This is a genomic window from Streptomyces sp. NPDC102451 (genome assembly GCF_044765485.1).
GTDB lineage: Bacteria > Actinomycetota > Actinomycetes > Streptomycetales > Streptomycetaceae > Streptomyces.
The window spans coordinates 56,131-110,866 of the sequence record NZ_JBIWKD010000010.1 but is presented as its reverse complement, the minus strand read 5'-3'; the positions used below and the strand labels follow the sequence as shown (position 1 = coordinate 110,866).

Below are 54,736 nucleotides of genomic sequence, written 5' to 3'. Positions count from 1 at the left end.
GCCGCCCCGCCGAATCCGAACATCTGCCTGCGGGACACGGAATTCGCGACCACGGGTACGTCCTCCTCGGTTGATCTGCGCCAACCTCGGACACGCTCCCGGGCGTTGATGTCATGCTCACGCGCAGCGCATGGCCGGGGGCCGAGCGATACGTGAACAGGACAGCTGTGCGGTGAGCGGTTCAGGACACCGCGCGGTAGCGGCGCTCCGGCCGGCCCGTCCCGCCGTAGCGCAGCGACACCTCGGCCCGGCCGGTCTCCGCGAAGTACTCCAGGTAGCGGCGCGCGCTGACCCGGGACAGGGCGCCCGCCTCGGCGCACTCGGAGGCCGACAAGCCGTCCCGGTGCTCGCGCAGGACGCGTTCCACGAGGTCCGCCGTGTGGGCCGCCAGACCCTTGGGGAGCTCGCGGGAGCCCGGGGGACGGGTGCCGAAGATACGGTCCACGTCCTCCTGCCGGGCCTCCTGCCGCGCCTCGTCCAGCGCGTCCAGACGGTTGCGCAGCGAGGCCACGTGCTGGAGCTGCTCCTGGAGCGCCGTGCGGTGGAACGGCTTGATCAGATAGTGCAGCGCGCCCGCCCGCAGCGCCGCCCTGACCACCCCGGCGTCGCGCGCCGCCGTGATGAAGAGCGCGTCCGCGCTGTGGGCGTCCCCGTCGCGCTCCTCCGCCGCGCGCAGCTCCCGCAGCACCTGGATCCCGTCCATGTCGGGGAGGAAGACGTCGAGCAGGACCAGGTCGGGACGGAGCCGGCGGGCCGCGCGCAGGGCCTCGGCGCCCGTGTGGGCCACGCCGACGACCGTAAACCCGTCCAATGCGGACACGTACCGGCTGTGCAGCTTGGCGACCATGAAGTCGTCGTCCACCACCAGCACTTTCGTCACGCCGACACCGTAGGGCGCGACCACAACGACCACAACGACCATTGGTTCCGGAACGGCGACAGCTCGTTAACGCGGAGGCAACATGTGGGCCACCTCACACGCGTCCGTACACGGCTCGAAAGGCGGCATCCGGTGCGACTGCGCACTCCCCTCGCCCTGTTCGGGGCAGCGCTGCTGGTGGTCGTCGGGCCCCCGCTGCTCTCCACCGGCAGCGGCTCCGACACCGGCACGCAGATCCCCGGACTGCGCTTCATGGTTCCCAACACACCCGGCGGCGGTTACGACATCACGGCGCGCACCGCGGCGAAGAACGCCGAGGACGCGGACCTCACCCACGGCATCGAGGTGTTCAACCTGCCCGGCGCGGGCGGCACCGTCGGCCTGACCCGGCTGGTCGCCGAGCGCGGCAACGGCAAGCTCGCCATGTCCATGGGCCTCGGTGTCGTCGGCGCCGTCCACACCAACAAGTCGCCAAAGACCCTCTCCGACACCACCCCGATCGCCCGGCTCACCGAGGAGCAGGACATCGTCGTCGTCGCCAAGGACTCCCCGTACCGGACGATCGACCAGTTGCTCACCGCCTGGAAGAAGGACCCGGGGAAGATCCCCGTCGGCGGTGGTTCCTCGCCCGGCGGACCCGACCACCTCGCCCCCATGCTGATGGCGAAGGCCGCCGGGATCGCCCCGAAGCAGGTCAACTACATCCCCTTCGACGGCGGCGGCGAGCTGCTCGCCTCGATCCTCGGCGACAAGGTCGGCTTCGGCGTCTCCGGCGTCGGTGAGTACCTCGACCAGATCGAGGCCGGTGAGCTGCGGCTGCTCGCCGTCACCGGCCCGAAGCGGGTCCCCGGCCTCGACGCGCCCACCCTCCGCGAGGCCGGCCTCGACACCGACTTCACCAACTGGCGCGGCATCGTCGCCCCGCCGGGACTCTCCGACGCCGAACGCGACAAGCTCGTCGGGCTGGTGAGCGAACTGCACGCCTCGAAGCAGTGGCGCGACTCCATGGAGAAGAACGGCTGGGACGACGCCTTCCTCACCGGTGACGACTTCGGTGACTTCCTGGACGGCCAGGACCGCCGGGTCGCCACCGTCCTCAAGGAGCTGGGACTGTGAGCGACGAGACCACCACACCTTCCCGGCCCGGCGGTGCGCGCACCTGGCTGCGCGAGCACTCCGAACTCGGCGTCTGCGTCCTGCTGCTCGCGCTGGGCGTCCTCGTCCTGACCGACGCCCTGACGATGAGCGTCGACATCACCCAGCGCGGACCCGTCGGGCCGAAGACCGTGCCCATAGCCGTCGGTATCGGACTGCTGGCCGTCGCCGTGCTGCTGGCCGTCGACGTCCTGCGGGGCGGCCGCGGCGAGGCGGAGGCCGGCGAGGACGTCGACCTCGACGAACCCGCCGACCGGCGCACCGTCGCCCTGCTCACCGGCGTCTTCCTCGCCTTCGCCGCCCTCATCGGCCCGCTCGGCTTCCCGATCTCCGGCGCCCTGCTCTTCTGGGGCTCGGCCTACGCGCTCGGCAGCCGCCACCACGACCGCGATCCGCTCATCGCGGCCGGACTGTCCCTGGTGACCTACTTCGTCTTCGACAACCTGCTCGGGGTGCCCCTCCCGGGCGGCCCGCTGATGGGGGTGCTCTGACCGATGGATTCCCTCAACTCCCTCATCGACGGCTTCGGTACGGCGCTCACGCCCGTCAACCTGCTCTGGGCCGCTCTCGGCGTCCTGCTCGGCACGGCGATCGGCGTGCTCCCCGGCATCGGCCCCGCCATGGCCGTGGCACTGCTGCTGCCGGTGACGTACGGACTCGAACCGACCGGCGCCTTCATCATGTTCGCCGGGATCTACTACGGCGCGATGTTCGGCGGCTCCACCACCTCGATCCTCCTCAACACCCCGGGGGAGAGCGCGGCCGTCGTCGCCGCGATCGAGGGCAACCCGATGGCGAAGGCCGGACGCGGCGCACAGGCGCTCGCCGCCGCCGCCATCGGCCACTTCGCCGGAGGCATGATCGGCACGATCCTGCTGGTCGTCCTGGCCCCCACCGTCGCCTCGCTCGCCGTCGACATCGGTGCCCCCGACTACTTCGCCATCATGGTGCTGGCCTTCATCGCCGTCACCTCCGTCCTCGGCTCCTCCCGGATCCGCGGCCTCGCGTCGCTCCTCATCGGCCTCACCATCGGTCTCGTCGGCCTGGACCAGATGACGGGCCAGCAGCGGCTGACCTTCGGCTCGCTCCAACTGGCCGACGGCATCGACGTGGTGATCGTGGCCGTCGGGCTCTTCGCCATCGGGGAGGCCCTCTGGGTCGCCGCGCACCTGCGCCGCTCCAGCGGCAAGCCGATCCCCGTCGGCCGCCCCTGGCTCGGCAGGTCCGACGTACGGCGCACCTGGAAGTCCTGGCTGCGCGGGCCCCTCATCGGCTTCCCGTTCGGCGCGATCCCGGCGGGCGGCGCGGAGATCCCCACCTTCCTCTCGTACGTCACCGAGAAGCGGCTCTCCAAGCACCGCGACGAGTTCGGCAAGGGCGCCATCGAGGGCGTCGCCGGCCCGGAGTCCGCGGCCTCCGCCTCCGCCGCGGGCACCCTGGTCTCGATGCTCACCCTCGGCCTGCCCACCACGGCCGTCGCCGCCGTCATGCTGGCCGCCTTCCAGCAGTACGGCATCCAGCCCGGCCCGCTCCTCTTCGAACGTGAACCCGAGCTGGTCTGGGGCCTGATCGCCTCCCTCTTCGTCGGCATGGTGCTGCTGCTCGCGCTGAACCTGCCCCTCGCACCGCTCTGGGCGAAGCTCCTGCGGATCCCGCGCCCCTACCTCTACGCGGGCATCCTCTTCTTCGCCGCCGTCGGGGCGTACGCGGTCGGCGGAGAGGCCGTCGACCTGGTGATCCTGCTGGTGATCGGGCTGATCGGTTTCGGGATGCGGCGGTACGGACTGCCCGTGCTGCCCGCGATCATCGCGGTCATCCTCGGCCCGTCCGCCGAACAGCAGCTGCGGCGCGCCCTCCAGATCAGCGACGGAAGCGTGACGGGCCTGGTCGACACCCCGTTCTCCGTGACGGTCTACGTCGTCGTCGCGCTGATCCTGGTGTGGCCGCTGGTGCGGAAGGGGCTGGCACGGAACCGGGCGTGAAGGCCTGCCGGGAACAGTGAGGGAATGTCAGTGGCGGCTGAGAGGATCGAGGGCATGACCACGATCGACTGGGACGCCGCCGCCGACTCCTTCGACGAGGAGCCCGACCACGGGCTCCTCGACCCGGTGGTCCGCAGCGCCTGGGCGCGGCGGATGGAGACCTGGCTGCCCACCGCGCGCTCCGCGGTCCTCGACCTCGGATGCGGTACGGGCAGCCTGGCCCTGCTCGTCGCCGGTCAGGGGCACCGCGTCACCGCCGTCGACCGGTCGGCGCGCATGGTGGAGCAGGCACGGGCCAAGCTGGCCGGGACCGGCACCGAGGTGCTCGTCGGTGACGCGGCGCACCCCCCGGTCGGCAGACAGCGGTTCGACGTGATCCTGGCCCGGCACGTCGTGTGGCTGCTGCCCGACCCGGCGGCCGTCCTGCGGCACTGGTTCTCGCTGCTGCGGCCGGGCGGCCGGCTGATCCTGGTCGAAGGCGTGTGGAACGGCACCGGACTCTCCGCCGACCGCCTCACCGCGCTCCTCACCGAGCACACCGAGCGCGTCCACCACGAGCCGCTCTCCGGCGACCCCCTGCTCTGGGGCAAGGAGGTCGACGACGAGAGGTACGCCCTGGTGGCCAGGGCCGAGCCACCGCACCGGCACACCGAGATCGTCGACGTCCACCTCGTCCTGCGCAGGGGCTCCGACGTCCTGCTCGCCCGGCGGGCCGGCACGGGATACGCGGACGGACTGCTCAGCATCCCCTCAGGTCACGCTGAGGACGGCGAGGACGTCAGGGCGGCGATGGTCCGGGAGGCGGCCGAGGAGATCGGCGTCGAGCTGGATCCGGACGAGCTCCGGGTGGCCCTGGTCATGCAGCACAGGGGCCCGGGCGGCAGCCCCAGGATGGGCTGGTTCTTCGAGGCGGACCACGACCCCGCGCGCCCGCCCCGCAACGCGGAGCCGGACAAGTGCTCCGAGCTGGACTGGTTCCCCCTGGACGCGCTGCCCGACGACATGGTGGCGTACTGCCGTGCCGGCCTCGACGGATACCGCGCCGAGCAGCGCTTCCTGATCCACTGGCACCAGGACGCCGACGGTGTCGCCCACGACCCGGACGGGATCCAGCGTGCCGTCCCGCTGCCGGTGTCCGCCGTCCCCACCGGCCGGGTCCACCACATCGAGCTGTGGGTGCCCGACCTGGCGGAGGCGGAGGCGCAGTGGGGCTGGCTGCTCGGCCGGCTGGGCCATGTCCCGTACCAGCGCTGGGCGCACGGCAGGAGCTGGCGGCGCGGCGACAGCTATGTGGTCGCCGAGCGGTCACCGGACGGCTCCGGGGGGCCGCACGACCGGCTGCGCCCGGGCCTCAACCACCTGGCGTTCCACGTCCGGGACCGGGCCGCGCTCGACGCCCTGGTGGCGGCCGCCCCCGGTCACGGCTGGCGGCTCCTCTTCCCCGAGCTCCACCCGTACGCCGGCGGCAGCGGCCACTACGCGGCGTACCTGGAGAACACGGCGGGATACGAGGTCGAGCTCGTCGCGCCGTGAGAGCCCGGCCGGTCAGCGGAGCTTGATCGCTCCGCCGTCGGCCATCAGGGTCTGCCCCGTGATGTAGCGGGCGTCGTCGCTCGCGAGGAAGGCGACGACCGGCGCGACGTCCTTCATCGGGTCCCCGAAGCGGCCGAGCGGGACCTTGGCGGCAGACAGCCTGTACTGCTCGGGGTTGGCCTCCGCCCACTGGGCGACGCCCGCCGTCCTCGCCATCGGCGACACGACGTTGACCCGGATCTGCTCGGCTGCCCACTCGTTGGCGACGACCCGGCTCAGGCCGCGGATGGCCTCCTTGGCCGCCGCGTACGACGCCTGGTTCGGCTGGCCGTCGATGCCCGCGCCCGAAGCGAAGTTGACCACCGCGCCCTGGGCCTTCCGCAGCTCCGGGTAGGCGGCGACCATGAAGTTGCGGGTGGCGAACAGGCCGGTGTCCAGGGCGAGTTTCCAGTCGTCCTCGGTCTGCTCCACGAAGGGGCGCACCCGGGAGGCGCTGGCGTTGTTCACCAGGACGTCGAGCTTGCCGAAGCGCTCCACGGCCGTGGAGACGGCCCGGTCGGCCACGGAACGGTCGGAGACGTCACCCTGGAGGAACGCCACGGCATCCCCCAGGTCGGCGACGACGGCGTCCCCGGCCGCCTGCTGGAGATCGATGACGACGACCCGCGCGCCGCGCTCGACGAACAGCCGGGTGACGGCCTCCCCGATGCCGGACGCGCCGCCGGTGACGATCGCGACCTTGCTCTCCAGTGTCATGTCCGTGTGGTTCCTTCCGCTCGTGTGTTCCGGCGCTACGTGCCCCCACACGACGCCTTGCATATGCATCATACCTGCGGTGTGCATAATGCACATATAAGGCCCGGGCTGCTCTCAGCCGACCAGCCCCGCCAGCCCTTCGGTGCGGGCCAGGTGCTCCAGTTCGTCCAGGGCGCGCAGGGCCTCGCCGGCGGCCTCAGGGTCCCGGTCCGGCAGGCCGCTCTCCTCGAACTCGTCCTCGTCCAGCCGCAGCACGGACGCGCCGTCCGCCGACACCCACAGGTCCAGGTCCAGGTCCTCGACCAGGAGTTCGGCGTCCCGGAGCACGGCGGGCCGGGTGATGTCGCAGTACCAGCCCTTCAACTGTCCCGCTCCGGTGCGGACCTCCTTGACGGCGTACCACCGGTCGCGCCAGTAGTGCTCGGTGAAGACGTCGCCCGGCTCGAACCGTACGAAGCCGAAGTCCCGGACTCCCGGAGCCGCCCAGGGGGCCCGGACGGTGATGCGGGTGCCGTCGTCGCCGACGAGGTCCGCCGGGTAGCGGATCTTGGTGCTGCCCGCCTTGACCAGGTGGACGGACAGGGTGTTCCCGGACAGGCCGTGCTCAGGGGAGACGGCGGACATGGCGAACCTCCGTTGCGCAGATCTCGTAGCCGAACCAGCGGTTGACCGCCAGCATCGGGCCGTTCTCGGCGTCGTTGCCGGTGTAGGCGTCCGTGTACCCGGCCGCCCGCGCCCGGTGCAGGGAGTCGTTCTTGGCGAGCTTCGCCAGCCCCCTGCCGCGGAAGGCGCGCAGCGTGCCGGTCATGCCCGACCAGTAGCGCGTCAGACCGTCGGTCTGCGCCGCGCTGAACGCCGCGATCCGCCCGTCCACCGTCACGACCGTGGTCAGCGCGTGGTCGAAGCCGGGCCGCCGCCAGGTCGAGGCCAGCCAGTTCTCGTAGTCGGAGAACTCCACCTGGACATCGCTCGGTTCGTCCGCGGTCACCTCCGCATCGGCCTCGAACAGCGGGCGCGGATCGTCCTCGAAGTCGGCCGCCGTCAGCAGCCCGACGCCGACAGGAACCTCCTGGAGCGGCGGCAGCGCGCCGTCCGCCAGACCGAGCCGGAGGAAGTGCGCCGGCCGGCGCGCCGCATAGCCCCGCTTCCCGGCGAACGCCCGGTTGGCCGGCTCGTCGAGGACCCAGGTGTAGACGGCGGTCGCACCCGCGGCGGCCAGATGCTCCTCACCGGCCCGCACCAGCAGTGACCCCGCGCCCCGGCCCATCCTGTCCGGATGTACGTACGGATTGCAGAACCCCTGGCCCGGCGTCGGGCTCTCGTGCGAGATGCCCACCTGCGCCGTCCCGATCACCTCGCCGTCCTCCTCGGCGACCAGCAGGCGGTACCGCCGGTCGGGATGGGCGTCGGCAAGGTCGCTCAGGACCTGCTCCGGAGTCGTCACCATGTACGGCAGCGCGGCACGCCGCACCCGTACCCAGGCATCGGCGTCGGCGGGCCGGAAGTCACGTACGAGGACCGTCATGCGCGGACGCTAACCCGGGGTGCCGTCGGGCCGCCTCCGAATTTGCGGCGGCGCGGCCGGTGACGGGACCACCCTGTGGGAGAGAATCGGCCCGTGACCCTGAAGATCGCCGTTGACCCGGACTCCGCCACCGCCCCGTACGAACAGCTGCGCGCCCAGCTGTCCGAACAGGCCCGCTCCGGCGCCCTGCCCGTCGGCTACCGTCTCCCGACCGTACGCGGCCTCGCCGGCGAACTGGGCCTCGCCGCCAACACCGTGGCCAAGGCCTACCGCGCCCTGGAGACCGACGGGGTGATCGAGACGCGGGGGCGCAACGGGACGTTCGTCGCCGCCGCGGGCGACGCCGCCGCCCGGCACGCGGCGACGGCGGCGCAGGAGTACGCCGATCAGGCCCAGCGCCTCGGCCTGTCCAGGGCCGACGCACTGTCCCTGGCCGAGGACGCGGTGCGGGCGGCCTACGCGCGGTAGCCCGCCCGATGGGAGGCCGGGCTCAGAGGTACAGCCCCGCGTCCGCACCCGCGTCCTGCTTCGGCACGGACGCGGGGCCGCTGCCCCGCCGCAGGGCGTACAGCTCGGCGAGCGTCGCGCCCTCGCGGCCGAGCCCCTCCTCCGTACCCAGCCAGGACGCCGACTCCGCACGGGTCAGCGAGCCGACCTCGATGCGGGCCAGGCAGCGGCCCGGCCTGACCACCGCGGGGTGCAGCCGCTCCAGGTCCTCGTTGGTCGTCACCCCCACCAGCACATTCCGTCCCTGGCCCAGCAGGCCGTCCGTCAGGTTGAGCAGCCGGGACAGCGCCTGACCCGCTGTGTGCTTCGCCTCGCCCCTGATCAGCTCGTCGCAGTCCTCCAGGAGCAGCAGCCGCCACCGCCCCTTCGCCGAACCGTCGTCCTCACCGATGGCGATGTCCATCAGATAGCCGACGTCGTTGAAGAGCCGCTCCGGGTCCAGGACGCAGTCGACCTGGCACCAGTCGCGCCAGGACCGGGCGAGGGTGCGCAGCGCCGAGGTCTTGCCCGTGCCGGGAGGGCCGTGCAGCAGGAGCAGGCGTCCGGCGATGTCGTCGGGGGTCACCTTCATCAGCCGGTCCATCGCGTCGGCCACCGGAGCCGTGTAGTTGGGCCGGACCTCGTCCCAGGTGCCGGCGGCGATCTGCCGGGTGGTGCGGTGCGGGCCCCGGCGCGGGGAGACGTACCAGAAGCCCATGGTGACGTTCTCGGGCTGCGGCTCCGGCTCGTCCTGGGCCCCGTCGGTCGCCTCGGACAGGACCTTCCCGGCCAGCTCGGCGGTGGTGGCCGTGACCGTGACGTCGGCGCCCCGGTTCCACCGCGAGACGAGCAGCGTCCACCCGTCGCCCTCGGCGAGCGTCGCGCTGCGGTCGTCGTCACGGGCCGCCCGCAGGACCGTGGCCGCCGTCGGGAGCAGGGTCGCCCCCGACTTGACCCGGTCGAGGGAGGAACTGTGCGAATACGGCTGCTCGCCCGTCGCGAAGCGGCCCAGGAACAGCGCGTCCACGACGTCGGACGGCGAATCGCTGTCATCGACGTTGAGCCGGATCGGCAGGGCGGACTCGGGGTTGGCAGACATGGCGCCCATGATCCGGCACGGCGGCACCCCGCGCACCCAGGTTTCAGGAGCTGCCCCGGGGGCTCTCGTCCGGATCAGGTCCGATCCGGACGAGAGGCTCCGGGCGGCCACGGCTCAGGAGCCCCCGAACCCGCGGTGCGCCCGGCGCGCGCCGCGCACGACGGCGAACCCCTTGGTGAGCACCCGGTCCACCGCGAACCCCCGGGCGACCGACCTGCCCTCGACCAGCCGTGCGAAGGCGGCGGCGCTCGTGCCACGGCGGACGGTCACCCGCTCCAGGGCGTACGGCCCCTGGCGGCGGCGCGCCAGGGCGTTGCCCACGGCGAGGGACTGCGCGAAGCCGGCCGCCCGGACCGACTGCCGCACCCGACGGGTGGAGTAGCCGTAGGGGTAGGCGAAGGAGACCGGAGCGGCGCCGAGTTCGGCGGTGACGATCTCCCGGCAACGCACGGTCTCGGCCCGCAGTGCCGCCCCGTCGAGCTGGTCCAGCTGCGGGTGGGTGTGGCTGTGGCCGCCTATCTCCACACCCGTCGCGGCGAGTTCACGCACCTGGCCCCAGTCGAGCATGGTGTCCAGGGCGCCGCCCTCGTCGTACGCCCCGCGCAGCCAGCCGGTGGTGACGAAGACGGTGGCCGCGAAACTGTGCTCGGCGAGCACCGGCAGCGCGTGCCGGTGCACCCCCTCGTAGCCGTCGTCGAACGTGATCAGCACCGGCCGGGGCGGCAGGGGCCGCCCCGTGCGCCAGTGCTCGCCCAGCGCGGCCGTCGTGAGCGGGGTGAAGCCGCGCCGGGCCAGGATCTCCATCTGCCTACGGAAGGCCCCGGGCGACACGGAGAGGCCGTACACGCCGTCGGCCGGACGGTGGCCGACGGCGTGGTACATCAGGATCGGCACGGCCCTGTCCACCGGGCCCGCCCTGTCCACCGGACCCGCCCCGGCCGCCGGCTCCGCCCCGCTCACGGCACCTCCTCGGCAGCGCCCGCCGGTTGGATCGCCGGCACGGCGAAGGACACACCGTCGCGCCGGACGCGTACGCTCCCCACTGCGTAACCGGCCGCCGCCGCCAGCACCCCCGTCACGACGGCTCCGGCGCGGCCCGCCCCGCCGGGACGGCCGAGCAGGAAGTCCCGTACGCCCCGGAGCACCCCGGCCGGGAGCACCCGGGTGGTGTAGCGGCGCTCGGACTCCAGCCCCCTGCCCGCCCCGACGCTCCGGGCGACGAGGGCCTTGGAGAGCCCCTCGGCGTACGTACGCGTACTGAAGTAGCCGAAGCGCTCCCGCACCCCGGGGACCTTGTGGCGGATCACGGCACGGTCGTCGATCAGCAGGACGGCGTGGGGGAGTGCGCGGCTCAGCCGGATGCAGAGCTCGGTCTCCTCGCCGCCCAGCGGCCGTTTGCCGCCGTCCCGTCCGATGCCGGTGGCGAAGCCGCCCGCCGCGTCGAAGGCCGTACGCCGGAACGAGGCGTTGCCGCCGAGGACGTTACGGACGCGGACCGTGCCGGGCGGCAGCCCCAGGTAGCTGCACCCGACGACCCAGTCGAACTCCTCCGGGAACCAGAGCGGCCTGCGGCCCGAGGCCCACGAGGGCAGGGTCCGGCCGCCGACGGCCATCACCCGCGGATCGTCGTAGCCCTTGTCGAAGTGGCGCAGCCAGTCCGGCTCGGCCACCGCGTCGTCGTCGAGGAAGGCGACGATCGTGCCCCGCGCGGCGGCGATGCCGGTGTTCCGGCCCGCCGACAGACCGCGGGGGCCCGCGTTCGCGAGCACCCGCACCTCCGGACGGTCCCCGTACTCCCCGGTCAGACGACGCAGCAGCGCCGGATTGTGGTCCACCACCAGGAGGATCTCCTCCGCGGACAGGGACTGCGCGCGGACCGAGGCGACGGCCTCCCGGATGTCCTCCCAGCGCTCCTCGGTGTAGACGCAGATGACGACGGAGTGGTCCCGGGGACTCACAGGCCCTGTCCCCGGCCGATCATGGCCGGAGCGGCGGCCGTCCGGCGCCCGCCGCGGCGTACGCGCTTCTCCGTGAGGATCACCCTGAGCACCCGGAGCCCGTCCCGTACGGCGCTGAGATTGCTGACGCCGTGGATGCGGTTGTACTCGTGGCTGGGAACCTCCTGGACCCTGAGGCCGGCCTTGACCACCCTGATGTTCATCAGGGTCTCTATCTCGAAGCCGGTGCAGTCCAGGGTGATCCTGTCCAGGCAGTGCTTCCAGAAGGCGTTGTAGCCGTAGCAGAGGTCGGTGTAGCGGGCTCCGAACTTGCGGTTGACCACCGTGCACAGCGCGCGGTTGCCGAGCTTGCGCACGGGTGTCATGTCGTCCGTGCCGCCGCCGTTGGCGAAGCGGGAACCCTTGGCGAAGTCGGCGCCGCCGACCAGGGCGGAGACATAGCTGACGATCTCCTCGCCGTCCGCCGAGCCGTCCGCGTCGACCATCACGATGATCTCGCCTGTGCAGGCGGCGAAGCCACTGATCAGGGCGTCACCCTTGCCCTTGCCGACCTGTTTGACGACCACGACGTCGGGCCTGAGTTCACGGGCGACCCGGACGGTGTCGTCGGTCGAATTGCCGTCCACGAGCACGACTTCATGAATCCAGTCGGGCAGCGTCTTGAACACATGGGGAAGATTCTCCGCCTCGTTCATGGCGGGGATCACGACACTTACCGGCGGCGCTATCGCGAGGTGCGAGGAGATCGGCCGGTATTCGCTCTCCATTCGAGCGGATTCGGTCTCTTCGGTGGCAGGTCTGATCGAGGAAGGCAGAACTGAACTCATGAGTCTTTTCCCTCTCGTCCGGTGGACGGCCCGCCCCCGGGCAGTCCGGATAAAGGTCCGGTTCGAAAGGGGGGTTCTCACCCCGGCCATGACGGCATGACGCTCCGAGCTGGCTGGATGAGGTGACACAACTGGCCGCGCGGCGACCGACTCGACCCGAGTACGGCCGCTGGGCACGGCACCCCCCTACCGTGCCCCGCTCCGGTATCCACCGCGGCTTCCTGAGCCCTCCCCTGGAGCCGCCTGCGTGATGGGCCTTTGCGGGTTGATCTATGGCGGTATGAACGATTGGAACTGTATGGCAAGACATGCAAGGACGTCTCGCTATTTTCAGACTTTGACGGAACTGTCACATTCGGGCGCGGAATTGACGCTTCCTAATCCCGCCGGCCTGGTGTGGAACTCGGGGGCCGGGGTCGCGAAGAGGTGAAAGGGCGCACAAGGAGCGCGCGGTGGTGAATTGATCCCGGCAAGCGCCGGCCCCCGCCTCTGTCACCGCTCCGCCTGCCTGGCCGGACGTCACTTCTGCCCCGACTGTCCCTGTCTCGCTGCTGATGATCCGCATTGGCGACTTTGCCCCCCAGCGCGCCGGATGCCGGATTTCAATGTGACGTAACGCCAGGGGGCAGTCAAGGACGCCTTGTCGAAGCTTCTTGGCATGGACACTTCCGGAATTCCGTCCGGTACTGCTACCACGGAGTAGGCAGAGATCCTGCCCAAGGAGGTTCCATGAAAATGTCCAGACTCGTGGCGTTCTCGTCCTCTCTCCTGCTCGGCACCCTTCTCGCTCTGACCGGTGCCGGCGTCGCCCAGGCCAAGGAATCCGCAGCCGTCGACTACGTCGCCCTGGGGGACTCGTACTCGTCGGGTGTCGGCGCCGGCAGCTACGACAGTGCCAGCGGCGACTGCAAGCGCAGCACCCGCGCCTACCCCGCTCTCTGGAAGGCGGCCAACAACCCCGCCTCGTTCGCCTTCACCGCCTGCTCGGGCGCCAGGACAGGCGATGTCACGGCCGGTCAGCTCGGCCCCCTGACCTCCGCGACCGACCTCGTCTCGATCTCCATCGGCGGCAACGACGCGGGCTTCGCCGACGTCATGACCACCTGTGTCCTGCAGTCCGAGGCCACCTGTCTCAGCCGGATCGCCACCGCCCGCGCCTACGTCGACTCGACCCTCCCCGGCAAACTGGACTCCGTGTACGCGGCGATCAGCGCCAAAGCCCCCTCGGCCCACGTCGTCGTCCTCGGCTACCCCCGCTTCTACCAGCTCGGCGGCAGCTGCATCGCCGGTCTGAGCGAGAAGGAACGCTCCGCCATCAACGGCGCCGCCGACTACCTCAACGCGGCCACCGCCAAGCGCGCGGCGGACCACGGCTTCACCTTCGGCGACGTCACCTCGACCTTCACCGGGCACGAGATCTGCTCGGGCAGCGCCTGGCTGCACAGCGTGAACTGGCTCAACATCGGTGAGTCCTACCACCCGACCGCCGCAGGGCAGTCGGGCGGCTACCTGCCCGTCCTCAGCTCGAAGGCCTGACCGCACCGTCCGCGGCGCGACACACCGGTTCAGCCGTACGCCGAGGAGGGGGCCCCGCCCCGCGGGGTTCCCTCCTCCGCCGTCACCGGAGCCGGACGGCGTCCACGGGCCCGTGCCGCACGGTGAGCGTTGCCGCGCCCGGCGAGACCTTCCCGCCGCCCCTCCCGTCCGTGTCGTCGTCGCCCCCGGCCAGCGCCCAGACCAGGCCCCCGGCGATGAGCAGCGCCACGACCGCTCCCACGGCCACCAGAACGCCCGTGCGCCTCGTACGGCCGGCGGGTTCCGCTGTGCCCGGGGCGGTTCCGGATGACCCGGCCTCCTCGGCCGTGCCGTCCGTCGTCGGCGGCGGTGGCGGTCCCGCCGGCCCGCCGCCGGGCGATCCGGTCCCGCCCGCGGCCAGGATCCGCAGCCGGCGCTCCGCGTCCGTGGCCGTGAGCCGCCCGTCCGGGTCCTTGTGCAGCAGCCCCTCGATGACAGGGGCGAGCGCGCCCGCCCGGCGAAGGGGCGGCGGTTCCTCCTCGCCCACCGCGCGCAGGGTGTCCCGCGGATCATCACGGCCGAACGGCGACCGCCCCTCGGTGGAGGCGTACAGAAGCACGCCGAGCGACCAGAGGTCGGATTCGGGCCCCGGCGTGCGCCCCAGCGCGCGCTCGGGCGCGAGGTATTCCGGCGAGCCGATCGGTTCACCCGTCACGGTGAGGCCGGACAGGCCGTCGGCAGGCGTGATGCCGAAGTCCTTCAGCATCACCTGTCCGTCGTTCGCCAGCAGGACGTTGCCCGGCTTCACGTCGCGGTGCAGCACACCGGCCTCATGGGCGCCGCGCAGCGCCGCGAGCACCTCCGCACCGATCCGGGCGGCGCGCCGGGGGGACAGCGGGCCGTCGGCGGCCAGCACGTCGGACAGGGCGAGTCCCCGGACCAGCTCCATCACGATCCAGGGCCGGGAGTCCTGGGTGACCACGTCATGCACGGCGACGGCGTTGCGGTGCGAGAAGCGGGTCGCCGCCCTGGCCTCCCGCTCCAGGCGGGAGTGCAGCAGCTCGGTGCCGGCGGCGGACAGGGCCGCCGGTGCCCGCACCTCCCTGACGGCCACCTCGCGCCCCAGCACCTCGTCACGGGCGCTCCACACGACGCTCGCCCCGCCCTCGCCCAGCGGGTCCAGAAGGCGGTAACGATCCGCGATCACACGTCCGGTACCCGGGACTTCGCTCATCGGTGACCCTCCATCAGCAGCGGTGCGCAGTACGGACGAATCCCCTCCAAGCTAACCCAACTCGCCCCGGGGCCGACAGGATCCGGTAACGGGCCGTCAACCGCCGTGCACAGGTGTGCAATCCTGCGGCCGGGATACACGAGTGTCACTGCGGGACGATAGGGTTAACCTGCCCGGGCCGGGTGCCCTCGTACGGGTGGGGAGTGACATGGAACAGATAACGGTGCGCAGCAGGCCGCGTGTGCCTGCCATCACATGTGGGAGCGGTGCGACCAGTTCGCGCCTCGACCGCCATCTCGCAGTGCTGGGCGGCCCCGCCGTTCCGCAGCGCGAGTCGGCGGAGGCGACGCTGCTGATGCTCGAGCTCACCTCGCGCGACGCCGCGCACACCCGCAGGAGCAGGAGCGCGCGTGTCTCGCTCTTCGCCCCCCTGCGGCGACTGCGGCGCTCGCTCTTCGGCAGCCGCCGCTGACCGACGGCTGTACACGACCGGTCCGGTCCCTCCGCTCGGGGCCGCGTCCACGATCACTCCGTCCCGGCGCAGTGCTGCTCTCCGCCCGTCCGTCATCCCCAGGGCCGGCAGCGTTGCGTCGGTGTGCTCCTCCAGCGCCGGTACGGCACCCACCGGCGACCCGGCGCCCGCCCAGCAGCGTCCTCGGCCCGCGACACGCCGACAGCGGTGGCCACTTCCCGCGTGCTCAGAGCAGTGCGAACTGCCCCTCCGGGCCCTCCTCCTGGTGGTCGAGCACGGACGCCGGCCGCCGGGCCGACGCCGGGACGGGAAGCACCCCGGCCGCGCGCAGCCCGTTCTGGGTCAGGGCGTCCGCCTCCTCCAGCCGTTCCCACAGCTCCTGCTGCCCGGGCCGCAGCCCCGCGAGCAGCGCCAGGACGGTGATCAGCTCCAGCAGCTCCGAGGTCCGCTCCTGAGGCCAGCCGCGCGGCCCCACCGCCGCCAGCCCCTCCACCGCGCGTCCCTCCGCCGCCGTCGCCCGGCGCTCGAACCACAGCTCCAGCATCCGCACCCCGCCGACCCTGAAGTCCCAGGCCCCTGCGGGAACGGGCGAGACGCGTCCCTCGCCGAGGAGGAGCGCCTCCTCGGCGGCGTCGTAGCGCAGCCCCTCCGGCCGGGGCGGGATCGCGGCCCGCACATACGGGCGCCGGCCGCCGGGCAGGCGCGGGCGTTCCCCGCCCCGCGCCCCGCGCAGCTGGACGCGCAGCAGTTCCTCTCCCAGCTCCACACCCCGCGCCCACAGCGCGCCGTCGGCGGGCAGCGGGACGAGCGGCCCGGCGGGGGAGGGGCGGGCGGCGGCAAGGACCCAGGCCAGGACGGATCCGGCGGTGACCGGCGTCCCGTAGCGGGCGGTCAGCTCGGCGGTCAGACCCGGCGCGAGATTGGGCTCCCGGCCGCCCGGCCGCCGGTAGAGCGGCCGTATCCGGCCGGGCCGCCCCGCGGGGGAGTGGCCGTCGGGCAGCAGCGAGGTCACGGACAGGGCCGGCCCGCCGTCCTGGGGTACGTAGCCGTGCTCGACGGCGAAGATCTGGTGCCCGTCGGCGACCCGCCACAGCTCGGGGCGGGCCGCGTCGAGCAGCCGGTGGTCGGGAATCAGCCACTGTTCGTCGAAGGGGCCGTGCGCGATCCGTACCGGCTCGGGATACGGCCCGGGGTCCCGCGCGAACGCGCTCGTCCCGGTCGACCTGCCCGGCAGCGCCGCGGCCGGGGTCAGCGGCGTACGGGAGCGGCTGGGCCCGAACAGCCTTTCCTGCTCGGCGCCTTCCGCCTCCGCCAGCAGGCCCCAGCGGGCCCGCAGCGAGGCGGCGTCGGGGGCGGTCACCCAGGAGCGCCCCGGTCTCAGGGGGCGCACCGACCAGGGCATGAGGTCGTCCAGCAGGGGGAGCGCACCGCTCCCGCCGGCTCCGGCCGCCGTCCCTGCTGCCACCGTGTCGTCCTCCCCGTCGCCACGTCCGCCGCCCCCGGCATCGTAACGACCGGCCGTGGCCGCCACGAGCGCCGGTCGCGGCCCCGCCCTCAGTGGGCGTCGACGGTCACCGAGAAGGAGAAGCGGTCCCCCCTGTATCGGATGCGTGCCACGTCCACCACCGTGCCCTCCTCGTCGTACGCCACGCCGGTGTAGTGCAGGATCGGGCTGAGCAGCGGGACCTGGAGCAGCTCGGACGTGACCGGGTCGGCGAGGCGGGCCTCCACGGTGTCCGTGATCCGGGAGATCCGTACGCCGACGGCGTCACGCAGCACCTTGGTCATCGGCCACCGCTCCAGATCGGCCACGTCGAGCCGGGCGGCGATCTCCGGGCGCACCGCGTTCTCCGCCCAGTTGGTGGGCTCGCCCGTCGTCTCGTCGCAGCGGAGCCGCCGGTAGCTGACCACCTCGGGGCAGTCCGGGAAGAACTCGGCGAGGTCACCCGGGACGGGCGCGCGGCCATGGCCGAGCACGGTCGTCCGCTCGCCCGACTGCTGGGCGACGATCGCGTCGATCGACCCCATCAGCCGGACCGGTGACACCCGCCGGGCGCGCGGCTCGATGAACGTGCCGCGCCTCCGGTGCCTGCTGATCAGCCCCTCGCTCTCCAGCTCCTTGAGCGCCTGGCGCATGGTGAGGACGCTCACCCCGTAGTGCAAGGCGAGCTGTTCCTCGGTCGGCAGCCGCGTCGAGGCGTCCTGCGGGCGGCCCAGTATGGACGCCCGCAGCGACTGCGAGACCTGGTACCAGAGGGGCAGCTTCCGGTTCAGCACCAGGGAGTCGGGGGCGAACCCGGGCCGGCCCGTCTCGTTCACCTGGTCCATCCGGTTCACCCGATCTCTCTGCGGCGCGGCCGGCGGTGCGGTGTCACGGCCGGAAGTTGCGGCTCAGACCCTGCCACACGTCGTCGTACCCGCGCTGGAGGTGGTCGGCGCCCGCGGCCTGCGCGGTCGCCGTGACCGGCCAGCGGGTCTCGAACATGAACGCCAGGCCGTCGTCGATCCTCTGCGGCTTCAGCTCCGCCGCGCTGGCCCGGTCGAAGGTCTCACGGTCCGGGCCGTGCGCCGACATCATGTTGTGCAGCGAGCCGCCGCCGGGCACGAAGCCGCCCGCCTTGGCGTCGTACGCCCCCTCGATCAGGCCCATGTACTCGCTCATCACGTTGCGGTGGAAGTACGGCGGGCGGAAGGTGTCCTCGCCGACCAGCCAGCGCGGGGCGAAGACGACGAAGTCGACGCCCGCGAGCCCCGGGGTGTCGGACGGCGAGGTCAGCACCGTGAAGATCGACGGGTCCGGGTGGTCGTAGCTGATCGTGCCCATGACGTTGAAGCGGCGCAGGTCGTAGACGTACGGCGTGTGGTTGCCGTGCCAGGCGACGACGTCGAGCGGCGAGTGGCCGTACGTCGCCGACCAGAGGTTCCCGCAGAACTTGTTGACCACCTCGACCGGGCCCTCACGGTCCTCGTAGGCGGCGACGGGCGCCAGGAAGTCCCGGGCGTTGGCCAGACCGTTGGCGCCGATCGGGCCGAGGTCGGGCAGAACGAACGGCTGCCCGTAGTTCTCGCAGACGTACCCCCGGGCGGTGGCGTCCAGCAGCTCGACCCGGAAGCGGACGCCGCGCGGGATCAGCGCCACATGGCCCGGGTCGGCCCGCAGGAGGCCCAGTTCGGTGCGGAGCAGCAGTCCGCCGCGCTCGGGGACGATCAGGAGCTCCCCGTCGGAGTCGCTGAACACCCGGTCGGTCATGGAGGAGTTCGCGCTGTACAGGTGCACGGCCATGCCGGTGCGCTGCGTGGCGTCGCCGTTGCCGCCGAGCGTCCACAGGCCGGCCAGGAAGTCCGTGCCGGGCGCGGGCTCGGGGAGCGGGTCCCAGCGCAGCCGGTTGGGGTCGGGGACCGTCTCGGTGAAGGGGGCCGTGCGCAGGGCGCCGTTGTCGGTGCGGACGAAGGCGGGATGGGCGGCCGAGGGCCGGATCCGGTACAGCCAGGAACGGCGGTTACGGGCCCGGGGTTCGGTGAAGGCCGAGCCGCTCAGCTGTTCCGCGTACAGCCCGAGCGGCGCGCGCTGGGGCGAGTTGCGGCCGTGGGGCAGGGCGCCCGGGAGGGCCTCCGAACTGTGCTCGTTGCCGAAGCCGGACAGATGGCCGAGGTTCTCCGCCGATTTCCTCGCCTGCTCGATGCCGCTCATCATGCGCTCCCGTTGGATGAGGAATCCCGTGGATCCCCTGACGAAGAATCCTATGGATCACCGTAGGAATCGAAACGTGGCCCGTCAACGGCATACGGGCATCATGGAGCCGTGTCCCACGCTCATACGAACCTCCGACGCGTCCCCGTGCAGCAGCGCAGCGCCGACCGGCTCGCCCGCATCCTCGACGCCGGCGCAGCCCTGCTCGACGAGACCGGCTACGAGCAGCTCTCCACCCGGGCGGTCGCCGACCGGGCCGGAGTGCCCATCGGCTCCGTCTACCGCTTCTTCCCCAACAAGAGGGCGCTCGTCGAGGCCCTCGCCGAGCGCAACCTGGAGGTCTACGCCGGGCGGGTCGTCGCCAGGCTGGAGGCCATCCCGGAGCGCGAATGGCGTGCCGCCATCGACGCCGTGCTCGACGAATACCTGACGATGAAGCGCTCCGCCGCAGGCTTCGCCCTCGTCGACTTCGGCCCGCCCGTCCCCGCCGCGGGACCCCTGGATGAGGAGGCGAACCGGCGCGTCGCGGGGCGCCTGACGGAGCTGCTCCTGGGGCATCTCGGCCGGGGCCGCGACGGGGCCGCCTCCGACGCCCGTCTGCTCCGCGCGGTCCTGGTCTGTGTGCAGGCCGCCGACGCCTTGCTGCAACTCGCCTTCCGGGCCGACCCGGAGGGCGACCCGGACCTGATAGCGGAGACCCGGATCCTGCTGCACGCTTATCTCGCGGGCGTACTCGAATAGAGGCCCCGGGGCGGCCGCGAGCGGGCGGCCGGGCACTGATGCGATGGGGTGGCTCCGGCACCTCGCCAGCATCCGTACCGGTCGGTATGCTCGGTCCGCCGGGAGCCCGCGCCCGCCGTGTGCGGTGCGGGGCGCCGGTTCACGCCCGCGCGCCACCGCTGCCGCCCCGGGGAGGGCCCGTGTCCCACGATTCCCGTACCGCCCTGCGTGTCTGCCCGCTCTGCGAAGCCACCTGCGGACTCACCCTCACCATCGAGGGAACGGCGGTCACCGGCGCACGCGGTGACCGCGGTGATGTCTTCAGCAAGGGCTTCATCTGCCCCAAGGGCGCCTCGTTCGGCGGGCTGGACGCCGACCCCGACCGGCTGCGCACCCCCCTCGTCCGCACGGACGGCGTCCTGCGCGAGGCGACCTGGAGCGAGGCCTTCGACGTGATCGCCGCGAAGATCCCGGCCCTGATCCGGGAACACGGCGAGCAGGCCGTCGGGGTCTTCCTCGGCAACCCCAACGTGCACACGATGGCGGGCGGGCTCTATCCGCCGCTGCTGCTGTCCACGCTCGGCACCCGCAACGTCTTCACCGCCAGCACCCTGGACCAGATGCCCAAACACGTCTCCAGCGGACTGCTCTTCGGCGACGCCCACGCCATCCCCGTACCGGACCTGGACCGCACCGCCCATCTGCTCCTGATCGGCGCCAACCCGCTGGAGTCCAACGGCAGTCTGTGCACCGCCCCCGACTTCCCGGGCAAGCTCAAGGCGCTCCGCAAGCGCGGCGGCACCCTCACCGTCATCGATCCGCGCCGCACCCGCACCGCGCGCCTCGCCGACCGGCACGCCGCCATCAGGCCCGGCACCGACGCCCTGCTGCTCGCCGCGCTCACCCAGGTCCTCGTCGAGGAGAAGCTCGCCGACCCGGGCGTGCTCGCCGAACACATCGAGGGCTACGACGAACTCGCTGAAGCCGTCGCGGACTTCACCCCCGAGGCGGTCGCCGGGGCCTGCGACCTGGACGCGGGCACCATCCGGGAGATCGCCCGCGAGCTGGCGGCGGCCCCCGCCGCGGCCGTCTACGGGCGCATCGGCAGCTGCACCGTCGAGCACGGCACCCTGGCCAGCTGGCTCGTCGACGTACTCAACATCCTCACCGGCAACCTCGACCGCCCCGGCGGCGCCCTCTTCCCGCTCTCCGCCACCGCCCGCGCCCCGCGCCCCGCCGCACCGGGGAAGGGCTTCGCCCTCGGCCGTTGGAGCAGCCGGGTCTCCGGGCACCCCGAGGCCAAGGGCGAACTGCCGGTCGCCGCACTCGCCGAGGAGATCGCGACACCGGGGCAGGGCCGGATCCGGGCGCTGATCGTCATCGCGGGCAACCCGGTGCTCTCCGCGCCCGACGGGGACCGCCTGGACCGGGCACTCGCCGACGGCCTCGACTTCATGATCAGTGTCGACCCGTACCTCAACGAGACCGCGCGCCACGCGGACGTCGTGCTGCCCCCGCCGCCGCCCTCGCAGAGCGCCCACTTCGACTTCGCGTTCAACTCCTTCGCCGTCCGCAACCAGGTCCGCTACAGCCGTCCGGCCGTCCCGCTGGAGGAGGGGCGGATGGACGAGAGCGAGATCCTCGCCCGGCTCGTCCTCGCCGTGGGCGGCAACCACGGCGCACCGCCCGAGGCCGTCGACGACCTGGTCATCACCACGGCGCTCGCCAAGGCGGGGCTCCCCGAGTCGCTCGCCGGGGAACTGACCGGCCGCACCGGCGCCGAACGGCGCCTCGACCTGATGCTGCGCCTCGGCCCGTACGAACTCACGCTGGAGCAGCTCCTCGCGCATCCGCACGGCATCGACCTCGGCCCGCTGGAGCCGCGCGTTCCGCAGGTGCTCAGGACCCGCAGCGGCCGCATCGAGCTGTTCCCGGCACCGATCGCCGCCGACCTGCCCAGGCTCCGTGCGTCGCTCGGCGCGCGGCCCGCCGGACTCGTCCTCGTCGGCCGCCGTCATCTGCGGTCCAACAACAGCTGGATGCACAACGTCGCCTCGCTGCGCGGCGGCTCCAACGTCTGCACCCTGCAGATCCACCCCGACGACGCGGCCCGGATCGGACTCGCGGACGGCGACACGGCCCGGATCACCGCCGCGGGAGGCGAGGTCGAGGCGCCCGCCGAGATCACCGACTCGGTACGGGCCGGGGTCGTGAGCCTCCCGCACGGCTGGGGCCACAGCCGGCCGGGCACCCGCATGTCGGTCGCCGGGGCGGAGCCGGGCGTCAACGTGAACCAGCTCCTGGACGGCACCCTCCTGGACCCGCTGTCCGGGACCGCGGTGCTCAACGCCGTCCCCGTCTCCGTGACACCGTCCGCAGCCGCCGCCTCCCTAGCACCGACTCGTTGACCTGGGGTTTTGCTCGTATTGCTCACACGTCAACATCTTGTTAACGCTGCTTCAGGGCCCCTAACGTCATCCGGACCGCCGGCACCGGTGAGAGTTCAAAGGTGAACGTTAGGTATCCCATATGTTGACAATCCTCGGATTCGCCATGATCGCGACCTTCCTGGTCCTGATCATGATGAAGAAGATGTCGCCGATCGCGGCCCTGGTCCTGATCCCCGCCCTGTTCTGCGTGGCCGTAGGACAGGGCGCGAAGCTCGGTGACTACGTCATCGAGGGCGTCGGCACCCTCGCACCGACCGCGGCGATGCTGATGTTCGCCATCGTCTACTTCGGCGTGATGATCGACGTCGGCCTGTTCGACCCGATCGTCCGGGGCATCCTGCGCTTCTGCAAGGCCGACCCGATGCGGATCGTCGTCGGCACGGCGCTGCTCGCCGCCGTCGTCTCGCTGGACGGCGACGGCTCCACCACCTTCATGATCACGGTCTCGGCGATGTATCCGCTCTACAAGCGGCTGAAGATGAGCCTGGTCGTGATGACCGGTGTCGCCGCCACCGCGAACGGCGTCATGAACACCCTGCCCTGGGGCGGCCCCACCGCCCGCGCGGCCACCGCCCTCAAGGTGGACGCGGCCGACATCTTCGTACCGATGATCCCGGCCCTCGCCGTCGGGCTCCTGGCCGTCGTCCTGCTCGCCTGTGTCCTGGGCCGCCGCGAGCGCAAGCGGCTCGGCATGCTCACCCTCGACGAGGCGCTGGTGACCGAGCCCGAGACCGTCCTGGTCGGCGCGGGGAGCGGTGGCAGCGGCGACCGGCTCACGAAGGGCCCGAGGAGCACCGGTCCCGCCACCGGCGGTGCGGAAGACGCCGAGGACGGGGAGGGGGACGAGGAGTTCAAGGGCCTCGACCCCCACCGGTCCACGCTCCGCCCCAAGCTCTACTGGTTCAACGCCGGCCTCACCGTCGCCCTGCTGGCCGCGATGATCCTGGAACTCATGCCGATCCCGGTGCTCTTCCTGCTCGGCGCGGCCCTCGCCCTCACCGTCAACTTCCCCCACATGCCCGACCAGCGGGCCAGGATCGCGGCCCACGCCGACAACGTGCTCAACGTCTCCGGCATGGTCTTCGCCGCCGCCGTCTTCACCGGCGTGCTCACCGGCACCGGTATGGTCGAACACATGGCGGACTGGCTCGTCGGGGCGATCCCCGACGCGATGGGCCCGCACATGGCCATCGTCACCGGTGTGCTGAGCCTTCCCCTCACGTACTTCATGTCCAACGACGGCTTCTACTTCGGAGTCCTGCCCGTGCTCGCCGAGGCCGGCGCCGCCCATGGCGTCTCACCGCTCGAGGTCGCCCGCGCCTCCATCGTGGGCCAGCCGCTGCACATGTCGTCCCCGCTCGTGCCCGCCGTCTACGTCCTGGTCGGCATGGCCAAGGTCGAGTTCGGCGACCACACCCGGTTCACCGTCAAGTGGGCCGTGCTCACCTCGCTGGTGGTCCTCGGTGCCGGCATCCTCTTCGGAATCATCTGATGCCTCCGGAACCACGGCCCGGCAGGGGCTGGCTGCTGCGCCTCGTCATCGCCTTCGCCTTCGCGCAGGGAGCGGTGTCGATGGCGCGGCCGGCCGTCTCCTACCGGGCCCTCTCGCTGGGCGCCGACGAGCGTGCGATCGGCGTCATCACCGGTGTGTACGCGCTGCTGCCGCTCTTCGCCGCCGTACCCCTCGGCCGGCGGACCGATCACGGCCGCTGCGCGCCGCTCCTGCCCGTCGGGGTCCTCCTGATCGGCGGCGGCTGCGCGCTCAGCGGCACCTCGGGCTCCCTCACGGCGCTGGCCGCGTGGAGCGGGGTCATGGGCCTCGGTCACCTCTGCTTCGTGATCGGCGCCCAGTCGCTCGTCGCCCGGCAGTCGGCCCCGGCCGAACAGGACCGCAATTTCGGCCACTTCACCATCGGGGCCTCGCTCGGGCAGCTCGTGGGTCCGATCGCCGCGGGCTACCTCATCTCCGAGCGGGACGGCGCGATGGCCCGTACGAGCGCCCTCGCCCTGGTCGTCTCGGCGGCCGTCGCCTCCGCCTCCTTCACCGCGCTGTGGCGCATCGAGCACCGCGGGGCGGCCGGGACGCCCCGGCAGGCCGCCCGCAAGGTGCCGGTGGGCAGCATCCTGCGCACCCGCGGGGTCCCGGCCGGCATCTTCATCAGCCTCGCCGTGCTCAGTGCCACCGACATCCTCACCGCCTATCTGCCGGTCGTCGGCGAGCACCGCGGGATCGCCCCCGCCACCGTCGGCCTGCTGCTCAGCCTGCGGGCAGCCGCGACCATCGCCTGCCGTCTGGTCATGACGCCGATGCTGCGCGTGCTCGGCCGTGCCGCCCTGCTCTCCTCGACCTGTCTGCTCGGCGGCCTCCTCTGCGGGGCCATCGCCCTGCCCGTCCCGGTGTGGGGGCTCGCCGTGATGCTCGCCGTGCTGGGCTTCTGCCTGGGGGTCGGCCAGCCCCTCTCGATGACCACCGTCGTCCAGGCGGCCCCCACGGCCGCCCGCTCCACCGCGCTCGCCCTCAGGCTCACCGGAAACCGGCTCGGCCAGGTCGCGGCGCCCGCCTCGGCCGGACTGATCGCCGGAGTCGCGGGCACCGCCGCGCCGTTCGTGATGCTGGGCGCGCTGCTCGTCGGGGCCGCGGGACTCGGGCTCCGGAGCAACCCCCGGACCGGGGCCACGGGCGGACGCCCGGATCCCGGCCCCGCCCGCACGGCGTCGGCGCGCCCCGGCGCGCCCCGCCCCGCCGGGCGCAAGTCCCCCTGACGCCATCGTCGTCCGCGCTCCCACACGTCACGCACGTATGAGGAGGCAACTTCCGTACGGGTCATTCCCACACCACGTCCGGTGGGTTAACTTCAGGCCACGCAGCCGCTCCCCACGCGCAGCCCATCCACCTTCCCGGGCGGAATCACATGACTCGTGCCATATCCCTGCGCAGTGTCAGCAAGACGTACGGACGGTCCACGCGCGCCGTCGACCGCTTCTCGCTCACCGTCCAACCCGGTGAGTTCGTGGTGCTGCTCGGCCCCTCGGGCTGCGGGAAGTCGACGGTGCTCCGCATGATCGCGGGCCTTGAGCAGATCTCCGAGGGCGATCTGCTCCTGGACGGTGAACCGGCCAACGAACTGTCCCCGCGCGAACGCGGCATGGCCATGGTCTTCCAGAACTTCGCGCTCTACCCGAACATGACCAACCGGGACAACATCGGCTTCCCGCTCAAGCTGGAGAACTCGCGCGCCGACAACAGCGAACGCGTCGAGGCCACCGCACGGATGCTCGGCATCGAGACCGTGCTGGACCGCTACCCGGGCCAGCTCTCCGGCGGTGAGCGCCAGCGGGTCGCGATGGGCCGCGCCATCTCGCGTCGCCCCTCCGCCTTCCTGATGGACGAGCCGCTGTCCAACCTCGACGCCAAGCTGCGCAATCATCTGCGCGCCGAGATCTCCCAGCTCACCAGGGACCTCGGGGTGACGACCGTCTACGTGACGCACGACCAGGCGGAGGCGATGTCGCTCGGCGACCGGGTGGCCGTGATGCGGGGCGGGGTGCTCCAGCAGGTCAGCACGCCCCGCGAGGTCTACGCGACCCCGGAGAACGTCTTCGTCGCCGCGTTCATCGGTACCCCGCGGATCAATCTGCTGCAGGCGGTCGTCCACGCCCCGCTGGAGGGGCGGATGTCCATCGACCTCGGCCGGCAGCGCCTCCCGCTGCCCGAACCGCTCAGCCCCGACCACCAGTTGCTCCGCATCCAACAGGGCCGCCGCATCATCGTCGGCCTGCGCTCCGAGGCGGTGCGCATCGCGCCGCCGAGCCACGCCCGCGCCGGCGAGGTCGCCCTCAGCGGCCTCGTGCAGCACGTCGAGTACCAGGGGCACGAGGCGCTCGTCCACCTCGACACCGGTTCGCATGCCGCCGTGGTGCCCGACCTGGAGTCGGCCCGCCCGCAGGCCGAGCAGCACCGCAGACGCGGCGGGAGCGTCAGCATGCTGGGACGGCTGAAGCAGCGTGCCGTCGGCGGGTCCGTGGCCGTGCTGGACGAGCCGGGCCCCGACCAGCCGCCGTACGTCGTACGCAGCCCCGACCGCCCCGCCGTCACGACGAGCGACCTCGTCGTGCGTACGGGCCCCGACATGCGGCTGCGCCGGGGCGGGCAGGTGCCCCTCCTCGTCGACCTCGCGCACCTCTACGTCTTCGACCACTCGGGGCGCCGGATCTGCCCCCTGCCCAAGGACATCCCCGGCCTCGACGTGTGACCACCGCCGCCGGACAGCCCCTGGTGCCGCGGCACCGGCCGGGCGTGACCTGTGTCTCCAGCCGTTCCCTGGCGCCGAAAAACTAACAGCGCTAGTTTGGGCCCGGGACGGCATCCGTCCGTACGACGCACGGCTTCGGCGGCAGGCACAGCGAGCCCGGGAGGGACAGCCATGAAGGCGCATGACGGGATGTACATCGGCGGGGAGTGGCGGCCCGCCGCAAGCCGGGACACGATCGCGGTCGTGAACCCGGCGGACGAGCAGGTCATCGGCCATGTCCCGGCGGGCACCGCCGGGGACGTCGACGCCGCGGTACGCGCCGCACGCGCCGCGTTCCCCGGCTGGGCGGCCACCCCGCCCGCCGAACGCGCCGCGAGGATCACCGCGCTGCGCGACGTGCTCGCCGCCCGCAAGGAGGAGATCGCCGAGACCGTCACCGCCGAGCTCGGCTCGCCGCTGCCGCTGTCGCAGGCGGTGCACGCGGGCGTACCGGTGCTGGTCGCCGGCTCGTACGCCGAACTGGCCGCCTCGTACTCCTTCGAGGAGAAGCTCGGCAACTCCACCGTCCTGCTGGAGCCGGTCGGCGTCGTCGGCGCCATCACGCCCTGGAACTACCCGCTCCACCAGATCGTCGCCAAGGTCGCCCCCGCCCTGGCCGCGGGCTGCACCGTCGTCCTCAAGCCCGCCGAGGACACCCCGCTCACCGCTCAGCTCTTCGCCGAGGCCACCCAGGAGGCGGGCCTGCCGGCCGGCGTCTTCAACCTGGTCACCGGCATCGGTGCGGTCGCGGGCCAGGCGCTCGCCGAGCACGAGGGCGTCGACCTGGTCTCGTTCACCGGTTCCACCGCCGTCGGCAAGCAGATCGGGGCCACCGCCGGAGCGGCCGTCAAGCGCGTCGCGCTGGAGCTCGGCGGCAAGTCCGCCAACGTGATCCTGCCCGGCGCCGACCTCGCGAAGGCCGTCAACGTCGGCGTGGCCAACGTGATGTCCAACTCCGGCCAGACCTGCAGCGCCTGGACCCGGATGCTGGTCGACGCCGAGCGGTACGAGGAGGCCGTGAGCCTCGCCGCCACGGCCGTCGCCAAGTACGTACCCGGCGAGCGGGTCGGCCCCGTCGTCAACGCCAAGCAGCAGGCCCGGGTGCGGGGTTACATCGAGAAGGGCATCGAGGAGGGCGCCCGCCTCGTCGCGGGCGGCCCCGAGGCCCCCAAGGACCAGGGCTACTACGTCAGCCCCACCGTGTTCGCCGACGTCACGCCCGGCATGACCATCGCGCAGGAGGAGATCTTCGGCCCGGTGCTCTCCATCCTGCGGTACGAGGACGTGGACGACGCCCTGCGGATTGCCAACGACACCGTGTACGGGCTGGCCGGCGCCGTGTGGGGCGCCGACGACGAGGAGGCCGTGGCCTTCGCCCGCCGCATGGACACCGGACAGGTCGACATCAACGGCGGACGCTTCAACCCCCTGGCACCCTTCGGCGGTTACAAGCAGTCGGGGGTGGGGCGCGAACTCGGCCCGCACGGCCTCTCCGAGTACCTCCAGACCAAGTCCCTCCAGTTCTGATCCCCACGCCGATCCACCGAGGAGTCTGTTCGTGGTCCGCGCCGCCGTACTGCCCGCCGTCGGAGCTCCCCTGGAGATCACCGACATCGAACTCCCGGAGCCCGGCCCCGGCCAGGTGAGCATCAGCCTCGCCGCCGCCGGTGTCTGCCACTCCGACCTGTCCCTGTCCAACGGCACCATGCGGTTGCCCGTCCCCGCGGTCCTCGGCCACGAGGGCGCCGGCACGGTGCTCTCCGTCGGCGAGGGCGTCACCCACGTCGCCGCGGGCGACCCGGTCGTCCTCAACTGGGCGCCGTCCTGCGGAGCCTGCTTCCACTGCGGGATCGGCGAGGTCTGGCTCTGCGCCGACGCGCTCAAGGGCGCGGCGAACGTCCACGCCCGTACGGCCGACGGCACCGAGCTCCACCCCGGCCTGAACGTCGGGGCCTTCGCCCAGGAGACCGTCGTCGCCGCGAACTGCGTGCTGCCCGCCCCGGCCGGCATCCCGCTCGACGACGCGGCCCTGCTCGGCTGCGCGGTCCTGACCGGCTACGGCGCGGTCCACCACAGCGCCCGGGTGCGCGAGGGCGAGAGCGTCGTCGTCTTCGGGATCGGCGGCGTCGGCCTGGCGGTCCTGCAGGCCGCCCGCATCGCCGGAGCGTCGAAGATCATCGCCGTGGACGTGTCACCGGAGAAGGCGGAGCTGGCCCGCCGGGCCGGCGCCACCGACTACGTCGTCGCCTCCGACACCACCCCGCGCGCCGTCCGCAAGCTCACCGGGGGTCAGGGAGCGGACGTCGCCGTGGAGTGCGTGGGCCGCCCCGCCACGATCCGCGGGGCCTGGGAGTCGACGCGCCGCGGCGGCCGGACCACGGTCGTCGGCATCGGCGGCAAGGACCAGCAGGTGACCTTCAACGCCCTGGAGATCTTCCACTGGGGCCGCTCCCTCACCGGCTGCGTCTACGGGAACAGCGACCCGGCACGCGACCTGCCGGTCATCGCGGAACACATCCGCGCCGGACGGTTCGACCTCTCCACGCTGGTGACGGAGCGGATCGCGCTGGACGGCATCCCGGCGGCCTTCGACAACATGATCGCCGGCAAGGGCGGACGCGCGCTGGTCGTGTTCTAGACACCGGCGCACGGGTGCGGGGCCGTGGATCCACGGGCCCGCACCCGTGCGGTGGGCACCCCGCCCGCGGGCCGATGTCCTCAGACCGCCGGTTCCTCGACCGCCCGCGCGCGCCGTGAGCGGGTCCGTGAGATCGCGACCCCTGCCAGGCAGAGCAGCCCGCCCGCGACGGTGAGCAGCGCGGGCACCTCGTCCAGCAGCAGCCAGGACATCAGCACCACCAGCGCGGGCACCGCGTACGTCGTCGCGCCCATTCGGCCCGCGGTCGTACGGGCCAGGGCGTACGCCCAGGTGGTGAAGGCCAGCGCCGTCGGGAACACCCCGAGGTAGACCATGTTCAGCGTGGCCGACACCGGGGCGTCGGCCGCCTCGGAGACCAGGACCCGGGTGAACGGCAGGCAGGCGACCGTACCGATCAGACAGCCGAACGTGGTGATCTGCAGCGGCGACCCGTGCCGCAGCGCGGGCTTCTGGACGACCACCCCGCCGGCGTACGACAGCGCGGCCAGCAGGCACAGGAGCACGCCCAGGACCGAGGAACTCCCGTGGCCGGACATGGAGAGCCCCACGACGACGGCGCCCGCGAACGAGACACCCATGCCCGTCAGGAGGCGGCGCGGCAGCCCTTCCCCGAGCAGCCGGGCACCGAGCAGCGCCATCAGGATCGGCCCGACGTTCACGATCATGGCCGCTGTACCCGCGTCGACCTGCTGCTCACCCCAGTTGAGCACCACCATGTACAGGCCGAACCAGAGCAGCCCGGATCCGATGATGCCCGGCCATGCGGCCCGGGACGGCAGCCCTTCGCGGCGTACGAGCAGGATCACCCCGAGCGTCAGGGTGCCCGCGAGGAGGCGTCCCAGGGCCAGCGCCCCCGGTGAGTACGCCTCGCCCGCGCTGCGGATGGAGACGAATGCGGAGGCCCACAGGAGGACCGTGGTGCACGCGGCGGCCGGGGCGCGCCAGTTGCGTCGGGAGGCGGACGGCGCGGAGGGGCGCGCTGTCGGTGTCGTCGTCATGGCCACGACGGTAGGCCGGGAACGCTTCGTCCCCCACCGAATTGTCAGCACGCCGTGAGCGAGGCCGGCTCGATACCCAGGTGCTCCGACAGGGCACGCTCCCCGGCCGGCGTCGCCCGGACCGCCCGTCCCGTCCCGACCCGCTCGCACCACCCGGCGTCCAGCACATGGCGGCACAGGGCGGCACCCGAGACACCGGCCAGATGGGGCTTTCGCTCGGTCCAGTCCAGGCAGCCGCGCGCCAGGGGCCTCCGGGAGGCGGTGCCGAGGGGGATGCCGAGCGCGCCGAACCACTGCAGGCCGGCCTCGGTCAGCGCGAAACCGGTGTCCTGCCGCAGGAGCCCGCGCTCGGTCATCGCGTCGGTGATGCGGATGCCGAGGAGCCCGGCGAGATGGTCGTAACAGGTACGTCCCCGGGCCAGCGCGTGCCGGAGGCTCGCCTCGCGCAGGGTGCGCGGGGGAGTACGGACCCCCGGCTGGGCGTGGGCGGCCAGCTCCTCGATCAGCTGCGCGATGCGCCCGTCGGCGAGCCGCAGATAGCGGTGGCGGCCCTGGCGCTCCTCGGCCAGCAGCCCGCCGGCGACCAGCTTGCCCAGATGCTCGCTGGCCGTCGAGGGGGCCACTCCCGCGCCACGGGCCAGCTCACCCGCCGTCCAGGCCCGGCCGTCGAGCAGGGCCAGGCAGAAGGAGGCGCGGGTCTCGTCGGCGAGCAGGGCCGCCAGTGCGGCGAGCCGCGGCGCGGCCGGATCGTGCGGTGTCGTACGGGCCATGGGTCCAGGATGCGTCAGGCACCGTTCGGCGCGGGCCGAACCGTCCGACCGGCGGCCGTCTGCTCGTACTGGAATGCGAGGCCGTCCAGCAGCGCGCGCAGCCCGGTCTCGAAGGCGCCCTCGTCGACCTGCTGGCGGCGGTCGGCCAGCAGATGCGCCTGGCCCAGGTGGGGGTAGTCGGCGGGGTCGTACGCCGTCTCGTCGTCGACGAACCCGCGGGCGAAGGAACCGAGCGCCGAACCGGTGATGAAGTAGCGCATCAGCGCGCCGATGTACGTCGCCTGGGCGGGCGGCCAGCCGGCCCGGACCATCGCCCCGAACACCGCGTCGGCGACCTTGAGGCCGGCCGGACGGCGGCCGGGCCCCTGGGCGAGCACCGGGACGATGTGCGGGTGCTCGGCGAGCGCCGCCCGGTAGGAGACGGCCCAGTCGTGCAGGGCGGCGGGCCAGTCGCGCGGGTCGGACTCCTCGAACATCGACAGGTCGACCTGTGCGGAGACGGCGTCGGCGACCGCGTCGAGGATCTCGTCCTTGTTGCGGAAGTGGTTGTAGAGCGAGGGCCCGCTGACCCCCAGCTCGGCGGCGAGCCGGCGGGTCGAGACGGCGTCCAGCCCCTCGGCGTCGACGAGGGCACCCGCCGCCTCGACGATGCGGTCTCTGCTGAGGAGGGGCTTGCGCGGTCGGGCCATGCGGCACATAGTAGGGCCTGCAAGCCTAAAACTAGCAGTGCTAATTAAAAGTGGGGTGTCACAGGATGAACCTGGAGCTGAGCGAGGAGCAGGAAGCCGTCCGGCAGCTCGCCGAGGACTTCGTCGCACGGGAGATCACCCCGCATGTCGTCGAGTGGGACCGCGCCGAGAGTGTCGACAAGTCGATCGTGAAGAAGCTGGGCGCCCTCGGCTTCCTCGGGCTGACGGTCCCGGAGGAGTACGGCGGCTCGGGCGGAGACCACCTCGCGTACTGCCTGGTGACCGAGGAGCTCGGCCGAGGCGACTCCTCGGTCCGCGGCATCGTGTCCGTCTCGCTCGGCCTGGTCGCCAAGACGATCGCTTCCTGGGGCAGCGAGGAGCAGAAGCAGCAGTGGCTGCCGAAGCTCACCGCGGGCGAGGCGATCGGCTGCTTCGGCCTCACCGAGCCCGGCACCGGCTCCGACGCGGGGAACCTGACGACCAGGGCCGTGCGCGAGGACGGGGGAGACTACGTCATCAACGGCTCCAAGATGTTCATCACCAACGGCACCTGGGCCGATGTCGTCCTGCTCTTCGCCCGGACGAACGACACCCCCGGCCACCGGGGCATCTCGGCCTTCCTGGTCCCGGCCGACGCCCCCGGCCTGACCCGGCGCACCGTCCACGGCAAGCTCGGGCTGCGCGGCCAGGCCACGGCCGAACTGGTGCTGGAGGACGTCCGCGTCCCCGCCTCCGCGCTGATGGGCCCCGAGGGCAAGGGCTTCTCCATCGCGATGTCAGCCCTGGCCAAGGGCCGGATGTCGGTCGCGGCGGGCTGCGTCGGGATCGCCCAGGCCGCCCTGGACGCCGCCGTGCGCTACGCCGGCGAGCGCGAGCAGTTCGGCAAGTCCATCGCGAGCTACCAGCTCGTCCAGGAGCTCATCAGCGACATCTCCGTGGACGTCGACGCCGCCCGCATGCTGACCTGGCGCGTCGCCGACCTCATCGACCGCGGCCAGGACTTCGCCACCGCGGCGTCCACGGCGAAGCTCTTCGCCTCCGAGGCCGCGGTCCGCGCCGCGAACAACGCCCTCCAGGTGTTCGGCGGTTACGGCTACATCGACGAGTACCCCGTCGGCAAGCTGGTCAGGGACGCCCGTGTGATGACCCTGTACGAGGGCACCAGCCAGATCCAGAAGCTGATCATCGGCCGGGCGCTGACGGGGGTGTCCGCCTTCTAGGGCCCCCGGCGGTGCCGGGCGCCGGTGGCCGTGTGCCGCTCTGATAGCGTCCCCGACCGGATCGACGGGGGAGGGCGTGACATGACAGGGCGACGGGTCGGGGCGGCAGGGGGAGTGCTCGTCCTGGCGCTCACGGCCGGCGGGCTGATCTGGGGGTTCGGCCTCCGGGGCGACGACTCCGGCGAGGTCCCCGCCGACACCTGCCGGGGAGCTCTGGCGGCCGAGGAGGCCGGGACGTTCTTCGGCGGCGCCGAGCTGGAGTTCGGCGGCCACACCGCGGAATGGGTGGGCCAGGAGACCGAGTACTGCGCGGCCTGGGCCCGGGGCGAGGAGGCCGGCGGCGTACAGCTCAAGCTGAACATCCGTCCGTCGGCGGCCCATCGGGCCAGTGGCGCGGCGGAGGACACCTCGGCGACGCCGATCGGATTCGGCTGGAACGGCTCCTTCGCCGTCTCCGACCGGCCCAGGGCCGGGGTACTCGTCGACTGCGCCCCGCTGCCCGGCAAGGGCCTTCTCGTCCTGGCAGAGGCGCGCCAGGACATCGAGGAACTCACCGACGCCCAGGTGCTCCAAGTGGCGCGGTTCGCCACCGAGTCGGCCCGCCGCGCGGCGAAGCGGTTCGGCTGCGAGGGAGATCTGGGCCGGCGCCCCTCGGCCGTCGACCGTACGCCGTGGCAGACCCGCCCCGTCGCGAAGGCGGAGGGCACCTGCCGCGACGTCTTCGGCCCGCGGGACGCGGACCGGCTGGGGATCACGAAGGTGACGGAGAAGCCGGCCGGGCGCGCGCTCACGGAGGAGTGCTCCGTGAGGCTCCCGGCCAAGGACCACCATGTCCGGCTGACCGCCTACTACGGGTCCTCCGCCCAGCAGGAGAATTACCTGGACGGCCGCTACCCGGGCAGTGTGGAGGGCGCGGTCATGCGGTCCCACGCATGCGGGGGCGCCCTGGGGGACGCGTACGTCAAGTTCGAGGAGCTCCCGAGGCCGGACCGCGAGAAGGGGGTGCGGAGCACGGTCGGCAGCCAGGACGCGGAGCGCCTGCTCGCGGCCTTCGCCACCGCCTCCGGGGCCCGGCACGGATGCCCGGTCCCCTGACATACCGCCGGCCCGTGCGCCTGTCCATGAGTACCGGCTGAGTACGGCGACGGATACCGGTCCGCGCCACCGCGCCCGATGCTGTGTCCCATGAGTGAGACAACATCGGTCAAGCAGCAGAGCACCGCCGCCTTCTACGGGCAGGCCGTCCTCTCCTTCGGGGTGGCCATGGGTGCGGTGGCCCTCGGCATCTTCTTCCTCGACGCGGACGCCTGGGTCCGGGCCTTCCTCGCCATCGGCGTCCTCTATCTCGTCACCTCGTGCTTCACCCTCGCCAAGGTCATCAGGGACCGGCAGGAGGCGGGACAGATCGTCAGCCGGGTCGACCAGGCCAGGCTGGAGAAGATCCTCGCCGAGCACGATCCCTTCCAGAAGCTCTGACGGTCCCACCCCCTGCGCGCTCTAAGCGCTTGCTCAGGTTCGCGGTATGGTGTTCGTCCTGCCAGCGGAAAGGGGCACGTGGCGATGAGCACGGCGGAGGAGACCGACGGCGAGAACACGCCGTGGAGCGAGGTCACGCCCGAGGCGGCGAGGCGACTGCTCCTCGCGGCGGTCGAGGCCTTCGCGGAGCGTGGCTACCACGCCACCACCACCCGTGACATCGCCGGCCGGGCCGGGATGAGCCCGGCCGCGCTCTACATCCACTACAAGACCAAGGAAGAGCTGCTCCACCGGATCAGCAGGATCGGCCACGACCGGGCCCTGCTCCTCCTGGAGACGGCGGCGGACCAGGACGGTACTGCGGCCGAGCGGCTCACCGACGCGGTCCGGTCCTTCGTCAGCTGGCACGCCGAGCGGCACACCACGGCCCGGGTCGTGCAGTACGAGCTGGAGGCCCTCGGCGAGGAGCACCGCGCCGAGATCGTCGCCCTGCGCAGGCGGAGCGACGCCGTGGTGCGCCGGATCATCGGCGACGGCGTCCGGGCCGGCGAGTTCGACGTCCCCGACGTCCCGGGCACCACCCTCGCCGTGCTCTCCCTCTGCATCGACGTGGCGCGCTGGTTCAACGCCCAGGGCAGCAGGACGCCCGAGGAGGTCGGCACCCTCTACGCGGACCTCGTCCTGCGCATGGTGGGCGCCGCTCCGAAGCAGTGACGCCGGGCACCCCCGCGGGGCCCGGCGCACCCGCGCCCCGGACGTATCGGAACGCGCGCCCCGGACGTGTCAGAAGTAGTAGCGCGACACCGACTCCGCGACACACGCCGGCTTGTCGCCGCCCTCGCGCTCGATGGTGACGAGTGCGGTCACCTGTACGCCGCCCCCCGCCTCCTCGACGCTCTTGAGCACGGCCGTGGCGCGCAGCCGCGAGCCCACCGGGACGGTCGAGGGGAAGCGGACCTTGTTGGTGCCGTAGTTGATGCCCATCTTCACGTTCTCGACCTGGAGGATCTGCGGGACGAGCACCGGCAGCAGCGACAGCGTCAGATAGCCGTGCGCGATCGTCGTGCCGAAGGGGCCCGCCGCGGCGCGCTCCGGGTCCACGTGGATCCACTGGTGGTCGCCCGTGGCCTCGGCGAACTGGTCGATCCTCTTCTGGTCGATCTCCAGCCAATCGCTGTGACCGAGCTCCTGGCCCACCCCGTCCCGCAGCTCCTGGGCGGACGTGAAGATCTTCGGCTCTGCCATGTTCCTGGTCCCTGTCTTCCGGCGGTCGGTCGCCCTCCGCGGGGCGGTGTCTAAGCGCTTGCTCAGCATGGTTGGGCCGCGCCTCCCTGTCAACGACGGACCGGCCGGGTTTTCGAAGCGGCGGTGGCGGCCGAGGCGCCCCCACTAGGGTTGGAGGAGTGCCACAGATCCCGCAGAAATGCCAAGAACTCACCGTCGGCCAGCTCTCCGCCCGTAGCGGAGCCGCGGTGTCCGCCCTGCACTTCTACGAGTCCAAGGGCCTGATCAGCAGCAGCCGCACCAGCGGCAACCAGCGCCGCTACACCAGGGACGCGCTGCGCCGGGTGGCGTTCGTCAGGGCCGCGCAGCGGGTGGGCATCCCGCTCGCCACCATCAGGGAGGCGCTCGCCGAACTGCCGGAGGAGCGCACACCGAACCGCGACGACTGGGCCAGGCTCTCCCGGGCGTGGCGCTCGGAGCTGGACGAGCGCATCAAGCAGCTGGGGCGGCTGCGCGACCACCTCACCGACTGCATCGGCTGCGGGTGCCTCTCGCTGGAGACCTGTGTGCTGTCCAACCCGGACGACGTCGTCGGCGAGCGGATGGCCGGATCGCGGCTGATGCCCGAGCGGGGAGCCGGGAGCCGCTCCTGAGCGCGCCCCGGCTCCGGCGGGTTCCCTCGACGCGTGCCCCTCAGGCCGCCGACGCCAGGGCCCTCGTCCGCGCTCTTCTTGCCTCGGCCAGTGCCTTCGCCGTCAGTACGGGCCGGGGGACCACGATCCCGCAGCCCGTGCAGACCGGGCCGGCCCACGGCTCGCGGTCCAGGTCCTGCCGCCAGATGATGCCGGTCCCCGTGCAGACCGGGCACGCGGCGCCCGGCTTCGCGCCCAGGGCCGCGATCAGCCTCCCCAGGACCTCCGCCAGGGGCGCGCCGGGGTGGACCCCCGGGTCCTCGCAGTGCGCGATCCCGTTGCCGCCCCAGGTCCGCCGGTGCCAGTCGTCGAATGTGCCGGGCCGCCGCAGCCCGTCGTGCTTCTCACGGCGCCGCCGCTCGGCGAAGCCCGCCTCGTACGCGAGCCAGACGGCCCGCGCCTCCTCCAGTTCCTCCAGTGCGCGCATCAGGCGCACCGGGTCGGGGGCCCGGTCCTCCGGCTCGATCCCGTGCCGGGCGCACAGATGATCCCAGGTCGCCCGGTGACCGTACGGGGCGAACCGCTCCAGGCATTTGCGCAGCGAGTACCGCCGCAAAGCCAGATCGCCCCGTGGATCGCGGACCTGTCTCGCAAGACTCCGGAAACCGGCCATGGCACTGCCACCTCCGTCGCTCGTACTTCGGCGTCAAGGGATGGACGTACGACTGCCCGATTCGGCTCCATCCAAGGGTGAACGCGTCCACGGACTGAGACGGCCGGTGCGGGGCCACGTCCGGGCGTGTGTGGTGATTCGGAAAAAGTGACTGATGTTCATCTTACGGACGGGGTGTACCGCCAGTAACCTCCGGCGCATCGGCCACCCGGAGGAGCACGCATGCCCCCACGCACCCGCACGCTCAGAGCCGCCACAGTCGCGGCCGTTCTCGCTCTCGGCACGTCCCTGCTCGCCACGGCGCCCGGCGCCGGAGCGGCGGAGCCCGCGCCCCTCGCCGTCACCGACCACTGCGGCAACCAGTGCGCGGACATCCTGCCGCCCGGCGAGAACGGCAACGCCACCCTCGTCGAGATCCTCGGCAACAAGGCGTTCGGCACGCACCCCGCGCACAGCGACGACCAGCTCGACCGCTACAACGGCCTGGTCGCGGGGCACACGGGCCTCACCGACCAGAAGCTGACCGACTTCTTCAACGACGCCTCCTTCGGGGTCGCCGCCGACCAGGTCGAGTCCGTGACGAAGCCGCGCGAGGACGTCACGATCACCCGGGACAAGAAGAGCGGCGTGCCCCACATCAAGGGCACCACCCGTTACGGCACCGAGTTCGGCGCCGGTTTCGCCGCCGGACAGGACCGGCTGTGGCTGATGGACCTCTTCCGGCACATCGGGCGCGGCCAGCTGACCTCCTTTGCCGGCGGGGCACTGGCCAACCAGGGGCTGGAGCAGCAGTTCTGGCCGCAGGCCCCGTACACCGAGGCGGATCTCCAGGCCCAGGTCGAACGCATCAGGACCACCGAGGGCGCGCGCGGCGAGCAGGCGATGGCCGACGCGCAGGCCTATGTCGACGGGATCAACGCCTACCGTGACAAGTCCAAGAAGGGCCGCTACTTCCCGGGCGAGTACGTCCTCACCGGGAAGATCGACTCCATCACGAACATCGGCGAGATCCAGCCGTTCGGGCTGACCGACCTGATCTCGATCGCCTCGGTCGTCGGCGGACAGTTCGGCGGGGGAGGCGGCGGTGAGGTCCAGGCCGCGCTCTCGCTGCTCGCCGCCCAGCAGAAGTACGGCGTCGAGGAGGGCACCCGCGTCTGGGAGTCCTTCCGCCAGCGCAACGACCCCGAGGCCGTCCTCACCGTCCACGACGGCACCTCGTTCCCGTACGCGGGCAAGCCCGACAAGGCCCGGGGCACGGCTCTTCCCGACGCGGGATCCGTCACACCCGAACCCCTGATCTACGACCGAACCGGCTCGGCCGGCACGGACAAGAAGGCCCCCGTCGACGCGCCGGACGCGCTCAAGCCGCTCCAGGGCATGTACGACGACGGCGTCATCCCCGAGGGCTCGCTGCCCGGATCCGGCGACGGCGCCCAGAAGAAGGGCATGTCCAACGCCCTGCTGGTGTCCGGCAAGGCCACCGCCAGCGGCAACCCGATCGCCGTCATGGGCCCCCAGACCGGCTACTTCGCCCCGCAGCTGATGATGCTCCAGGAGCTGCAGGGCCCCGGCATCAGCGCCCGCGGCGTCTCCTTCGCCGGAGTCGGCATGTACATCCAGATGGGCCGCGGCCAGGACTACGCCTGGAGCGCCACGTCGGCGGCCCAGGACATCACCGACACGTACGCCGTCGAGCTCTGCGAACCCGACGGCTCCGCGCCCACCAAGAACTCCACGCACTACCGCAACGACGGCGCCTGCACGGCCATGGAGAAGCTGGAGCGCACCAACTCCTGGAAGCCCACCGTCGCGGACTCCACCGCCAAGGGCTCGTACCGGATGCAGGTGTGGCGCACGGACTACGGCATCGTCACCCATCGCGCCACGGTCGACGGCAAGCCGGTCGCGTACACCTCGCTGCGCACCACCTACCGCCACGAGGCCGACTCGATCATCGGCTTCCAGCTGCTCAACGACCCGGCGTACGTGACGGACGCGGCCTCCTTCCAGCAGGCCGCCAGTCACATCGACTACGCCTTCAACTGGTTCTACGCGGACTCGCGCACCACGGCCTACTACAACAGCGGCATGAACCCCGTGCGCGCGGCCGGGGTGGACGCCGCGCTGCCGGTCAAGGCGGAGAAGGCGTACGAGTGGAAGGGGTACGACCCGGCGGCCAACACCACCGACTACACCCCGTTCGCCGAGCACCCGCACTCCAGCGGCCAGGACTACTACATCTCCTGGAACAACCGTCAGGCCAAGGACTACTCCACCGCCGCCTTCGGCTTCGGCGCCGTGCACCGGGGCGACCTGCTCGACGACCGGGTGTCCGCACTGGTCGAGGAGGGCGGGGTCACCCGCGCCTCCCTCACCCGCGCCATGGAGGAGGCAGCCCTCACCGACCTGCGCGGCGAGCAGCTGCTGCCCGAGCTCCTGAAGGTGCTGCGCTCCCAGCCGGTCACCGACCCGGCGCTGAATGCCGTGGTCCAGCAGCTGGACTCCTGGCGGGCCGCCGGGGCACAGCGCAAGGAGACCAGCCCGGGATCGCACACGTACACGCACGCCGACGCGGTCCGGATCATGGACGCCTGGTGGCCGAAGCTGGTCGAGGCGGAGTTCCGCCCCGGTCTGGGCGACGGGCTCTACGACGCGTTCACCGCGAGCCTGGCCACCGACGAGTCCCCGGCCGCCAGCCACGGGCCGAGCGGGGCGCACAGCGGCTCCGCGTTCCAGTACGGCTGGTGGGGCTTCGCCGACAAGGACCTGCGCCAGGTCCTCGGACAGTCCGTCAAGGGCCCGCTGGCGAAGACGTACTGCGGCGGCGGCGACCTGAGCGCCTGCCGCTCCGCGCTGCTCAGCACCCTGAAGGAGGCGGCGGCCGTGCCCGCCGCCGAGGTCTACCCGGGTGACGACAGCTGCAAGGCCGGCGAGCAGTGGTGCACCGACGCGATCGTCCACCGTCCGCTGGGCGGGATCTCGCAGAAGTCGATCCACTGGCAGAACCGGCCGACGTACCAGCAGGTCGTGGAGTTCCCCTCGCACCGCTGAACGCGCCTCCACAGAACGGCCCAGTATCTGACGCATCGACAGAAAAGGCTCCCCGCACCGCTGTTCACGGCGGCGCGGGGAGCCGCGTCACTGCGGGGCCGGTGTGCGCCCAGGGCACCCCGGCCCCTTCGGGCCGGAGGGAGGGCCGTAATATTCCGCAGTTCGACCAAGCTGCATCAAGGGGTGGGGACAACTTGAGAGTGAATCGGGTACGCGGTACGGCTATGGCCGCCGCACTCGGCGTCGTCGCCGTTCTGGGCTTCCAGGACGTGGCGAGCGGCGCCGGCGCGGAAGACGCGCGGAACGAGAGCCGGCCGGCCGCCTACAGCGCCGCTGTGGACCAGGACGGTCCGGTCAGGAGCGAGGTGCACAAGCTCGCCCTGAAGTCCGAGGGGCGCGGCGAGGCCGCCCTCTCACGGCGTACGACGGAGACCTTCGGCATGCTGGGCGTGTCCTGGCCCGACGCCGACGCGGAGGTCAAGGGCACGATCGAGGCCAGGACCCGCAGCACGGAGACCGGCAGGTGGTCCGACTGGATCACCCTGGAGCCGTACCTGCCCGGTCTCGACGGCGAGCGTCCCTCGGAGCGCGGCTCCACCGAGCCCGTCTGGGTCGGCCGTTCGGACGGTGCCGAGGTGCGGATCAGTGACGGGGCGGCCTCCGGCACCCTGCCGGACGGGCTCCGGCTCGACATGGTCGACCCGGCCGCGGGCGGGGGCGCGGCACGGAGCGGTGCCGCAGACGCCGGATCGGCGTCCGCGGAGGTCGATCCGGGCCCGCCGTCGACGGTTCCGCAGCCCCCGGTCGTCACCCGGGAGCAGTGGGGCGCCGACGAGTCCCTGAACGACGAGGGTCCGATCTACCTGGAGAAGGGCGTCATCAAGGCCGTCTTCGTGCACCACACCACGGACGGCGCCTACAACTGCGCCGACTCCGCGGCCGTCGTGCGGGCCCTGCACGTCTACCACGTCAAGACGAACGGCTGGCGCGACCTCGGCTACAACTTCCTGGTCGACAAGTGCGGGAAGATCTTCGAGGGGCGTCAGGGCGGCATCGACCAGCCCGTCATGGGCGCGCACACCTACGGCTTCAACAGCGAGTCGACCAGCGTCGCGATCATCGGCGACTACACGGCCGCCGGCGCCTCCGCCGCCGCTCTCGAAGCGACCGCCCGGGTGGCCGCGTACAAGCTCGGACAGTACGGCGGCGACCCGGCCGGCAGCACCACGCTGGTGGCCGGTGCCACGCAGAAGAACTACGCCGGCAAGGAGTTCGTCGCCGGGCAGTCCTACCCGTTCGGTCAGATCTCGGGACACCGGGACGGCTTCAACACCGAGTGCCCCGGCATGAAGCTCTACCCGCAGCTCGGGGACATCCGGACGCTGGCGGCCGGACCTGTGCAGGCCCTCAAGGTCACATCGGTCGGCGGTGGGGCGTTCCCCGTCGACTCCGGCTACGAGACCCCCGGCCCCGTCTCGCTGAACTGGTCGACGAGCACACCCAGTTCGCTGATCAGCGCCTTCGAGCTCCTCGTCGACGGCCGGAGCGTGGCCACCGTCGCGGGCAGCGCACGCTCCGCCTCCACGATGCTCGTCCCGGGCGCCCACAAGGTCGAGGTGAAGGCGGTTCACCAGTCGGGCAGGACCACGGTCACCACGGCGGTGAACGTGAACGTCCCGAGCCCCAAGACGTTCGTGCCCGTCACTCCCCAGCGGGTCATGGACACCCGTGCGGGTCTGGGTGTGCCGAAGGCGCCGGTCGGTGCGGACGGTGTGGTCACCCTCCAGGTCACCGGCACCAACGGCATCCCCGCCACCGGCGTGGGCGCCGTCGTGCTGAATGTGACGGCGACGAACGTGACGGGGGCGACGAGCTATGTGTCGGTCTATCCGGACGGCACGACGAGGACGAGTGCGTCGAACCTGAACCTGGTGAAGGGGCAGACGGCTCCGAACCTGGTGATCGTTCCCGTCGTGAACGGCAAGGTGAACTTCTACAACCGTTCCGGGACCCTCGATCTGATCGCGGACATCACCGGCTACTTCACCTCCGTCGGTGAGGGTTCCACCCACGTCAACCTGGGGCCGAAGCGTCTGATGGACACGCGCACGGGTCTGGGGGCGCCGAAGGCGCCGGTCGGTGCGGACGGTGTCGTGACCCTTCAGGTCGCGGGTGTCGACGGTGTGCCGGCCCAGGGCGTCACGGCGGTCGTGCTGAACGTGACGGCGACGAACGTGACGGGGGCGACGAGCTATGTGTCGGTCTACCCCGACGGCACGGAACGTACGAGCGCGTCGAACCTGAACCTGGTGAAGGGGCAGACGGCTCCGAACCTGGTGATCGTTCCCGTCGTGAACGGCAAGGTGAACTTCTACAACCGTTCCGGGACCCTCGATCTGATCGCGGACATCACCGGCTACTTCGCCTCCGGCGACCAGGGCGCGTCGCACATCAACCTGGGGCCGAAGCGTCTGATGGACACGCGCACGGGTCTGGGGGTGCCGAAGGCGCCGGTCGGTGCGGACGGTGTCGTGACCCTTCAGGTCGCGGGTGTCGACGGTGTGCCGGCCCAGGGCGTCACGGCGGTCGTGCTGAATGTGACCGCGACGAACGTGACGGGGGCGACGAGCTATGTGTCGGTCTATCCGGACGGCACGGAACGTACGAGTGCGTCGAACCTGAACCTGGTGAAGGGGGAGACGGCGGCGAATCTGGTGATCGTGCCCGTGGTGAACGGCAAGGTGAGTTTCTACAACCGTTCGGGGACCCTGGACCTGATCGCGGACGTCACCGGCTACTTCCGCAAGTGAGCCGAGACGGGGGCGGGGGGGGGGGGGGGGGGGGGGGGGCCCCCCCCCCCCCCCCCCCCCCCCCCCCCCCGCGTCCGGTGCGCCGGCCGCTCACCGGTACAGCAGGTACTCCCGCCGCGTCCTGCGGAACGCGGCGAGGTCCGCGGCCCAGGCCCCCACCACCTCGTCGGTGTCCGCCCCCGCGTCGATCATCGTGCGGACCCGGGTGTTGCCCGAGAGCCTGTCGATCGCGTTGTCCGCGCGCCACGCGAACCCGCTCCACGTCCGCTTCGCCGTGACCAGCAGGCCGATCCCGGTGCGTACCGGGTCGAAGACCTTCCGGTCCTGGACGTGCACCTGCACCCCGCCCACCGTCTTCCCCTCGAACTTGGAGAACGTCGGCGCGAAGTACGCCTCGCGGAAGGCGACCCCGGGCAGCTCCAGGGCGTTCGCGGCAGCCGCCCACCGGTGGTCGACGCCCTCCGCGCCGAGCAGTTCGAACGGCCGCGTCGTGCCCCGGCCCTCGGAGAGGTTCGTCCCCTCGAACAGGCACGTCCCGGAGTAGACCACCGCCGTCTCCGGCGTCGGCATGTTGGGGCTCGGGGGCACCCACGGCAGGCCCGTCGCGTCGAAGAAGTCCTCACGGCGCCACCCGGACATCTTGACGACCTCCAGCTCCACCGGCCGGTCACCCAGGAACTCCGCGTTGAAGAGCAGCGCCAGTTCCGCCACCGTCATCCCGTGCGCCTGCGAGATCTCCCGGCGCCCCACGAAGGACGCGAAGGCCCGGTCGAGCACGGGCCCCAGCGCCGCCCTGCCGGTGACCGGATTCGGCCGGTCGAGCACCACGAACCGCTTGCCCGCGAGCGCGGCCGCCTCCATACAGTCGTACAGGGTCCAGATGTACGTGTAGAAGCGGGCCCCGGCGTCCTGGATGTCGAAGACCACCGTGTCCACACCGGACGCCGTGAAGATGTCGGCGAGCGGCTGCCCGTTCTTCAGATACGTGTCGTAGACCGGCAGCCCGGTCGCCGGGTCGTCGTACCGGCCCTCCGAGCCGCCCGCCTGCGCCGTCCCCCGGAAGCCGTGCTCCGGGCCGAAGACCGCGGTCAGGTTCACCCGGTCGTCCGGGTGCATCACGTCGACGATGTGCTCCACGTCGGCGGTGATCCCGGTCGGGTTGGTGACGATCCCCACCTTCTGCCCGGCCAGCAGCCGGTACCCGTCGGCCGCCAGCCGCTCGAAGCCGGTGCGCACCCCGCCTCGCCCGGCCCCGTGCTCCCGGCCGGCCGCGACGGCCGTCCCCGGTGCGGCGGCGGTCGTCGCGAGGGCCCCCATCGCACCGCCGACCGCCAGCAAACCACGCCTGGACAGGGTCATCCTGCTACCTCCATGATCGCGTCGACCGTCATGGTCACGCACGCTAGCGCGGGTGACGGCCGTACGGAACGCCAACGACTGGGCAGATTCCCAGTCCTGCCCCGGACCCCTTCCCCGATCACATACCGACTGGTTAGTCTGCCGGGGAAGACGGCTGAGAGAGGCGGGACCGATGAGTACGGTGCAGGGCGCTGGCGTAGTGGTGACGGGAGCCGGAGGCGGCATCGGCGCCGCCCTCGCCCGCAGATTCGCCGCGGAGGGCGCACGGGTCGTCGTCAACGACCTCGACGGCGGCCGGGTCGAGGCGCTCGCCGAGGAGATCGGCGGCACGGTCGTGGCCGGAGACGCCTCCGCCATCGTGGACGCCGCACGCGACGCGCTCGGCGGCACGGTGGACGTCTACTGCGCCAACGCCGGCCTCGCCTCGGGCGGGGACGCCTTCGCCGAGGAGGACGTCTGGGCGCGGGCCTGGGACGTCAACGTGATGGCGCACGTCCGCGCGGCCAAGGCGCTGCTGCCGGAGTGGCTGGAGCGCGGCAGCGGCCGCTTCGTCTCCACCGCGTCGGCGGCCGGCCTGCTGACCATGATCGGCGCCGCCCCGTACAGCGTCACCAAGCACGGCGCCGTCGCCTTCGCCGAGTGGCTCTCGCTGACCTACCGGCACCGCGGGATCAAGGTCCACACGATCTGCCCGCAGGGCGTGCGTACGGACATGCTCACCGCGGCCGGCTCCGCGGGCGACCTGGTGCTCGCCCCCACCGCGATCGAGCCGGAGGCCGTCGCCGACGCCCTGTTCGACGCCATGGAGCACGACCGCTTCCTGGTCCTGCCGCACCCCGAGGTGGCCGGCTACTACCGCGCCCGCGCCAAGGACCCCGACCACTGGATCGGCAACATGAACCACCTGCAGCAGAAGTGGGAGGAGGCCGGCGCATGAACGGGTCGATCTACGCGGCGAAGCCCTGGACGGGCCTGCTCAGCGAGGCCCAGCTCGCCCCCGTCCACCCCGCCGAGACCATGGTCCACGCCTTCCGGGACGCCGTCGGGCGGGCCCCGGACCACACCGCGCTCGCCTACTTCGACGGGCGCCTCAGCTACCGGGAGACCGACGAGCTGTCCGACTCCGTGGCAGGGCACCTCGCCGCCGAGGGACTGCGGCGCGGCGACCGCGTCGCGATCATGCTCCAGAACACCCCGCACTTCGTGCTGGCGCTGCTGGGGGCCTGGAAGGCCGGCGCGACCGTCGTCCCGCTCAACCCGATGTACAAGTCCGGCGAGGTCGGCCATGTGCTGAAGGACGCGGAGGTGACCGCGCTGATCTGCTCCGACCGGGCCTGGGAGTCCTATCTGCGGGCCACCGCCGAGGCCGCGCCCAGCGTGACGATCGCCCTCACCGCCTGCGAGCTCGACCTCCAGTCCGCCGACGACCCGCGGGTCCTCGGCTTCGAGCGGCTCCCCGCGCCCGGCGCGGACGCGTGGGCCCGTGACCTGGTGGAGGTGGCCCGCCGGGGGCTGCCCGCACCGGGGGACCGGGAGCTCACCGCCTCGGACACCGCCCTGATCAGCTACACCTCCGGGACGAGCGGCACCCCCAAGGGGGCCATGAACTCCCAGGGCAACATCATGGTCAACGCCGAGCGCCAGCGGGCGGGCCACCCCATCGAGGAGGGGGCGTCCTACTTCGCGCTCGCCCCGCTCTTCCACATCACCGGCATGGTGTGCCAGCTCGCCGCCTGTATCGCCAACGCGGGCACCCTGGTCCTCGCGTACCGCTTCGAGGCGAGCGTCGTCCTGGAGGCCTTCGCGGAGCACCGGCCCGCCTACACGGTGGGCCCGTCGACCGCCTTCATGGCGCTCGCCGCGCACCCGGCCGTCACCCGCGAGCACTTCGCCTCCTTCAAGGTGATCTCCTCGGGCGGGGCCCCGCTGCCTCCCGCGCTGGTCGAGAAGTTCCGCGAGGGCTTCGGGCCGTACATCCGTAACGGCTACGGCCTCACCGAGTGCACCGCGCCCTGTGCCTCCGTACCGCCGGAGCACGAGGCGCCCGTCGACCCCGTCTCCGGGACCCTGTCCGTCGGTGTCCCCGGACCCGACACCGTGGTCCGCATCGTCGACGAGAAGGGCGACGACGTCCCCTTCGGCGAGCAGGGCGAGATAGCCGTACGAGGACCCCAGGTGGTCTCCGGCTACTGGAACCTGCCCGAGGCCACCGAGGCCGCCTTCCCGGACGGGGAACTGCGCACCGGGGACATCGGCTTCATGGACACGGCGGGCTGGCTCTACGTCGTGGACCGCAAGAAGGACATGATCAACGCCTCCGGCTTCAAGGTCTGGCCCCGCGAGGTCGAGGACGTCCTGTACACCCACCCGGCGGTCCGCGAGGCGGCCGTCGTGGGCGTCCCCGACGCCTACCGCGGGGAGACCGTACGGGCCTACGTGAGCCTGCGGCCGGGAGCGGAGACGGAGCCCGCGGAGCTCAGCGCGTACTGCAAGGAGCGGCTGGCCGCCTACAAGTACCCGCGCGAGGTCGAGATCCTGGCCGAACTCCCGAAGACGGCAAGTGGGAAGATCCTCAGGCGGGAACTGCGTTCCCCCCGTTAGAACAGTTCACGCACGGTACGAGAGGGCAGGTGGCGGCAATGGCCAAGGCGACGGACGGGAACGGGACGCCCGTCCCCCAGAGGCTGCTGGCCGCCGCCACCCGGCTCTTCGCGGAACGCGGCTACGACCGCACCTCCGTCCAGGAGATCGTGGAGGCGGCGGGCGTCACCAAAGGGGCGCTCTACCACTACTTCGGCTCCAAGGAGGACCTCCTCCAGGAGGTCTACGCCCGGGTGCTGCGGCTCCAGCAGGAGCGGCTCGACGCCTACGCCGACGCCGAGGCGCCGATCGAGCAGCGGCTGCGTGACGCGGCGGCGGACGTGGTCGTCACCACCATCGAGAACCTCGATGACGCCTCGATCTTCTTCCGCTCGATGCACCATCTGAGCCCGGAGAAGAACAAGCAGGTACGGATCGAGCGCCGCCGGTACCACGAGCGCTTCCGTGCCCTGATCGAGGAGGGGCAGCGGGCCGGGGTGTTCTCCACGGCGACCCCCGCCGACCTGGTCGTCGACTACCACTTCGGCTCGGTCCACCACCTGTCCACCTGGTACAGCCCGGAGGGCCCGCTCAGCCAGCAGCAGGTCGCGGACCACCTGGCCGACCTGCTGCTGAGAGCGCTTCGCCCCTGACGGCCCCCACGGCTCCCGCCCCATGTCAGAAGCTGGCGGACGCCTCTGACAGCGCCCACATGTCCGTTATGCGGACATGTCTGTCCGAATCCCGCTCTTGACGGTACGCGGCCATCCCCGCCAGCATCGGTCCCGCACCGCGCACCGCCCGCTCCAGGCCCCGGTCGTGCACGGCCGGGGACCCCCGCACGTTCCGTCAGTCCCCGAACGGAATCCGGAGCCCCCCGATGAGCCCTGCCCGACTCAGATCCCTCCCCGTCGCCGCGCTCGCCGTCGCGGCCCTGCTGGCGACCGCCGCCCCCGCGGTCCAGGCCGCGCCCACCACCGAGGCCGCCCCCGCGGCGCTCGCCGCGGCGCCCGACATCCCGCTCGCCAACGTCAAGGCGCACCTCACCCAGCTCCAGTCGATCGCCACCGCCAACAGCGGCAACCGGGCCCACGGAAGGCCCGGTTACAAGGCGTCCGTCGACTACGTGAAGGCCAAGCTGGACGCGGCCGGATACACCACGGCCCTCCAGCAGTTCACCTCCGGCGGGGCCACCGGGTACAACCTGATCGCCGACTGGCCGGGAGGCGACCCGAACCAGGTCCTCATGGCCGGCTCCCACCTCGACTCGGTGACCTCCGGCGCCGGCATCAACGACAACGGATCGGGTTCGGCCGCCGTGCTGGAGACGGCCCTCGCCGTCTCCCGGGACCGGCTCGCCCCCGACAAGCACCTGCGGTTCGCCTGGTGGGGCGCCGAGGAGCTGGGGCTCGTCGGCTCCAAGTACTACGTCAACAACCTGGCCACGGCCGAGCGTTCCAAGCTCGCCGGCTACCTCAACTTCGACATGATCGGCTCGCCCAACCCCGGCTACTTCGTCTACGACGACGACCCGGTCATCGAGCAGACCTTCAAGGACTACTACGCGGGCCTGTCCATACCCACGGAGATAGAGACCGAGGGCGACGGCCGCTCCGACCACGCCCCGTTCAAGAACGCGGGAGTCCCCGTGGGCGGGCTCTTCTCCGGCGCGGACTACACGAAGACGAGCGCCCAGGCGCAGAAGTGGGGCGGCACGGCGGGCCAGGCCTTCGACCGCTGCTACCACTCGTCGTGCGACACGACGGCGAACATCAACGACACGGCCCTGGACCGCAACAGCGACGCGATCGCCCACGCCGTCTGGACCCTGTCCGCCGGCACGGTCACCCCGCCGACCGGCACGGTGTTCAGCAACGCCGCCGACGTCGCCGTGCCCGACAACGGGGCCGCCGTGACCTCGCCGGTCTCCGTCACCGGCCGTACGGGCAACGCCCCTTCGGCCCTCAAGGTGGCCGTCGACATCAAGCACACCTACCGCGGTGACCTCGTCGTCGACCTGCTCGCGCCCGACGGCTCCGCCTACCGGCTGAAGAACTCCAGCGGCAGCGACTCGGCCGACAACGTGATCGCGACGTACACCGTCAACGCGTCGAGCGAGACCGCCAACGGGGCCTGGAAGCTCCAGGTGCGGGACGTCGCCGCCCAGGACACCGGCTACATCGACAGCTGGGGGCTCACCTTCTGACCGGGCCGGGGAGGCGGCCACCGGCCGCCTCCCCGGACGGGATCAGAGGTACTTCTTGATCTCGCGGCGCGCCAGCGACCGCTGGTGCACCTCGTCCGGTCCGTCCGCCAGCCGCAGCGTCCGTGCCGACGCCCAGAGTTCGGCCAGCGGGAAGTCCTGGCTGACGCCGCCGGCGCCGTACAGCTGCACCGCCCGGTCGAGGATGTCGCAGACCGCGCGCGGGGTGGCGATCTTGATCGACTGGATCTCCGTGTGGGCACCGCGGTTGCCCACGGTGTCCATCAGCCAGGCGGTCTTCAGCACCAGCAGCCGCAGCTGCTCCACCGTCACCCGGGCGTCCGCGATCCAGTTCTGCACGACGCCCTGCTGGGCCAGCGGCTTGCCGAACGCCGTACGCGCCACGGCCCGCCTGCACATCAGCTCGATCGCGCGCTCGGCCATCCCGATCAGCCGCATGCAGTGGTGGATCCGGCCCGGCCCCAGTCGCGCCTGGGCGATGGCGAAGCCGCCGCCCTCCTCGCCGATCAGGTTCGCCGCGGGCACGCGTACATCGGTGAAGACGACCTCGGCGTGGCCGCCGTGCGAGTGGTCCTCGTAGCCGTACACCTGCATCGCACGGCGCACCTCCAGGCCCGGGGTGTCGCGCGGGACCAGGATCATGGACTGCTGGCGGCGGATGTCCTCGCCGTCCGGGTCCGTCTTGCCCATCACGATGAACACGGCACAGTCCGGGTTCATCGCCCCGGAGATGTACCACTTGCGCCCGTTGATGACGTAGGAGTCGCCGTCCTTGGCGATCCGGGTCTCGATGTTCGTCGCGTCCGAGGAGGCCACCTCGGGCTCCGTCATCGCGAACGCCGAGCGGATCTCGCCCGCCAGCAGTGGCTCCAGCCACTGCTTCTTGTGCTCCTCCGAGCCGAACTGGGAGAGCACCTCCATGTTCCCGGTGTCCGGGGCTGCGCAGTTCAGCGCGGTCGGCGCCAGGTGCGGGCTGCGGCCGGTGATCTCGGCCAGCGGGGCGTACTGGAGGTTCGTCAGCCCGGCCCCGTACTCCGCGTCGGGGAGGAAGAGGTTCCACAGGCCCTGCCGGCGCGCCTCCGCCTTCAGGTCCTCCACGATCTGCGGGGTGTCCCAGGGGGACGCCAGCCGCGCGCGCTGCTCCTCGGCGACCTCCTCGGCGGGGTACACGTGCTCGTCCATGAACGTGAGCAGCCGGGTGCGCAGCTCTTCGGTACGGGCGTCGAATGCGAAGTCCACGGGGTGATCAGCCTTCCTGGAGGGTGGTGAGGCCGTGCGCGATGAAGACCGGGACCAGTTCGCCGATGCGGTCGAAGCCGGCGCCGACGGTCTGTCCCAGCGTGTAGCGGTAGTGGATGCCCTCGAGGATCACGGCGAGCTTGAACCACGCGAAGGCCGTGTACCAGGAGATGGCGGAGGTGTCGCGGCCGGAGCGGGCCGCGTAGCGCTCGATCAGCTCGGCGGGGCCGGGATGCCCCGGGGCGCCGCTGGTCGTGGAGACGGGCGACTCGGGCAGGCCCAGGTCGGAGCTGTACATCACGAGCAGACCGAGGTCCGTGAGCGGGTCGCCGAGCGTGGACATCTCCCAGTCCAGGACCGCCTTGATCCGGTCGTCCGGGCCGATCAGCACGTTGTCCAGGCGGTAGTCGCCGTGCACGACCGTGGGTGCGGGGGAGACGGGGAGCTCCCGGCCGAGCGCCGCGTGCAGCTCGTCGATGCCGGCCAGCTCGCGGTTGCGGGAGGCGTCCAGCTGCTTGCCCCAGCGCCGCAGCTGCCGGTCCAGGAAGCCGTCCGGGCGCCCGAAGTCGCCGAGCCCGACGGCCGCCGGATCCACGGCGTGCAGGTCCACCAGGGTGTCCACCAGCTCCAGGACGACGGCCCTGGTGCGCTCGGCGCCCAGCGGGGCGAGCTGGCCGGCGGTGCGGTACGGCGTCCCCTCGACGTACTCCATGACGTAGAAGGGCGAGCCGATGACCGCCTCGTCCTCGCAGAGCAGGAGCGTCTCCGGGACCGGGACCGCCGTAGGGTGGAGGGCGCTGATCACCCGGTGCTCGCGCTTCATGTCGTGCGCCGTGGCCAGTACATGGCCCAGCGGAGGTCTGCGCACGACCCACTGCCCGGACCCGTCGGTGACGATGTAGGTGAGGTTCGAGCGGCCGCCCTCGATGACGCGGGCCTCCAGCGGTCCGTTCACCAGCCCCGGCCGCTCATGGTCGAGATGGCCGCGCAGCAGGTCGAGGTCGAGACCTGGCGGGTGGACTGGGCTCATGGGGCGCACCTCCGGGGCGGTTGAACGGTCGGGACCATGATGCCGACCAGTCGGTATGTCGTCCAGTGTCCGCCCGGAATCCGAGAAGTGATCTCCGGCTCCCCGCCCGGTACGCGGTCAGTCGTCCCAGCCCTGCGCCTCCACGAAGGCGTCCCCGTACGTGGCGGACCAGCGGCCCAGCGCCTCGATCGGCTCCAAGAGCGTCCGGCCCAGCGCGGTCAGGGAGTACTCCACGCGCGGTGGCGCCTCGGCGTACGCCCGGCGCTCCACCAGCGCGTACTCCTCCAGCCTGCGCAGCGTCTCGGTCAGCACCTTGGCGCTGATGCCGCCGATCTCCGTACGGAGTTCACCGGGGCGGCGCGGGCCCGCCCCGAGCGCGTACAGCACCACCGGATTCCAGGTGTTCCCCAGCAGATCGAAGCCGAGCCGTGCCCGGCAGTCGGCGAGCAGCCGGTCCATGACGTCCCCTTTCCCCGCCCATCGGGCACCGAACGGTGCGCAACGGGTCCCCTAACGTCCCCTTCGGCACGGAACACGAGCACGACGCTACGTGACGGACGTTCAGGGGAGCGGGACATGCGCATCGGCATCATCGGGACCGGCAACATGGCGGACGCACTGGGCGGCCGGTGGGCCGCGGCGGGCCACCGGGTGCTCTTCGGGGGCCGCTCCCCGGAACGGGCCGGGGCCCTGGCGGACCGCACCGGCCAGAGCGCCGGCACCGTCCGGGAAGCGGCCGGCTTCGGTGACGCGGTCCTGCTCGCCCTGCCGTACGACGCCGTGGCGGGCGTCCTGGCGGCGCTCGGCGCGGCCGACGGAGCGCTGCGCGACCGGCTGCTCATCGACTGCACCAACGCCGTCGGCCCCGGCTTCCGGCTCACCACCGGCACGGGACCGGGCGCCGCCCGTACGATCGCCGACGCCACCGGGGCACGGGTCGTCAAGGCCTTCAACCACCTGCCCGATTCGGTGTGGCGGCTGCCCCCGCCCGCCTTCGCCGAAGGACCGGTCGCCGTCCCGCTGTGCGGGGACGACCCGGCGGCCCTGGAGACGGTCGGGACCCTGGTCCGGGACCTCGGCTGCGTCCCCCTGCCGGTGGGCGGGCTCGACCGGGCCGCGTACCTGGAGACCACCACGGCGTTCCTCATCGGGCTCTGGCACTCGGGCCACGACCCGCGGACACTGCTGCCGCCCTTCGAGGCGGTCACGGCCTGATTCCGGGGTCCGAGTTGCGGGGCCCCCGGCCCGCCCCGATCGTCGGAGGATGAAGGCGATCAGCTACAGCAGGTACGGCTCGGCCGACGTCCTGGAGTACGGCGAACGGCCCGACCCGAAGGTCGGGCCCGACTCGGTCCTGGTGAAGGTGCGGGCCGCGGCCGTGAACCCGGTCGACTGGAAGGCCCGGGAGGGGTACCTCCAGGCGGGGCTGGAAGCCGTCTTCCCCGTCATCCCCGGCTGGGACGTCTCCGGGGTCGTGGTGCAGCCCGGCGCCGCCGTGGACGAGTTCGCGGTGGGCGACGAGGTCATCGGCTACGTACGCGAGGACTTCCTCTCGCGCGGCACCTTCGCCGAGTACGTCGCCGCCCCCGTGCGCACCCTCGCCCGCAAGCCGCTGAGCCTGAGCTTCGAGGAGGCGGCGGGCCTTCCGCTGTGCGGCCTCACCGCGTACCAGGTGCTGCACCGCACCCTCAAGGTCCAGGAGGGCGAGACCGTCCTCGTCCACGCCGCGGCCGGAGGGGTCGGTTCGCTCGCGGTGCAGCTCGCCCGGCACGCGGGCTGCCGGGTCGTCGGCACGGCCGGGCCCCACAACCACGACTACGTACGCAGACTGGGCGGCGAACCCGTGGAGTACGGCGAGGGGCTGGCCGCCCGGCTCCGGGAACTGGTCCCCGAAGGCTTCGACGCGGCCTTCGACACCGTCGGCGGGGAGGCGCTCCGGATCTCCGCCGAGACCCTCGCGCCCGGCGGCCGGCTCGCCTCCATCGCCGACGCCGAGGTCTTCTCCTACGGCGGGCGCTACGCCTTCGTACGGCCCGACGCCGCGGACCTCGCCCACCTCGCCGGACTCGCCGAACAGGGCATCGTCTCCGTCCACGTGGACCGGGTCTTCGCCCTGGACGAGGCCGCCGACGCCTACCGGCTCAACCAGGAGGGGCGCAGCCGGGGCAAGATCGTCGTCTCCGTGGCCTGGGACGACTGAGGGGCCGACACCTCCGAGCGCGCGGCCAGGTCAGAACAGCGTCGCCACGGCGAACACCGCGAGCGCGACCGTGCACGCGGCCGCCGTCAGCGCATGGCGCGGCGACAGCGGGGCGGGCGGCCGGGCCGACCCCATGCCCGTCACCCGGCGGTGCGCCACCGCGAGGAAGCCCAGCCAGGCCAGCAGACTCAGGGCCACCGCGAGCACCCCGGCGGTGGTCGCCCCGGAGTGCAGAGCCTGCCGGAACGCCAGCAGGGCCACCACCGTGCACGACAGGGTGGTGCGGCGCCAGGCCAGCCGCGTCCGCTCGGGCTGGAGGCCGGGATCGCGTCCGGGGGCGGCGGTCACCGGCCCTCCCAGCCGAACAGGACCACCACCACCATCGCGACGGCCACCACGGCGACCACGAGGCTGAGCAGCGCGGGGAAGCGCGACACCGGCAGGTCCTCCCCGCGCCGCATCGCCCGCTCGCACCGCACCCAGTGGTTGACGGCGCGCAGCGCGCAGAGCACCCCGGTCGCCAGCAGCCCGAGGGCCAGACCGGCGCGGACGCCCCAGGCCAGCTCCGGGAGGAACTGGTCGACGGCGAAACCGCCGCCGATGAGTGCGAGGGCCGTCCTGATCCAGGCGAGGAAGGTGCGCTCGTTGGCGAGGGAGAAGCGGTAGTCCGGGGTGTCACCCTCGGTGCGGATCCGCTCCGGGGCGAACCACAGCCGCAGGCCCCGTACGAATCGGCTCATGCGGTGACCCCCGCCGTGCCGCCCGCCCGGTACGCCCGCAGCCGGTGGTACGTCTCCAGCCCGTCCGGCACCCACGTCCAGTCGCCCAGGCGCCCCTCCAGCTCGGCGTCGGTCAGGAAGGTGTGCCAGGCGACCTCCTCCACCTGCGGCCGCACGGGCGGTGCGCAGCGCACCTCGTACACGTACGACCACCAGCTGTGCCGGGGGCTCTCGTAGAGGTACTTGAAGAGCGGTGCGGGGCGGGGGAGTCCGGAGACCCCCAGCTCCTCCTCGGCCTCCCGCAGCGCCGCCGTGTCGTACGACTCGCCCGCCCCCACGACCCCGCCGACGAACATGTCGTAGTGCGAGGGGAAGACCAGCTTCGTGGGCGTCCTGCGGTGCACGAACAGCCGGCCCGCCGGGTCCCTGGCCTCGATGAAGACACAGCGGTGGCGCAGGCCGCGCGCGGTGGCCTCGCCACGCGGTGCCTGCCCGACGACCTCGTCGTTCTCGTCGACGATGTCCAGGATCTCGTCAGCCGGATTCATGGGGTCCATCCAACATCAACCGGTCGGCGGCCGTTGACCCGTGCCTCTCCTTCCCCTCCG

At 72.1% G+C, this 54,736-nt stretch carries 53 protein-coding genes and 1 pseudogene (2 of these 54 running past the window's edge); 27 read left to right on the top strand and 27 right to left on the bottom strand.

All coding sequences use genetic code 11. The features are described 5' to 3' along the window. Positions 1 to 53 carry the 5' portion of an alkaline phosphatase D family protein gene (locus tag ACIRD8_RS22895; RefSeq protein WP_403994442.1) on the bottom strand. The gene continues 1,522 nt to the left of window position 1, outside the view, so the window shows 53 of its 1,575 coding nt (coding positions 1–53); its start codon is at positions 51 to 53; the stop codon falls past the left edge of the window. A 128-nt stretch (positions 54 to 181) separates the two neighbouring features. Next, positions 182 to 922 carry a response regulator gene (locus ACIRD8_RS22890; RefSeq protein WP_403994439.1) on the bottom strand — a complete coding sequence of 247 codons (741 nt, stop codon included), beginning with the start codon at positions 920 to 922 and terminating at the stop codon, positions 182 to 184. A gap of 90 nt (positions 923 to 1,012) precedes the next feature. Here ACIRD8_RS22890 and ACIRD8_RS22885 point away from each other — a divergent pair, with 90 nt between their 5' ends. Genes ACIRD8_RS22885 through ACIRD8_RS22870 form a run of 4 tightly spaced genes read left to right on the top strand, consistent with a single transcriptional unit; the run spans position 1,013 to position 5,550 of the window. Next, a complete protein-coding gene (locus ACIRD8_RS22885) occupies positions 1,013 to 1,996 on the top strand; it encodes a Bug family tripartite tricarboxylate transporter substrate binding protein (RefSeq protein ID WP_403994436.1) in 984 nt (327 codons plus the stop codon). Continuing rightward, positions 1,993 to 2,526, top strand: a complete 534-nt coding sequence (locus tag ACIRD8_RS22880) for a tripartite tricarboxylate transporter TctB family protein (RefSeq protein WP_403994433.1) — start codon at positions 1,993 to 1,995, stop codon at positions 2,524 to 2,526. The genes ACIRD8_RS22885 and ACIRD8_RS22880 overlap by 4 nt, the downstream gene beginning before the upstream one ends. A gap of 3 nt (positions 2,527 to 2,529) precedes the next feature. Further along, complete coding sequence (locus ACIRD8_RS22875; protein ID WP_403994431.1) at positions 2,530 to 4,017, top strand: tripartite tricarboxylate transporter permease; 1,488 nt, start codon at positions 2,530 to 2,532, stop codon at positions 4,015 to 4,017. A gap of 54 nt (positions 4,018 to 4,071) precedes the next feature. Continuing rightward, complete coding sequence (locus ACIRD8_RS22870; protein ID WP_403994429.1) at positions 4,072 to 5,550, top strand: trifunctional class I SAM-dependent methyltransferase/NUDIX hydrolase/VOC family protein; 1,479 nt, start codon at positions 4,072 to 4,074, stop codon at positions 5,548 to 5,550. Positions 5,551 to 5,562: 12 nt separating this feature from the next. Here ACIRD8_RS22870 and ACIRD8_RS22865 read toward each other — a convergent pair whose 3' ends face one another. The 3 genes from ACIRD8_RS22865 to ACIRD8_RS22855 all read right to left on the bottom strand — a co-directional run bounded on the left by ACIRD8_RS22865 (position 5,563) and on the right by ACIRD8_RS22855 (position 7,831). After that, positions 5,563 to 6,306, bottom strand: coding sequence for an SDR family NAD(P)-dependent oxidoreductase (locus tag ACIRD8_RS22865; protein ID WP_403994427.1), 744 nt, complete (start codon positions 6,304 to 6,306; stop codon positions 5,563 to 5,565). Positions 6,307 to 6,420: 114 nt separating this feature from the next. Continuing rightward, complete coding sequence (locus ACIRD8_RS22860; RefSeq protein WP_403994425.1) at positions 6,421 to 6,930, bottom strand: DUF402 domain-containing protein; 510 nt, start codon at positions 6,928 to 6,930, stop codon at positions 6,421 to 6,423. Then, positions 6,911 to 7,831, bottom strand: a complete 921-nt coding sequence (locus tag ACIRD8_RS22855) for a GNAT family N-acetyltransferase (RefSeq protein ID WP_403994423.1) — start codon at positions 7,829 to 7,831, stop codon at positions 6,911 to 6,913. Before ACIRD8_RS22855 ends, ACIRD8_RS22860 begins: the two co-directional genes overlap by 20 nt. A gap of 93 nt (positions 7,832 to 7,924) precedes the next feature. Between ACIRD8_RS22855 and ACIRD8_RS22850 the strand changes: the two genes are divergently transcribed. Beyond that, on the top strand, positions 7,925 to 8,299 hold the full coding sequence (locus ACIRD8_RS22850; protein WP_403994420.1) for a GntR family transcriptional regulator: 375 nt from the start codon (positions 7,925 to 7,927) through the stop codon (positions 8,297 to 8,299). Positions 8,300 to 8,321: 22 nt separating this feature from the next. On the opposite strand, the gene ACIRD8_RS22845 is transcribed toward ACIRD8_RS22850, so the two are convergent. The 4 genes from ACIRD8_RS22845 to ACIRD8_RS22830 all read right to left on the bottom strand — a co-directional run bounded on the left by ACIRD8_RS22845 (position 8,322) and on the right by ACIRD8_RS22830 (position 12,141). Then, positions 8,322 to 9,416, bottom strand: a complete 1,095-nt coding sequence (locus ACIRD8_RS22845) for a DUF5925 domain-containing protein (protein WP_403994417.1) — start codon at positions 9,414 to 9,416, stop codon at positions 8,322 to 8,324. A gap of 114 nt (positions 9,417 to 9,530) precedes the next feature. After that, entirely contained in the window at positions 9,531 to 10,298 is a 768-nt protein-coding gene (locus tag ACIRD8_RS22840) for a polysaccharide deacetylase family protein (RefSeq protein WP_403994704.1), read from the bottom strand. A gap of 74 nt (positions 10,299 to 10,372) precedes the next feature. Continuing rightward, positions 10,373 to 11,374, bottom strand: coding sequence for a glycosyltransferase family 2 protein (locus ACIRD8_RS22835; RefSeq protein ID WP_403994414.1), 1,002 nt, complete (start codon positions 11,372 to 11,374; stop codon positions 10,373 to 10,375). Beyond that, entirely contained in the window at positions 11,371 to 12,141 is a 771-nt protein-coding gene (locus ACIRD8_RS22830) for a glycosyltransferase family 2 protein (RefSeq protein ID WP_403994701.1), read from the bottom strand. Before ACIRD8_RS22830 ends, ACIRD8_RS22835 begins: the two co-directional genes overlap by 4 nt. 789 nt (positions 12,142 to 12,930) lie before the next feature. Here ACIRD8_RS22830 and ACIRD8_RS22825 point away from each other — a divergent pair. Next, complete coding sequence (locus tag ACIRD8_RS22825; RefSeq protein WP_403994411.1) at positions 12,931 to 13,737, top strand: SGNH/GDSL hydrolase family protein; 807 nt, start codon at positions 12,931 to 12,933, stop codon at positions 13,735 to 13,737. A gap of 82 nt (positions 13,738 to 13,819) precedes the next feature. Here the strand turns inward: ACIRD8_RS22825 and ACIRD8_RS22820 are convergent, their stop codons facing one another. Continuing rightward, a complete protein-coding gene (locus ACIRD8_RS22820) occupies positions 13,820 to 14,950 on the bottom strand; it encodes a serine/threonine-protein kinase (RefSeq protein ID WP_403994409.1) in 1,131 nt (376 codons plus the stop codon). Positions 14,951 to 15,158: 208 nt separating this feature from the next. Here ACIRD8_RS22820 and ACIRD8_RS22815 point away from each other — a divergent pair, with 208 nt between their 5' ends. Beyond that, complete coding sequence (locus tag ACIRD8_RS22815) at positions 15,159 to 15,422, top strand: hypothetical protein (RefSeq protein ID WP_104790182.1); 264 nt, start codon at positions 15,159 to 15,161, stop codon at positions 15,420 to 15,422. A gap of 51 nt (positions 15,423 to 15,473) precedes the next feature. On the opposite strand, the pseudogene ACIRD8_RS22810 reads toward ACIRD8_RS22815, so the two are convergent. The 4 genes and pseudogenes from ACIRD8_RS22810 to hmgA all read right to left on the bottom strand — a co-directional run. Further along, positions 15,474 to 15,648: pseudogene (locus ACIRD8_RS22810) on the bottom strand (CoA transferase); the annotation flags it as partial. After that, positions 15,649 to 16,887, bottom strand: coding sequence for a type ISP restriction/modification enzyme (locus ACIRD8_RS22805; RefSeq protein ID WP_403994406.1), 1,239 nt, complete (start codon positions 16,885 to 16,887; stop codon positions 15,649 to 15,651). 89 nt (positions 16,888 to 16,976) lie between these two features. After that, positions 16,977 to 17,750 (bottom strand): GntR family transcriptional regulator, encoded by a 774-nt coding sequence (locus tag ACIRD8_RS22800; protein ID WP_403994403.1) that lies wholly within the window; start codon positions 17,748 to 17,750, stop codon positions 16,977 to 16,979. A gap of 43 nt (positions 17,751 to 17,793) precedes the next feature. After that, positions 17,794 to 19,113 (bottom strand): homogentisate 1,2-dioxygenase, encoded by a 1,320-nt coding sequence (gene hmgA, locus ACIRD8_RS22795; RefSeq protein WP_403994400.1) that lies wholly within the window; start codon positions 19,111 to 19,113, stop codon positions 17,794 to 17,796. A 111-nt stretch (positions 19,114 to 19,224) separates the two neighbouring features. Between hmgA and ACIRD8_RS22790 the strand changes: the two genes are divergently transcribed. From ACIRD8_RS22790 to ACIRD8_RS22760, 7 genes are all read left to right on the top strand, one after another. Next, positions 19,225 to 19,854, top strand: coding sequence for a TetR/AcrR family transcriptional regulator (locus ACIRD8_RS22790; protein WP_403994397.1), 630 nt, complete (start codon positions 19,225 to 19,227; stop codon positions 19,852 to 19,854). Positions 19,855 to 20,033: 179 nt separating this feature from the next. Beyond that, positions 20,034 to 22,241 carry a molybdopterin oxidoreductase family protein gene (locus ACIRD8_RS22785; RefSeq protein ID WP_403994394.1) on the top strand — a complete coding sequence of 736 codons (2,208 nt, stop codon included), beginning with the start codon at positions 20,034 to 20,036 and terminating at the stop codon, positions 22,239 to 22,241. 121 nt (positions 22,242 to 22,362) lie between these two features. Further along, positions 22,363 to 23,775: a CitMHS family transporter gene (locus ACIRD8_RS22780; protein ID WP_403994391.1), complete on the top strand. Its 1,413-nt coding sequence runs from the start codon at positions 22,363 to 22,365 to the stop codon at positions 23,773 to 23,775. Next, positions 23,775 to 25,046 carry an MFS transporter gene (locus ACIRD8_RS22775; RefSeq protein ID WP_403994388.1) on the top strand — a complete coding sequence of 424 codons (1,272 nt, stop codon included), beginning with the start codon at positions 23,775 to 23,777 and terminating at the stop codon, positions 25,044 to 25,046. The genes ACIRD8_RS22780 and ACIRD8_RS22775 overlap by 1 nt, the downstream gene beginning before the upstream one ends. Positions 25,047 to 25,195: 149 nt before the next feature. Continuing rightward, positions 25,196 to 26,536, top strand: coding sequence for an ABC transporter ATP-binding protein (locus ACIRD8_RS22770; RefSeq protein ID WP_403994385.1), 1,341 nt, complete (start codon positions 25,196 to 25,198; stop codon positions 26,534 to 26,536). 171 nt (positions 26,537 to 26,707) lie between these two features. Then, the gene (locus ACIRD8_RS22765) at positions 26,708 to 28,102 is read left to right on the top strand and encodes an aldehyde dehydrogenase family protein (protein WP_403994382.1); all 1,395 of its coding nucleotides are present in this window, start codon (positions 26,708 to 26,710) and stop codon (positions 28,100 to 28,102) included. Between the two features lie 31 nt (positions 28,103 to 28,133). Beyond that, entirely contained in the window at positions 28,134 to 29,213 is a 1,080-nt protein-coding gene (locus ACIRD8_RS22760) for a Zn-dependent alcohol dehydrogenase (RefSeq protein WP_403994379.1), read from the top strand. An 80-nt stretch (positions 29,214 to 29,293) separates the two neighbouring features. On the opposite strand, the gene ACIRD8_RS22755 is transcribed toward ACIRD8_RS22760, so the two are convergent. Genes ACIRD8_RS22755 through ACIRD8_RS22745 form a run of 3 tightly spaced genes read right to left on the bottom strand, consistent with a single transcriptional unit; the run spans position 29,294 to position 31,691 of the window. Next, the gene (locus ACIRD8_RS22755; protein WP_403994376.1) at positions 29,294 to 30,232 is read right to left on the bottom strand and encodes a DMT family transporter; all 939 of its coding nucleotides are present in this window, start codon (positions 30,230 to 30,232) and stop codon (positions 29,294 to 29,296) included. A gap of 44 nt (positions 30,233 to 30,276) precedes the next feature. Further along, a complete protein-coding gene (locus ACIRD8_RS22750; RefSeq protein WP_403994374.1) occupies positions 30,277 to 31,002 on the bottom strand; it encodes an ArsR/SmtB family transcription factor in 726 nt (241 codons plus the stop codon). Between the two features lie 14 nt (positions 31,003 to 31,016). Continuing rightward, the gene (locus ACIRD8_RS22745; RefSeq protein WP_403994371.1) at positions 31,017 to 31,691 is read right to left on the bottom strand and encodes a TetR/AcrR family transcriptional regulator; all 675 of its coding nucleotides are present in this window, start codon (positions 31,689 to 31,691) and stop codon (positions 31,017 to 31,019) included. Positions 31,692 to 31,756: 65 nt separating this feature from the next. On the opposite strand from ACIRD8_RS22745, the gene ACIRD8_RS22740 reads away from it, so the two are divergent. The 4 genes from ACIRD8_RS22740 to ACIRD8_RS22725 all read left to right on the top strand — a co-directional run bounded on the left by ACIRD8_RS22740 (position 31,757) and on the right by ACIRD8_RS22725 (position 35,101). Further along, positions 31,757 to 32,911, top strand: coding sequence for an acyl-CoA dehydrogenase family protein (locus tag ACIRD8_RS22740; protein ID WP_403994368.1), 1,155 nt, complete (start codon positions 31,757 to 31,759; stop codon positions 32,909 to 32,911). A gap of 81 nt (positions 32,912 to 32,992) precedes the next feature. Next, the gene (locus ACIRD8_RS22735) at positions 32,993 to 34,006 is read left to right on the top strand and encodes a hypothetical protein (protein ID WP_403994365.1); all 1,014 of its coding nucleotides are present in this window, start codon (positions 32,993 to 32,995) and stop codon (positions 34,004 to 34,006) included. 90 nt (positions 34,007 to 34,096) lie between these two features. Beyond that, complete coding sequence (locus ACIRD8_RS22730; protein WP_031099588.1) at positions 34,097 to 34,387, top strand: YiaA/YiaB family inner membrane protein; 291 nt, start codon at positions 34,097 to 34,099, stop codon at positions 34,385 to 34,387. A gap of 84 nt (positions 34,388 to 34,471) precedes the next feature. Continuing rightward, on the top strand, positions 34,472 to 35,101 hold the full coding sequence (locus ACIRD8_RS22725) for a TetR/AcrR family transcriptional regulator (RefSeq protein ID WP_403994362.1): 630 nt from the start codon (positions 34,472 to 34,474) through the stop codon (positions 35,099 to 35,101). 69 nt (positions 35,102 to 35,170) lie between these two features. Here the strand turns inward: ACIRD8_RS22725 and ACIRD8_RS22720 are convergent, their stop codons facing one another. Next, positions 35,171 to 35,632, bottom strand: coding sequence for a MaoC family dehydratase (locus ACIRD8_RS22720; protein WP_403994359.1), 462 nt, complete (start codon positions 35,630 to 35,632; stop codon positions 35,171 to 35,173). Positions 35,633 to 35,790: 158 nt separating this feature from the next. Between ACIRD8_RS22720 and soxR the strand changes: the two genes are divergently transcribed. Continuing rightward, on the top strand, positions 35,791 to 36,264 hold the full coding sequence (gene soxR / locus ACIRD8_RS22715; protein WP_403994356.1) for a redox-sensitive transcriptional activator SoxR: 474 nt from the start codon (positions 35,791 to 35,793) through the stop codon (positions 36,262 to 36,264). 40 nt (positions 36,265 to 36,304) lie between these two features. On the opposite strand, the gene ACIRD8_RS22710 is transcribed toward soxR, so the two are convergent. Continuing rightward, entirely contained in the window at positions 36,305 to 36,916 is a 612-nt protein-coding gene (locus ACIRD8_RS22710) for a hypothetical protein (RefSeq protein WP_403994353.1), read from the bottom strand. Between the two features lie 222 nt (positions 36,917 to 37,138). On the opposite strand from ACIRD8_RS22710, the gene ACIRD8_RS22705 reads away from it, so the two are divergent. Both ACIRD8_RS22705 and ACIRD8_RS22700 read left to right on the top strand, forming a co-directional pair. Next, on the top strand, positions 37,139 to 39,967 hold the full coding sequence (locus ACIRD8_RS22705) for a penicillin acylase family protein (RefSeq protein WP_403994351.1): 2,829 nt from the start codon (positions 37,139 to 37,141) through the stop codon (positions 39,965 to 39,967). A 224-nt stretch (positions 39,968 to 40,191) separates the two neighbouring features. Continuing rightward, complete coding sequence (locus ACIRD8_RS22700) at positions 40,192 to 42,777, top strand: N-acetylmuramoyl-L-alanine amidase (protein WP_403994348.1); 2,586 nt, start codon at positions 40,192 to 40,194, stop codon at positions 42,775 to 42,777. 90 nt (positions 42,778 to 42,867) lie between these two features. Here the strand turns inward: ACIRD8_RS22700 and ACIRD8_RS22695 are convergent, their stop codons facing one another. Beyond that, positions 42,868 to 44,136, bottom strand: a complete 1,269-nt coding sequence (locus ACIRD8_RS22695) for an exo-beta-N-acetylmuramidase NamZ domain-containing protein (protein ID WP_403994345.1) — start codon at positions 44,134 to 44,136, stop codon at positions 42,868 to 42,870. Positions 44,137 to 44,308: 172 nt separating this feature from the next. Here ACIRD8_RS22695 and ACIRD8_RS22690 point away from each other — a divergent pair, with 172 nt between their 5' ends. From ACIRD8_RS22690 to ACIRD8_RS22675, 4 genes are all read left to right on the top strand, one after another. Continuing rightward, positions 44,309 to 45,073, top strand: coding sequence for an SDR family oxidoreductase (locus ACIRD8_RS22690; RefSeq protein WP_403994342.1), 765 nt, complete (start codon positions 44,309 to 44,311; stop codon positions 45,071 to 45,073). Beyond that, entirely contained in the window at positions 45,070 to 46,737 is a 1,668-nt protein-coding gene (locus ACIRD8_RS22685; RefSeq protein WP_403994339.1) for an AMP-binding protein, read from the top strand. The genes ACIRD8_RS22690 and ACIRD8_RS22685 overlap by 4 nt, the downstream gene beginning before the upstream one ends. A gap of 38 nt (positions 46,738 to 46,775) precedes the next feature. After that, complete coding sequence (locus ACIRD8_RS22680) at positions 46,776 to 47,369, top strand: TetR/AcrR family transcriptional regulator (RefSeq protein ID WP_403994336.1); 594 nt, start codon at positions 46,776 to 46,778, stop codon at positions 47,367 to 47,369. A 227-nt stretch (positions 47,370 to 47,596) separates the two neighbouring features. After that, the gene (locus ACIRD8_RS22675; RefSeq protein ID WP_403994332.1) at positions 47,597 to 48,922 is read left to right on the top strand and encodes a M28 family metallopeptidase; all 1,326 of its coding nucleotides are present in this window, start codon (positions 47,597 to 47,599) and stop codon (positions 48,920 to 48,922) included. A 42-nt stretch (positions 48,923 to 48,964) separates the two neighbouring features. On the opposite strand, the gene ACIRD8_RS22670 is transcribed toward ACIRD8_RS22675, so the two are convergent. The 3 genes from ACIRD8_RS22670 to ACIRD8_RS22660 all read right to left on the bottom strand — a co-directional run bounded on the left by ACIRD8_RS22670 (position 48,965) and on the right by ACIRD8_RS22660 (position 51,668). After that, positions 48,965 to 50,179 carry an acyl-CoA dehydrogenase family protein gene (locus tag ACIRD8_RS22670; protein ID WP_403994329.1) on the bottom strand — a complete coding sequence of 405 codons (1,215 nt, stop codon included), beginning with the start codon at positions 50,177 to 50,179 and terminating at the stop codon, positions 48,965 to 48,967. A gap of 7 nt (positions 50,180 to 50,186) precedes the next feature. Then, on the bottom strand, positions 50,187 to 51,209 hold the full coding sequence (locus ACIRD8_RS22665; protein ID WP_403994326.1) for a phosphotransferase family protein: 1,023 nt from the start codon (positions 51,207 to 51,209) through the stop codon (positions 50,187 to 50,189). Positions 51,210 to 51,326: 117 nt separating this feature from the next. Next, on the bottom strand, positions 51,327 to 51,668 hold the full coding sequence (locus ACIRD8_RS22660; RefSeq protein ID WP_403994323.1) for a winged helix-turn-helix transcriptional regulator: 342 nt from the start codon (positions 51,666 to 51,668) through the stop codon (positions 51,327 to 51,329). 117 nt (positions 51,669 to 51,785) lie between these two features. Here ACIRD8_RS22660 and ACIRD8_RS22655 point away from each other — a divergent pair, with 117 nt between their 5' ends. Continuing rightward, entirely contained in the window at positions 51,786 to 52,424 is a 639-nt protein-coding gene (locus ACIRD8_RS22655) for an NADPH-dependent F420 reductase (protein WP_403994320.1), read from the top strand. 49 nt (positions 52,425 to 52,473) lie between these two features. Further along, positions 52,474 to 53,409: an NADP-dependent oxidoreductase gene (locus tag ACIRD8_RS22650; RefSeq protein WP_403994317.1), complete on the top strand. Its 936-nt coding sequence runs from the start codon at positions 52,474 to 52,476 to the stop codon at positions 53,407 to 53,409. Positions 53,410 to 53,439: 30 nt separating this feature from the next. Here ACIRD8_RS22650 and ACIRD8_RS22645 read toward each other — a convergent pair whose 3' ends face one another. The 4 genes in view from ACIRD8_RS22645 to ACIRD8_RS22630 are tightly spaced (each overlapping or abutting the next) and all read right to left on the bottom strand, a layout consistent with a single transcriptional unit that may run on beyond the window. After that, complete coding sequence (locus tag ACIRD8_RS22645) at positions 53,440 to 53,757, bottom strand: DUF202 domain-containing protein (RefSeq protein WP_403994314.1); 318 nt, start codon at positions 53,755 to 53,757, stop codon at positions 53,440 to 53,442. Then, the gene (locus tag ACIRD8_RS22640) at positions 53,754 to 54,149 is read right to left on the bottom strand and encodes a YidH family protein (RefSeq protein WP_403994311.1); all 396 of its coding nucleotides are present in this window, start codon (positions 54,147 to 54,149) and stop codon (positions 53,754 to 53,756) included. The genes ACIRD8_RS22645 and ACIRD8_RS22640 overlap by 4 nt, the downstream gene beginning before the upstream one ends. Further along, entirely contained in the window at positions 54,146 to 54,676 is a 531-nt protein-coding gene (locus tag ACIRD8_RS22635; protein WP_403994309.1) for an NUDIX hydrolase, read from the bottom strand. The genes ACIRD8_RS22640 and ACIRD8_RS22635 overlap by 4 nt, the downstream gene beginning before the upstream one ends. Next, a protein-coding gene (locus ACIRD8_RS22630) for a DMT family transporter (RefSeq protein ID WP_403994698.1) crosses the window boundary here: on the bottom strand, positions 54,663 to 54,736 show its final stretch. The gene runs 844 nt beyond the window's last position; only the last 74 of its 918 coding nucleotides appear in the window; its start codon lies off the right edge, out of view — the gene reads right to left on this strand; its stop codon occupies positions 54,663 to 54,665. Before ACIRD8_RS22630 ends, ACIRD8_RS22635 begins: the two co-directional genes overlap by 14 nt.

Excerpts from the sequence above, each read along its gene's own strand:
- ACIRD8_RS22890 (WP_403994439.1), bottom strand. The coding sequence starts at position 922 with ATGGTCGTTGTGGTCGTTGTGGTCGCGCCCTACGGTGTCGGCGTGACG.
- ACIRD8_RS22875 (WP_403994431.1), top strand. The coding sequence starts at position 2,530 with ATGGATTCCCTCAACTCCCTCATCGACGGCTTCGGTACGGCGCTCACG.
- ACIRD8_RS22870 (WP_403994429.1), top strand. The coding sequence starts at position 4,072 with ATGACCACGATCGACTGGGACGCCGCCGCCGACTCCTTCGACGAGGAG.
- ACIRD8_RS22865 (WP_403994427.1), bottom strand. The coding sequence starts at position 6,306 with ATGACACTGGAGAGCAAGGTCGCGATCGTCACCGGCGGCGCGTCCGGC.
- ACIRD8_RS22860 (WP_403994425.1), bottom strand. The coding sequence starts at position 6,930 with ATGTCCGCCGTCTCCCCTGAGCACGGCCTGTCCGGGAACACCCTGTCC.
- ACIRD8_RS22855 (WP_403994423.1), bottom strand. The coding sequence starts at position 7,831 with ATGACGGTCCTCGTACGTGACTTCCGGCCCGCCGACGCCGATGCCTGG.
- ACIRD8_RS22845 (WP_403994417.1), bottom strand. The coding sequence starts at position 9,416 with ATGTCTGCCAACCCCGAGTCCGCCCTGCCGATCCGGCTCAACGTCGAT.
- ACIRD8_RS22840 (WP_403994704.1), bottom strand. The coding sequence starts at position 10,298 with ATGTACCACGCCGTCGGCCACCGTCCGGCCGACGGCGTGTACGGCCTC.
- ACIRD8_RS22830 (WP_403994701.1), bottom strand. The coding sequence starts at position 12,141 with ATGGAGAGCGAATACCGGCCGATCTCCTCGCACCTCGCGATAGCGCCG.
- ACIRD8_RS22825 (WP_403994411.1), top strand. The coding sequence starts at position 12,931 with ATGAAAATGTCCAGACTCGTGGCGTTCTCGTCCTCTCTCCTGCTCGGC.
- ACIRD8_RS22820 (WP_403994409.1), bottom strand. The coding sequence starts at position 14,950 with ATGAGCGAAGTCCCGGGTACCGGACGTGTGATCGCGGATCGTTACCGC.
- ACIRD8_RS22815 (WP_104790182.1), top strand. The coding sequence starts at position 15,159 with ATGGAACAGATAACGGTGCGCAGCAGGCCGCGTGTGCCTGCCATCACA.
- ACIRD8_RS22800 (WP_403994403.1), bottom strand. The coding sequence starts at position 17,750 with ATGGACCAGGTGAACGAGACGGGCCGGCCCGGGTTCGCCCCCGACTCC.
- hmgA (WP_403994400.1), bottom strand. The coding sequence starts at position 19,113 with ATGAGCGGCATCGAGCAGGCGAGGAAATCGGCGGAGAACCTCGGCCAT.
- ACIRD8_RS22780 (WP_403994391.1), top strand. The coding sequence starts at position 22,363 with ATGTTGACAATCCTCGGATTCGCCATGATCGCGACCTTCCTGGTCCTG.
- ACIRD8_RS22775 (WP_403994388.1), top strand. The coding sequence starts at position 23,775 with ATGCCTCCGGAACCACGGCCCGGCAGGGGCTGGCTGCTGCGCCTCGTC.
- ACIRD8_RS22770 (WP_403994385.1), top strand. The coding sequence starts at position 25,196 with ATGACTCGTGCCATATCCCTGCGCAGTGTCAGCAAGACGTACGGACGG.
- ACIRD8_RS22765 (WP_403994382.1), top strand. The coding sequence starts at position 26,708 with ATGAAGGCGCATGACGGGATGTACATCGGCGGGGAGTGGCGGCCCGCC.
- ACIRD8_RS22755 (WP_403994376.1), bottom strand. The coding sequence starts at position 30,232 with ATGACGACGACACCGACAGCGCGCCCCTCCGCGCCGTCCGCCTCCCGA.
- ACIRD8_RS22750 (WP_403994374.1), bottom strand. The coding sequence starts at position 31,002 with ATGGCCCGTACGACACCGCACGATCCGGCCGCGCCGCGGCTCGCCGCA.
- ACIRD8_RS22745 (WP_403994371.1), bottom strand. The coding sequence starts at position 31,691 with ATGGCCCGACCGCGCAAGCCCCTCCTCAGCAGAGACCGCATCGTCGAG.
- ACIRD8_RS22740 (WP_403994368.1), top strand. The coding sequence starts at position 31,757 with ATGAACCTGGAGCTGAGCGAGGAGCAGGAAGCCGTCCGGCAGCTCGCC.
- ACIRD8_RS22735 (WP_403994365.1), top strand. The coding sequence starts at position 32,993 with ATGACAGGGCGACGGGTCGGGGCGGCAGGGGGAGTGCTCGTCCTGGCG.
- ACIRD8_RS22730 (WP_031099588.1), top strand. The coding sequence starts at position 34,097 with ATGAGTGAGACAACATCGGTCAAGCAGCAGAGCACCGCCGCCTTCTAC.
- ACIRD8_RS22725 (WP_403994362.1), top strand. The coding sequence starts at position 34,472 with ATGAGCACGGCGGAGGAGACCGACGGCGAGAACACGCCGTGGAGCGAG.
- ACIRD8_RS22720 (WP_403994359.1), bottom strand. The coding sequence starts at position 35,632 with ATGGCAGAGCCGAAGATCTTCACGTCCGCCCAGGAGCTGCGGGACGGG.
- ACIRD8_RS22710 (WP_403994353.1), bottom strand. The coding sequence starts at position 36,916 with ATGGCCGGTTTCCGGAGTCTTGCGAGACAGGTCCGCGATCCACGGGGC.
- ACIRD8_RS22705 (WP_403994351.1), top strand. The coding sequence starts at position 37,139 with ATGCCCCCACGCACCCGCACGCTCAGAGCCGCCACAGTCGCGGCCGTT.
- ACIRD8_RS22700 (WP_403994348.1), top strand. The coding sequence starts at position 40,192 with ATGGCCGCCGCACTCGGCGTCGTCGCCGTTCTGGGCTTCCAGGACGTG.
- ACIRD8_RS22695 (WP_403994345.1), bottom strand. The coding sequence starts at position 44,136 with ATGACCCTGTCCAGGCGTGGTTTGCTGGCGGTCGGCGGTGCGATGGGG.
- ACIRD8_RS22690 (WP_403994342.1), top strand. The coding sequence starts at position 44,309 with ATGAGTACGGTGCAGGGCGCTGGCGTAGTGGTGACGGGAGCCGGAGGC.
- ACIRD8_RS22685 (WP_403994339.1), top strand. The coding sequence starts at position 45,070 with ATGAACGGGTCGATCTACGCGGCGAAGCCCTGGACGGGCCTGCTCAGC.
- ACIRD8_RS22680 (WP_403994336.1), top strand. The coding sequence starts at position 46,776 with ATGGCCAAGGCGACGGACGGGAACGGGACGCCCGTCCCCCAGAGGCTG.
- ACIRD8_RS22675 (WP_403994332.1), top strand. The coding sequence starts at position 47,597 with ATGAGCCCTGCCCGACTCAGATCCCTCCCCGTCGCCGCGCTCGCCGTC.
- ACIRD8_RS22665 (WP_403994326.1), bottom strand. The coding sequence starts at position 51,209 with ATGAGCCCAGTCCACCCGCCAGGTCTCGACCTCGACCTGCTGCGCGGC.
- ACIRD8_RS22660 (WP_403994323.1), bottom strand. The coding sequence starts at position 51,668 with ATGGACCGGCTGCTCGCCGACTGCCGGGCACGGCTCGGCTTCGATCTG.
- ACIRD8_RS22655 (WP_403994320.1), top strand. The coding sequence starts at position 51,786 with ATGCGCATCGGCATCATCGGGACCGGCAACATGGCGGACGCACTGGGC.
- ACIRD8_RS22650 (WP_403994317.1), top strand. The coding sequence starts at position 52,474 with ATGAAGGCGATCAGCTACAGCAGGTACGGCTCGGCCGACGTCCTGGAG.
- ACIRD8_RS22640 (WP_403994311.1), bottom strand. The coding sequence starts at position 54,149 with ATGAGCCGATTCGTACGGGGCCTGCGGCTGTGGTTCGCCCCGGAGCGG.
- ACIRD8_RS22635 (WP_403994309.1), bottom strand. The coding sequence starts at position 54,676 with ATGAATCCGGCTGACGAGATCCTGGACATCGTCGACGAGAACGACGAG.